Below are 43,611 nucleotides of genomic sequence, written 5' to 3'. Positions count from 1 at the left end.
ATGAAACCCCATGACCAATTTGCCAAAAATTACCTTGAACAATTACTTTCTCCCCTGGGAATCGTCGAAATCAGCAAAGAAGTCAGCGATGAAACTCGACAGATAGATGTATTTTTTTCCCCCAATCCCGAACCCAACCCCGATTATCTGGGATTATTGGGCAGAATTGTCCTTAATACTGTCTTAATTGAACCCTATCGCAATCCTCCCAACCGGAGCGAGATTCGCAATTGTTTAGCAAAACTTTTGGCGATTTTAGCCGAACTGCAAAGACAAGCTAAACGGGAAAATCAGAGCTACAATGAAGATAATGCCCCTCGTTTATGGATTTTATCCCCTTCGGCTGGTATCACTGTTTTAGAAGGATTTGGGGCAAAAATAGACCCAGATTGGCCAGAAGGCGTCTATTTTCTTCCCTTGCTTTATCGCACGGCAATTATCGCTATTAATCAATTGCCTGTGACGACTGAGACTCTCTGGTTAAGATTATTAGGAAGGGGAAAAACTCAAGACCAAGCGGTGCGAGAATTGTTAGAATTACCTCAAGGTAATGCTTTCCGGGAAAATGTCCTGGAATTATTAATTAGTTGGCGGGTTAGTATGGAAATAAATAACATCCTAGAAACTGAAGATAGAGAGGTGTTTATGACTTTATCTCAAACCTATCAGGAATGGAAGGAAGCAACTAAACGGGAAGGACGACTGGAAGGACTAGAGCGAGGACTAGAGCGAGGACTAGAGCGAGGACTAGAGCGAGGACTAGAGCGAGGAAAACTAGAGGCTAAACTGGAATCTATTCCCCGTTTGCTTGCTTTGGGTTTAAGTGTGGAACAAATCGCTCAAGCTTTGGATTTAGACTTAGAACAAGTCCGACAAGTTATTCAAGAAACTCCATGAAACCCCATGACCAATTTGCCAAAAATTACCTTGAACAATTACTTTCTCCCCTGGGAACCGTCGAAATCAGCAAAGAAGTCAGGGACGAAACCCGACAGATCGACCTATTCTTTTCCCCCAATTCCGAACCAAACCGCAATTATCTGGGATTATTAGGCAGAATTGTCCTTAATACTGTCTTAATTGAACCCTATCGCAATCCTCCCAACCGTAGCGAGATTCGTAATTGTTTAGCAAAACTTTTGGCGATTTTAGCCGAACTGCAAAGACAAGCTAAACGAGAAAATCAGAGCTACAATGAAGACAATGCCCCTCGTTTGTGGATTTTATCCCCTTCCGCTAGTCTGACTCTTTTAGAGAGTCTTGGGGCAAAATTAGACCCAGATTGGCCAGAAGGAGTCTATTTTCTTCCCTCGCTTTATCGCACGGCAATTATCGCTATTAATCAATTGCCTGTGACTCCTGAGACTCTTTGGTTAAGATTATTAGGACGGGGAAAAACTCAAGACCAAGCGGTGCGAGAATTGTTAGAATTACCTCAAGGTAATGCTTTCCGGGAAATGGAAATAAATAACATCCTAGAAACTGAAGATAGAGAGGTGTTTATGACTTTATCTCAAACCTATCAGGAATGGAAGGAAGCAACTAAACAGGAGGGACGACAGGAAGGACGACAGGAAGGAAAACTGGAATCTATTCCCCGTTTGCTTGCTTTGGGTTTAAGTGTGGAACAAATCGCTCAAGCTTTGGATTTAGACTTAGAACAGGTCCGACAAGCGGCGCGAGAGTAAAGGTGGAGAGTTAAAACGCAAAAATGCCACAATGGATAAAATAGGCATTTTCTGACTAACTGATATCTTCTATGAGTAACCACCTAAGCGGAAGCGAGATTCGCCAGCGATTTTTAGACTTTTTTGCGGCCAGAAACCATAAAATTCTCCCTAGTGCCTCTCTAGTACCAGAAGACCCCACCGTTTTGCTGACTATTGCGGGAATGCTCCCTTTTAAGCCGATTTTCTTGGGGCAAAAGACCCCGGAATTTCCCCGCGCTACCACTTCCCAAAAATGTATTCGCACCAACGATATCGAAAATGTCGGCCGGACTGCTAGACACCATACTTTTTTTGAGATGTTGGGCAATTTTAGCTTTGGTGATTATTTTAAAGAACAAGCGATCGCCTGGGCCTGGGAATTGTCCACAGAAGTTTTTAACCTTCCCCCCGAAAGATTAGTCGTTAGTGTCTTTAGGGAGGATGAGGAAGCTTTCGCTATCTGGCGCGATAAAATCGGTATTCCTGCCCATCGTATCCAAAAAATGGGCGAAGCGGATAACTTTTGGGTATCGGGTCCCACGGGTCCCTGTGGTCCCTGTTCGGAAATTTACTACGATTTTCACCCAGAATTAGGGGATAAAACCATCGATTTAGAGGATGATAGCCGTTTTATCGAGTTTTATAACCTCGTCTTCATGCAGTATAACCGCGACGCGGATGGCAATCTGACACCCCTGGCCAATAAAAATATCGATACGGGGATGGGTTTGGAACGGATGGCGCAAATCCTGCAAAAAGTCGCCAATAACTACGAAACTGACCTAATTTTCCCGATTGTCGCCGAAGCGGCCCGGTTAGCAGCCATAGACTACCAGAAAGCGGACGAAAAAACGAAAGTTTCCCTAAAAGTCATCGGCGATCATGTGCGTTCGGTAGTACACATGATAGCGGATGGTATCTCAGCATCAAATACTGACAGAGGTTACGTCTTGCGTCGTCTGATTCGTAGAGTAGTACGGCACGGGCGTTTAATTGGTATTGAAGGTCAATTTATCACCAAAGTGGCGGAAGTTGCGATCGCTCTTTCCGAGTCCGTCTATGGCAATGTTCGGGAACGAGAAACGGTGATCAAGGCAGAATTAGAGCGAGAGGAAGCGAGATTTTTAGAAACCCTAGAAAGAGGCGAGAAACTGCTCGAATCGATTCTAGAAAAAGAAAAAAGCCAGATTTCGGGAGTCGATGCCTTTACCCTTTATGATACCTATGGCTTCCCCCTCGAACTCACTCAAGAAATCGCCGAGGAGCAGGGTTTAAGCGTCGATACGGTGGGTTTCGAGCAGGAAATGAAAAAACAGCAGCAAAGATCAAAAGCCGCCCACGAAACCATAGATTTGACGGTACAGGGTAGTTTAGATAAGCTGGCGGAACATATTCACCCGACGGAATTTCTCGGTTATACGGATTTGCAAGCAACCGCAACAGTAACGGCGGTTTTAGTCGCTGGTAAAACGGTGGAATCGGCCGCAGCAGGCACTGAGGTGCAGGTAGTTCTCGATCAAACCCCTTTTTACGCCGAATCGGGTGGACAAATCGGTGATAAGGGTTATTTAACCGGCGATAATCTGCTTATCCGCGTGGAGGATGTGCAGAAAGAATCGGGGATTTTTATCCATTTTGGTCGGGTGGAGCGGGGAATTGTCACCACCGGCGATACAATTAATGCTCAGATTGATCGCTCCTGTCGTCGTCGCGCTCAAGCTAATCATACCGCCACCCATCTGCTACAATCGGCCTTGAAAAAGCTTGTCGATGCTGGGATTTCCCAAGCAGGTTCCCTCGTCAGTTTTGAGCGCCTCCGTTTTGATTTTAACTGTCCTCGTCCCCTGACTAGCTCTGAATTGCAACAGGTGGAAGAACAGATTAACACTTGGATTGCCGAAGCGCATGACACCCAGATAGCGGTGATGGGATTGGAAGAAGCGAAGCAAAAGGGAGCTATTGCCATGTTTGGCGAGAAATACGGCTCAGAAGTGCGAGTTATTGATATTCCTAGCGTTTCTATGGAATTATGCGGGGGAACTCACGTTAAAAATACCGCCGAGATCGGTTTATTTAAAATCATCTCCGAGACGGGAATCGCTGCGGGAATTCGTCGCATCGAAGCGGTGGCCGGCCCTGCCGTGTTAGCCTATTTGAATGAACGGGATCAGGTGGTGCGGGATTTGTGCGATCGCTTTAAGGTCAAACCTCTGGAAATTCCCGATCGCATTACGGCCCTACAATCGGAGTTAAAGGGGACACAAAAGCAGTTAGAAGCGGTTAAACAGGAGTTGGCGCTAAATAAATCGGATGCTTTGCTATCTCAAGCTGAATCTATCGGCGAATTTAAGCTATTAGTCGCTTCTTTGGGCGATATTGATGCTAATGCTTTGATGGCCGCAGCCGAAAGACTACAGCAAAAATTAGGGGAAGGGGCGGTGATTTTGGCCTCGACTCCCGCAGCTGATAAAGTGAGTTTAGTGGCCGCTTTTAGTCCCCGGGTGATTAAAGATAAGGGTTTACAAGCGGGTAAATTTATCGGTGCGATCGCTAAAATCTGCGCCGGTGGTGGTGGTGGTCGTCCCAATTTAGCTCAAGCTGGGGGACGGGATGCTAGTAAGTTAAGCGAAGCTTTAGCTAAGGCCAAAAGTCAGTTAACTAGCAGTTTACAATAGTTTTAAGGGTGGGCATTTTGTCCACCTTTAAAAATTAGTTATCCTCTCGGTGTGATTGGTAAAAATAATATGGAACTACTGATCAAGAATTTGGGATCAATTAGAAATAATAATCAAGCTATAGATTTAACCAAGAAGTTTTATACTTTTATTGGCTACAACAATAGTGGCAAAACCCTAGTTTCTCAGCTTTTATGGACAATTTTTAATCATGACAATATCAGCAAGTTTTCTGAAAATACCGAAATTGATTCTTTACATATTGACGCTGAAGACCCAATTAAGAGAATTACGATTAATCAAGAATTTATCGATGAGATTCTCGCTAAATTTAGTCATTTTATTGAAAAAGAAGTTATTAGTACCTATAATATTGATAGAAATTTAGAAGCAACAATCACTAAATCGATAAAGTTAGTTTTTAAAGCGCGTATTGATGAACTAGAGGGCAAGGGATTTAGAATTAATTATTTAACCAATAAAAACCCTTTAGAATATATAGTTATTAGTAAAAAAGAGAAAAACTTATCTATACATATTGAAGATAAAACTATAGTTCATGGTATACTAGATGAAACTTCAGAAAAATTTTTTGAACCTAGTCAGATGACTAAAAGAAATAGGCTTTATGATCTAATCATTTATTCAATAATTAGATCATTGCTTTTATCTCAGAAAGAAGTTCCCTTTTTTATTCCTGCCAGTCGGAGCTTTTTTCCTGTTTTCTACCAGTACATTTATGAGATAGAGAGAAATAAAAGAAGTGAGTATAATCGTCGGTTGCAAGAATTAATAGAAAATATTGATGATGATGGTGATACTAATAAAAATATATTCAAACGTCTTCAAGAACAATTACCCAAAAGGTCTTATACAGAACCAATGAATAAAGTGATTGAGTCGCTTTATTCTCTCAATACCAAGAAAAAAATTAATTCAGTTTATAATTCTCTGATTGAAAAGATGATCGGATTAATGGGAGGAGAAATCACGATTTCTAGTCTAGAATCGATCGCACCTATTCAATTTTCTTTTAAATTCGATGAAAGCAAAGATTTACCCATGTATCTAGCTTCATCTTCAGTCAATCAGTTGACTATCTTGTATCTTTATCTCAAATATTGGGCAAAGGAAAAAAACAATTTTTTGATGATAGATGAACCAGAGGTTAATTTGCATCCCGAAAATCAAATTCGCTTAATGGATATTTTAGTTCAATTTGTCACCGAGCATGATAATCGGGTTTTGATCACCACCCATAGCCCGATTTTAACCGATATTCTCAACAATTATGTTTATCTTCATACCTTAAAAAGTTATGATGTTGATGTCACAAAAATCATTGAAGATAATCAATTAAAAAATTTAAATCCAGAAATTTCAATTGCTAAAGAAGACTTAGGGGTTTACTTTTTCACAGGTGATAAAATTATTGATTATGGAACCAGTCAATATGGTGTTTATTTTCGTAATTTTACAGAAGTTATCAACTCTGTGCAGAAATCTGGAGAAATTCTAACCAATCATATCTATTTAGCAGAGAATGAGTAAGTCTAACTCAAAAAAAGAAATATTTTCCCTTAGACAAGAGTTTCATCAAGCTTTAGAAAAATCGGGTTTTATTGAAGAAATCTGCCTTAGTCAGGATGCGTATATTGAAATTCTAGAAACAAATAAGAGCGATTTAAAGAAAGTAGTTATTAATCACTTACAGTTATCGTCTAAAAATGACAAAAATATATCTACAGAAGTAGATAAAATCTGGGTTATCAATTTAGAAAAAGAGTTACCCGGTATCTCTGCTTCCGGCAAAACCCCTGAAAAAGCTATATTAGTTTTACAGAGAAAAGTCAATGATGCTGGTAAATTTCTCAATTATCATCTGCAAATTTGTTTAGTTGAACTCAAAGCATCCCTACAGGCAAAAAAAGGCAAAGAAAGCACATTAAAGCAGCTTGCTGGTAAATTTCAAAGCGGGATGAATAGAATCTATATGCTTCTGACTCTCAATAATCATGCTAATCCCCAGAAAAACTATCAAAATGCACAAATATTTGTGCAATTCAGAGGAATTATTTTTTATAATCGCAACGAAATTAGTGAGATTGCCAAAGAAAATGAGCCAGACTATAATTTGAGTGAGAGTACCTTATATAAAATTCTCTCTCAACCTACAGAATCAGATTTATTAACCCTAGAAACCCTATTAGAAGAACGAGATAAAATCGTCGTTAGGTTTATCCAAAATCCCAATCAAACTCAAAATTATATCACCATAGGACTAAAAGAATTACTCTGAATAAATGCTGCTTCTCTGCAATCTTGACAAGCTTTTTAGCTGGCAGCCTTTCACTGTTTACTGTTTACTGGACGGCTACGCCGTGCCTTTGGCAACACTGAAAAAAAGCCCGCCACTCTCCTATACCTTTTAAACAGGATTTAGTATAATTTCGATGGGCAAAAATTGCTATTAACTACCCGGAGGGGGAATTACAGGAATTTCGATCCCGTCCGGCGCTAACGGGGGAGGTGTGGGGGTTGGTTCTGGCTGGTAAATAGGTTCAGGTGTACTAACTAAGGGAATATTTTCCACCACAGGAAGACGGGGAGTGATGGGTTGGGAAAACAGCGCTTGAATTGCCGCTTTTCTGGTTTCTGGAGGTTCCAAAGCTTGCTGCCAGAGACTTTCATAAAAGAAGAAAATCACCCCTAAACCCCGTTGACGAGCAGCCAATACCTTTTCTTCAATAAAGGGTAGGGCAATCGGTCGATTGCGTAAACCGGTTAAAACTCCCACACCGGTGGGGATAGTTTGCTGGGTTTCCTGAATTTCGGGACGCTCTATTTGCTTGAGAAAACTGGGCAGATCGGGACGATAAACCTGTACGATTAACTCATCGACTAATCCTTGCCGCACCCAACCGAGCCAATCCTGTAAATGACCATTATAGGCGAATTCGTAGGGATTAGGGGCGATCGAAAGCAGTATATTCGGTTTAATTGCCTGAATTGATTCTTTGAGATTAGCCAGAAAAGCGGTGATTTTATCGGCCCGCCATTTTGTCCATTCCGGATCCCGGGGGTTAGCCGGGGGCGTTTTTTCCGTTTCCTGTTGATAAAGAGCGATAGTATAGGGATCATAGCCGAATTCGTTGGGCAAACTCAGATGATCGTCGAATTGGATGCCGTTAATATCGTATTGTCCCACTACTTCCAAGACTAACTCCCGCAGAAAATTCTGCACCTCGGGACGGAAAGGATTCAACCACACCACCTCACCGGCTGCCCCCACCCAAGTGGTCCCCCCGTCGCGTTTTTGGGTTAACCAGTCCTGATGTTTTAAGGCTAATTCAGAGGTGGGAGGTGCCATAAATCCAAATTCAAACCAAGGAATGACCAATAATCCCCTTCCACGGGTTTGTTCCACCAATTCTGCCAAGATATCTTGTCCCTGCGCTCCCGTAGGCACAAAAGGCTGTATTCCTTCCCGTTGAGCGATCGCGCTAGGATAGAGAGCATAACCGGAATTCCAGACCACGGGATAGATAGCATTAAAATTAAGATTAACTAATTGCTCGATCGCCTGTTGTCGTTTATCCCTGTCCATCAGCATCGCAGTATCGTTGGTGGTAATCCAAACACCGCGAATATCGGTATCCCGACTTTGAGAGAAAGCAGCGGAAAAATAGCCTAAGAATACGACTATCAGAAAAGATGTTAAGAATAGTAGTATAGGGAGCTTTTTAAGAATTTGCCGCCAAACGCTAGTCGGAATTAGAAAAGTCATTTCTTTAGGGTGAGAATTAACGGTTTTAACTGGTTATAATAACAGCTTTGCTCAACTCTTTCAGGCTAGATTGACACAAAATATATATTTACCTATTTCTTCCTTCGCCACAATTGACCCTGAGGATAGAAATCATCAAGACGAATATCGAATTGATCTAGGGCCAGTAATAACCGATTGGAAGGACGAAAAAGAAATAAGTTGGTCTGGGGAATTTCTAGAACTTCTTTTAACTTATCGGTATCAGGGTTAGTGGTAGTCAGGAAGTATTGTACATCAGAATTAAGACGATAATTAAGGGAAAGCAAATCACCTAAGTTAGTCCAGTCATTACCTTCGTCGCTGATAATAATGGCATTGGGTACAGCATTGATTTTTCTGGCAACTTCGCCATTCCAATAACTAGGAACTTTTGCCCAACTGGTTTCGGAAAGAGCATTATTAAAGTTCGATATTATACTAGCAGTTAATAAAAAAGTCAAGATAATTTTACCTAAAATTTTACCTTGATTAAGCAATTGTGACAAGAAAAAAGCCACAGTTATATAGATAGTGGGAAAAGTTGCAATTAGATAACGGGTGACAGTTGATCTAGTGGTGATAAAAATTAGATCGGGAATGACTAAAGCTAGGAAAGGTACTAGGGTTGAGGTAATCAGAAAAGTAAAAGCTATGGGGTTATTGTAGCGATAAAGTCGCTTAAAAGCATAGATAATTAAGATTAAAAAAATTAGTCTATATATATAGGTGAAGATGTTATTAAAACCAAAATCGCTATCGCTAAATGGAGAAGTAAAAGTTAAGAGCCATAATTTACCGAACAATCCCCAATCGAGATAGTTAACGGCAGCCCAACTGGTGGAGTTAAAGGCCCTTTGAGAGTTAGTTAAAAAAACCTGTAACCAGGGTATATATAAAATCATCATCGTTAACCCAGATAACAGGAAAAATATCAAGTTATTTTTTCGCTCTGGTTTCATAACAAGATACCAAATTATCAAGGTTGCTTGAGCAAATAAGTTGAGAATAAAAAAGAGATGGGTGTAGAGTCCGAGAGTATTAGATAAGGTGTATAAAGACCAATTAACAAGAGTTCTTTTTTTGAGACATTTTAACAGCATTAATTGACTGATTATCGTTAACAAAACTAAAAGACTATACTGACGAGACATTTGAGCAAATATTATATCAACTGGGGACAGTGCCAATAAAATTACTGCTAAAATTGCCGTTAACTTTGCTGCAAATAATTCTAGGGATAGATAGTAAATAAATGGCAGGGAGAGAAGACTAAAAACAATCGCTAAACTGCGGGAAGAAACGGGAGAAAAACCGAATATTTTTTCCCAATAGCGAGAGATAATAAAGTATAAAGGTGGGTGTTGAGGGTCTTCTTTAGCGAGAGATTGAATCGTATCAAAAACATTACTTTCGGGTTTCAGTTGTTGAAATTTTCCTAATTCTGTGGTAGATAAAAGACGGTTTTGAAAGATAGTATCAGCGATTTCCTTTGCTTGATAACCAGTGGTTCTAATGGTGGTGTAGGATTCATCATGCCAATAGATTTTTTTATCGATATTTGCGAAACGAAAAACCACACCGAGAGTTAGGATAATTGCCAAAAGTATTAAGAGCCAACTGGTTTTTTTATAATTAATATTTGCTTTCATTTTAATAATTAGAGCGACTTTGTTTAAGATTAAGAAACTTGGTAAATTCTGGTTGAAAAAGTAGCTTAATTGTGCCAGTGGGACCGTTACGGTGTTTAGTAATAATTACTTCAGCCACACCTCGATCGGGACTATCGGGGTTATAATATTCATCTCGGTATAACATCATAATTAAATCCGCATCCTGTTCGATACTATTATGGACGATGATATTATTGGCAATAAAATTATGCAGTTTATCTACTGTTAAATCATACACTTCTGTCTCTCCATCCGCTTGAATTGCCATAACTTCATCCCAATTAAAAGTTAGGTCTGAATTACTCAGAGAGCGAGGTAAAGCGATATAATTACCAATATTTAGTTCATCTAATCTTTGCCAACCGTGGACAGTCAAAAATTTATGATTGGCTGTAGTTCTAATCGTGCGACCTAAACGAGTTGTTAATCGAAAAACTGGCTTAAATCCTGTGGAAAATACCTTAGTTACCAGTGCTTTTTCTAATTTCATTGTTTCCTCATTAAGAGCAAAAACCGTAAAATTAGAGCAATTCACTAACTGACAAATTGGCACTTTAGCACGAGGAGCGGCTAACTCAACTAAACTATCACCCGCTAAACATCCCGACTCGCGTAAATCGGACATCATCGGTCTTTTATTATTGCGAGATTCCACAGCGCGACTTAACTGAGAAAGAGCAATTACTGGAGCATGAATTTCTCTCGCTAAACCCTTAAGACTGCGGGTAATTTTAGAAATTTCCTGAACACGATTATCACCTCCCCCTTCCATTAATTGCAGATAATCGATTAAAACTAATCCCATTTGCCCCTTTTTTTCTGCCTGTAAACGCCGCACTTGGGAACGCATTTGAATTACACTTAAATTGGCACTATCATCGATATATATAGGCAAATTTAATAACTTTTCTAGTCCCCCAAGAACCTTCTCTAAATCATTTTGTCCCAAACGGCCCGAGCGAATCCGATTACTTTCGATTTTAGCCTCATTCGATAACAAACGTTGGGCTAATTGTTCCTTGGACATCTCCAAACTAAAGACAGCCACAGGTAAATTCTGTTGAGCGATATTATAGGCAATATTAAGAGCAAAAGAAGTTTTTCCCATGGAAGGCCTACCCGCGATAATAACTAAATCCGAGGGTTGTAAACCACTGGTCATCGCATCGAGATCATAAAATTGAGTTTCGATACCGGGTAGAGTGGTCGTCTCCTGCATTTTCTCAATTTCGTTAAAAGTTTCAATTAAAGTATCCCCCAGAAAAATTAAACCCTCCTGGGGTCGTTTTTGGGTGAGACGAAAAATCTTTTGTTCCGATTCATCGAAAACATTTTCTAATTCTAGCGTCGTATCCCTGGCTAACTCGATAATTTCTCCCCCGGTGGAAATTAACTGACGACGCATATATTTATCCATCACTAATTCCCCATAGCGATCGATGTTAGCAGCCGAGACAGTGCGCTCAATTAATTGTAACAATCGCGGCATTCCCCCGATTTCTTCCAGCAGATGATTATCCTGTAACCAACTGCTAACCGTCATTAAATCCGTCGGTTTTCCCTTCCCTTGTAAAGCGAGCGCCGCACGATAAATATCTTGATGGGTTTTCACATAGAAAGCTTCTGGAATTAAAAAATCACTGATTCTACCTAACGCTTTTGGATCTAGTAAAATACCACCTAAGATAGATTCTTCCGCTTCAATATTTTGGGGGGGGAGGGATTGATCGCTAATCATTGTTAATGCTGACCGTGCTTTATCATTAATTATAGTCATTCACCCTAATTAAATACAAATGTTCAGGTTAATGATAGGATTCAGGAGTCAGGAGTCAGGAGATTGTTTTTATTTATTCTCCCCACATCCCCACACCCCACACCCCACACCCCACACCCCACACCCCTTTTAAACAGGATTTAGTATGACTTTAATTGACTCCTCTCCTCTCCTCCCGGCCGTCTATTTTATTGGTGCGGGCCCCGGAGATCCGGAATTATTGACGGTAAAAGCCTATAAAATTCTCCAAAAAGCCGATGTCATCCTCTTTGCTGATTCCCTCGTCCCCAAACAGATTCTTGAGGACACTCCTAAAGATGCCGAGTTAATTCCCACCAGTAGCATCACCCTAGAAGAAATTATCCCTTTAATGATCGATCGCGTGCGTCGGGGTTTAGCGGTGGTGCGACTGCAATCGGGGGATTTAAGTCTCTATAGTGCCATCCAAGAGCAAATTGAGCTTTTGACAGCAGCAGATATCCCCTTTCAGCTAATCCCCGGAATTAGTGCCTTTCAAGGATTAGCGGCCAAATTGGCCCTAGAATTAACGATTCCGGAATTAGTCCAGACAATTATTCTAACCCGGGTGGAAGGAAAAGCATCTCCTATGCCAGAAAGTGAAGAATTAGCCTCTTTAGCCGCCCATAAAGCCAGTTTATGCCTATATTTAGCCGCCCGTCACGTTGACAAGGCCCAGGAAAAACTCCTAAAACACTACCCACCAGAGCAACAGGTGGCCGTTTGTTTCCGTCTCGGTTGGCCCGACGAAAAAATCTGGGTTGTCCCCCTGTCAGAGATGTCCCGATTAACCCATCGGGAAAATTTAACCAGAACTACCCTTTATCTAATTAGTCCCGCTTTAAACCAGATTACAGGAACTCGATCGCAACTTTATCACCCGCAACACTCCCATCTTTTCCGTCCTCATTCTTAGGTATTTTCTGGGAAGTCTATCGAAAGAAACACTAGGTTTCTACCTAAAGATAGATTTAAAGAGCGGCGATTTTGTTTAAAATCGCAGTAGGAGGTAGGACAATTTTAAAAGCTTTTAAAATTAGTCTAACAATCCATGCACAGCAGCCCTACTTGTTCGGGGATTACCCTTCGTCACCTTGTGGCTAGTCGTGCCTGCTGGTATTGTCCTCACTGTCGTCAGGAGGTTCCTAACTTCCTTGATTGCTCCATTCCTCGCAGGGTAGAGCGAGTTAGAGCGGAAAAAACAGTCTAGATTTTCAAGTTGGTAGATGGCAATAAGATCTGTGGGATGGGTTAATTTTTAACCCATCCCACTTTACCTATCTATACATCCCGAGGATTGAGATGGCTCATTTCCCAAGTCACATAGGTACCGATCGGACTCCAAATCAGGTAGGGTAAGAGTAGGATGCCCGCCCAAGAAGAAACAGGGAAAACCAAGAGCGCCAGAAGACAACCCAAGAAAAAACCCGTACCTCCGATAATCGTTCCCGCTTTGAGACTGCGTAGTTTACAGGTGACGGGAGTATAGGCAGTAATAGTCAATTCCACCAACAGATAAAAAGCCATCAAAAACCAGCGATTAGCCGGTTGAGCTTCCCAGACTAAATAAGCAGAAATTGCCCCACAAATATAGATAATTGTCCAGATAAGAGGGATTAATCTTTCAAAGGTTAACCAATCGGGACGACGCAATCGCGCAAACCAACGTACATCGCGAGAATTGAGTAATCCCCCAGCTAACGCTACCAAAAACCCCACGACACCGATAAGCAACCAAGAGGGAATCATCATTTTTAGCTATCCTCCGCTAATTTTGGCTTTGTAACCCGATTCAACGAGAATTTGTAGGATCTTTTGGCGATGATCTCCTTGGATCTCAATGGTATTTTCTTTCACTGTACCACCCGTTCCGCAAGCGGTTTTTAACTGTTTTAATAATTTCGTCAGAGTTTCGGTTTGGCATTGAAAACCTGTAACTATGGTAACGGTTTTTCCCCCCCGACCAGAGCGGGAGGTTTGTACTCGCAAATTCTGCTGATTCGGGGGTAATTCAGGAATGGAACGCTCAAAAGCTTGAGAATTACTTTGATCTCCAAATTCCTGATAGGCAATCCGGTTTTTTTGCTTGGATTTACTCATATAGCAATTATCATAGTGGGTTTGGGGGTTGGGGGTTTTTCAGTGAGCAGTAAACAGTAAACAGTAATCAGTAATCAGTGAACTGAAAACTGGCATCTGATAACTGATTCAAAGCTGACTGCTGATAGCTCTTAATTGGTTGGACTGGCAGCGCATTTGATTAAGTTCAGCTGCCGACATTCGATCGAGATGACCTAAAATCATATTAACTCGACCTTGTGACTTTAATTTTTCTCGATGTCGTGCCAAAAAATCCCAGTAAAGAAAATTAAAAGGACAGGCTAAATCCCCGACTCGTTCATTTTTTTTATACAGACAACCCCGACAATAATCACTCATTTTATCAATATAGTTGGCCGAGGAGGCGTAGGGTTTGGAGGCGAGAATTCCCCCATCGGCAAATTGTCCCATTCCCAGTACATTAGTCTGCATTACCCAATCGTAGGCATCGATAAAAACACTATGAAACCAGTTTTCAATCTCTTGGGGAGAGCAACCAAAAATTAAGGCAAAATTGCTCAAAATCATTAATCTTTGAATATGATGGGCATAACCGGTATTTTCCACCTGTGATAATACTTGTTTGAGGCAATTCATCTCGGTTTGGTTACTATCCCAAAAGAAAGCTGGTAAGGGTTGTTGATGCTCAAACCAATTGAGATTAGCGTAATCTTCTCCCAGATAATGATAAATTCCCTGCATATATTCCCGCCATCCCAACACCTGACGGATAAATCCTTCGATGCTATTTAGGGCTAAATTATCTTTTTTATAGGCTATTTCTGCCGATTGAATCACTTCCAACGGCGTTAGTAATCCTAGATTTAGATAGGGGGATAATAGGGAATGCCAGAGGGTTTCTTTTCCCGTTATCATCGCATCTTGGTATGGTCCAAAGTTGGGCAGACAATTAGTAATAAAATGCTCCAAGACTTGTAAAGCTTGTCTGCGGGTTACTGCCCAGCGAAAAGGTTTGATTTTTCCATATTTAGGAATATCTAAAGCTTCCACATCAGCGATAACCTGAAGGGTAATTTCATCGGGTTCAAACCAAAGAGGAGCAGTAGTTTTTAATCCATCTTTGGGAGGTTTACGGTTTTGTTTATCAAAGTTCCATTGTCCTCCTATGGGTTGATTATCCTCCATTAAAATCTGCCATTTTTTACGACTTTCTCGATAGAAATCCTCTAGTAATAGTCTTTTACGAGATTTAGCCCAATTATTAAAATCTGTCCTAGTCCAGAGAAAGTGATTATTATCAATTAGGGTTATAACACAGTCTAAATTGAGATTTTTAATTAATCTAAGAAAAGGTAAATCATTAGGCATCATAATCTGTAATTCTTTAATACCTAATCGTTTAATCCAAGCAGATAAAATCGGCTCAAAATCTTCAGCAACTTCGTAGGTGACAGACCATCCTAAAGTTTTTAATTCTTCGGCAAAATGACGCATCGCCGACCAGATTAAAACTAATTTTTGCTGATGATAGGGTCTTTGTCGAATATGATTGTGGGATTCAATTAAAATAACCGGCGTTTCCTGTGAATAGGCTTGACGATTAGCTAAGGCCGCTTGTCCTGTCCATAATTGATCCCCTAAAATCCAAATACCAATGGTCATAATTATCTCATGGCCTCTACTATTCCGCCGTATTTTTTAGCCATAATATCCGCCATTTCCCGAGCAGAAAATTTACTGGCTTTGTCGATGCTGGGGGTAAATGTCCCCGTAGGGGTTAAATAATGGGTAAATACCCCGACTTTTTTGCTAATAATCCACATATTTCTTGAAGTCAAAAATCAAAAAGGGGATGGTAATTATGAATTATGAATTAGGAATTGGGGAAGTAGGGAGTGGGGTGTGGTGAGATTTTGTTCAGTGATCAGTAAACAGTAATCAGTGAACTTAAAACTCAAATCTGATAACTGATAACTGATAACTGATAACTGATAACTGATTAGGTTTTTGTCCTAAGACTTTGGGCGCTTAGATAAAGTTGCGTCCATTCTTTGACCACTTGCGTGCGTTTACAGTTTAATTCCCCGGCGATTTCCTCAAGGGTTTTACCCGCTTTTAAGCCATCGATAACGCTTTTACCCCTGGGAGAAAGGCCAGCATAGAAACTTTGCCATTGACTGAGAGTTAAGCCAAAATTATGCTCTTTCGGGCTGATTTCTAACCATTCAGCGATTAATTCTGTCCCTTCCTTGAGGGCAAAAACCTTAATCGCATGATAGCCAACTTTTTCCCGGATACGATAAATCCGTTGAATGGGAATATTCATCGCTTTGGCGATCTCATCTTGGCTTTCGCCCCCTAGATAGAGGTTAAACCAAGTCACCGCCTCCGGACCAACATTTTCCTCTAAATACTTGGCAAAACTCTCTTGAACTTTTGCCCGGAGAATTTGCGCTTCTTGGCAAGTGCGTTGATCTTCGTAGGTAGCGATCGCATTTTGATCCAGTAAACTTAAGCTAGTTTCCCCCTCATCGTCACTAATTTCATCGGAGAGAATCCGGATCATTTCTTGCCGCGGCACATTAGTGATACCGCTTCTCGATTGACGACGGAGATAATTAACAAAACGATAGGCTAACAGGGGTTGATTGCGGATCGGACGCAGGGCGTATTCCTCCAGGGTGGCTAACAGCAGCTGATTGCGAGTAGCTTGATCGTTGGTACAACGAGAGATCCATGCTAACTGGGATTGCAGATAGCGATCGCTATTTAACATCTCTTGAATAATTTCTTGCAAGACATCAGCCACCGATTGCCGACGATCGCGACTTAAGGAAACCCAAGTGCGAATTTTTTGCCGGAGAGTGACACAAGCACCGAGACGATCAATCAGGTTACGATAGGCGCGGGTGGGATTAACTTTGAGATAGCGTTGCCGCAAAATTTGCCAAAGATAAACTAATCCCCGTTTAGCGATTTCTAAATCTCTCTCATCTAAATTTTCCCAACGTTGGCTATCTTCACCGAGTAACCAATTGATAATGGTATCCCGTTCGCGATCGGTTAAGGAATCCTCTGTTTGCCGGAGGCGATCTTGCCATTGTTGCCTTAACTCGTCGATTATTGTCGTCATCGAAAAATTGAGTTCCAAACCCCGTCTTTTTAGGACGGCTTTAGTTTCAATACTAGCGCATTTACACGATATATGCTAAAACCTGAGCCATGGAGAAAGCCTATCGCAACGATTTTACCCAACCCCCGACTAGAACCAACTAATCAATTAAGTCTTTTGCCAGATAAGGATTTAGGGCGATCTCGAAGAGTTCCGCTTTGCGGTGCGCATCGCTTCCTAGGGTGTCTTCCCTGAAAACATGACAATTTCAAGGTTAACCAATATTTGGGAACGCACCACCCCTACCATTCATAGATTTGATTGTGGACTGCCTGTTTTAATTTATAATTCGGGAACATTTTCCTGTTCATAATTTTCTATTAATATTCCCAAAATTTCCATTAAAGAAGCAAGAGGATGATTTTCATTTTCTCCTATTTCATCTATCAAATTATCTAACATAATTACTAATTGTTCATATTCTGATTCGCTGCGAGGAATAAAGAGTATTTGGTTTAAGTTTGTCCAGGCTTGCTGTGTTTTCTCTAGATCTATCGTCGGCATTTTTTTACTCCTTCCATTTATTTTTGTCCTATTCAGCATGAGCCTGTAGGGTGCGTTCCCTCAAACCATTGTGGCTTTAACATTAATTTGTATTTGGGAACGCACCACCCCCAACGCTTACTCCCTATTGGGTTTCACTATCATTCAACCCAACCCACAATTGCAGGGTGATTATTCTTTTAATTGTCAGCATCAGGATTTTCAGGCTTGGGGGACTTTCAGGATGGTTTAGTTGAGCGCTGTGATTGATTTGCTGCTCAAAACCTAGGGCTATAGGTGAGAATTTTATTAATAAATCCCGAAAATATTCCCGTTAATTAGCTTTAACTTTCTGCCCGACTGTATCGGCAGTGGTAGTGGAAACCATGGCCGCCATGACTTGTTCCGGGGAAACCGTAAAAGGCAGACGATGAATGTCCGAATTAGGCTGACAGGCAATTGCGGCCGCGTGGCGCAATTGGGCAAGGGAAACATCTTTTAATCCTAAATCCTCTAGAGATTTCGGTAAACCAATTTGTTCATAAAACTGGATTAGTTGCCCCCGGGCCGATACTGCCAATTGATTGCCCAAAACTATTTCCTCTAGACGCAATTGGGCGAGGATGCCGTAGGCGACTTTTTCCCCGTGCAGGGCATGATGGCAAGCGGGAATATGGGTTAAACCATTATGAATTGCATGGGCGGCCACGGTACGACAATTAGCACCCCCTAAACCACCAATTACTCCGGCTAATAAAACGGTGGCATCTACCACCTGTTTCCAGTCCTCCCCGCCGATATTTTCCAGGGCTGCCGGGGATTTTTGGAAAAGAATATCGCGTAAAACCCGGGCCTGTTGGACAGCGGCAATGATCAGGGTTTCTGTGCAATGACCGCTACTGACGGAAGCTTCGTACCATTTAGCGATCGCATCGCCAATACCGGCGATTAAGGTTCTTTTCGGGGCAGTTTGGATAATACCGTAATCGAGAATTAATAAATCCGGGCAACGGGCTAGGGACAGATCGTAAAGAAACGCCCCCGCGTCAGAATAGACGTTAGATAGGGCTGTCCAAGCGGCACAGGTGGCGGCGGAGGTGGGAATCGTAGCGATCGGCAAATGGCACTGATGGGCGAGTAATTTGGCCGTATCGAGGGCCTTGCCGCCACCCACACCGATGATAAAATCTGCCTCATGACTCTTGACAGATGCCTTTAAATATGCTAGGGAATTTTCCGAACAATCGGGGGCGTAACTGTGATAGCTGGGGGTGAGATTTTTCAGGGGAGATGACAAAAAAGCTAAATTGCGATCGCCGCCCACCACGAGGGGACGTTTACCCAAATCCGCTAATTTGTCGGTGGATTCTTCTAGGGCATTGTCACCCCGAATCACTTGTGCGGGGGCGATTAACAGGGGCAAAACAGCGACAGCATTGGACATTTTTTGACAACCTCTCAGGATTATTGGCTAAGTTTAGCGAAGCTTTCGGGAAAAAGCTGTAGTTCAGGGGTATTATCTCCCGGGCCGGAGAAGGATTTTTTAATCTGTCCCAAGTACAAAGGAGCAGATAAACCGGGCTGAGGATGAACGAGAGTGCGAGCGCTAATGATAAATTGATTATTACCGCCAGCACCGGCGCGACCAGAGGAAAACAAGTCACTAGCGGCTTGTTTTAGGGTTGCTTCCACTTGCTCGGGAGTAACAGTATTGGGCAGGGAGATAACAGCTTGATTAGCTCCGTTATCATAGACAAGGGAGAATCTCACCGCCCCCGGAATTTCGGTACGAGTAAATAATCCTAACCCAAGACCGAAAATTCCGACCGTCAACACAGCCATAAAGCTAGTGACACCGACGAGACGAAAGCGGATTCCCCAACCGACGAGAAAAGCGATAATCGTGAGTATCAAAAAAACCAGCGTGGCAATACCAGACCATTGGATGTATTTGGCAAAGTTCAGGGGAATGTCCATATTTTCTATAATACTGATTCTATGAAAACGGTTAGCATAAACCATTGTACCTATCCTGTTGTCGAAACTTTCCATTCTGTCCAGGGCGAGGGCTTTTGGACGGGAAGCAATGCTTTTTTCCTCCGTTTGGGAGGTTGTGATGTCTATTGCCCTTGGTGCGATCAAAAAGAGTCCTGGAATGCCCACCGTTATCCACAACAATCGGTGCGGGAATTGGTTGAGATGGCAAAAGACGCTAACCCCGCTATGGTGGTGATTACCGGGGGTGAACCCTTAATGCACAATCTTGATCCTTTAACCAGGGAATTAAAAAATCAGGGTTTACGGGTACATTTAGAAACTTCTGGCGCTCATCCTTTTACTGGGGTTTTCGATTGGGTGACTTTTTCTCCTAAAACTTATAAAATGCCCGATCCTAGTATTTATGCACAGGTGAATGAGTTAAAAATTGTCGTGGCTAATCCAGAGGATTTAGACTGGGCAGCTATGCAGGAAAGTCAGTTATCAGAAGGGGTGATTAAATATCTGCAACCCGAATGGAATACAGTGGAAAGCAAAGAGTTAGTCTTTAATTATGTTCTCCGGCATCCCCAATGGCGTCTCAGTCTCCAAACCCATAAGTTTTTAGGAGTCCGCTAGTCAGTTATCAGTGATCAGTTATCAGTGATCAGTTATCAGTTATCAGGAGTCAGCAGTCAGCAGTCAGTTATCAGCTTTTTTCTCCCTGCTCCCATCTCCCCATCTCCCCATCTCCCCCCGCAACGCGCACGAAGTGGTCTCCCCACTTCCCCACTTCCCCATCTCCCCAATTCATAATTCATAATTCCCAACCCCTAATTGACTAACAAGAGGTTAAATACTATGTCTAACAATAATTCTGAACGAGTAGTGCGTCGTGGTCGAGTTTTTCCGGAGATGCAATCTACAGAGGAAGAAAAGGCCAAACATCGCGCCCGACAATTAGAATTTTATCATCGTTGTTGGCCGATTTTTCAGAGTTTACAGCCCCGGTTAATGAAACATTACTATGGTTGGTACATTGCGATCGAACCCGATAGTGGCGATTATTTTATCGATCCCGATCAAGAAGTGGCCAGTAAAAAAGCAAGGGCAAAATATCCCGACAAAATTCATCACATCTTTGGCATTAATGAAACTGGAGTTAGTGGCAGAATATGATTGAAGGGAGATTTGGAACCAAAGGACAAATTTATTTTGATATCGATTTAGTTGGCGATGATGGATTGATTCTACCCACAGAAGTCATGCTGGATACGGGTTTTACCGAGTTTTTAGCCATAAATAGTCAAGATGCTGACAGTCTTGATTGGCGTTTTTTGCGACAAAATAAATTGATAACCGCTCAAGGAGAAGCATTTTTTGATATATATTTAGGCAGAGTAAGAATTGATGGTCAGGAATACGAAATTCCCGTCTTTGCAGGGGAGGCAATTCAGGAGATTTTGTTAGGTTCGCGGTGGCTAAAACAATTTATCTTAGTAGCTAATTATCAACAAACACAGGTGACATTAGGATAATGACAAAAAAGGCGATTATTTTACTTTCTGGGGGATTAGATTCAGCGACAACAGCAGCGATCGCTTCAGCTGCTGGCTATCAATTAATTGCCCTTTCCTTTCGTTATGGACAAAGACACGAGCGGGAATTAGCAGCGGCGAAAAAAATTGCTAATTTCCTCAATATTAAAGAACATCATCTGCTCGAAGTCAATCTATCTTTATGGGGAGGTTCCGCTTTAACGGATCAATCTATTGCTATTCCCCAAGAGGGAATTAACCCAGATATTATCCCGATTACCTATGTGCCGGGGAGAAATACGGTTTTTATTTCGATCGCTCTTTCTTTAGCGGAAGCAAGGGAAGCGGAGGCGATATATTTAGGAATTAATGCGGTGGATTATTCCGGTTATCCCGATTGTCGTCCCGAGTATTTAGAGGCCTTTCAAACTTTAGCTAATTTATCATCGAAAGCCGGTTTAGAAGGGAAAGCACCCCAATTAATTGCCCCTTTGGTGATGGATAGTAAGGTAGATATCGTCCGTCGTGCCGTTAGTTTAGGGGTTCCCATTGCTGATACTTGGTCTTGTTATCAAGGAGAAGTTGAACCCTGCGGTTTATGCGATTCCTGTCGCATCAGAGATCAGGCTTTAATTGAGGCAGGTTATCCCGAATTGGCTACTTCCTTCTTAAAACAGTCAGGAAAAGGGGGAGCATAGTGAAAAATGGAGATAATCTAGGCGATTAAATGTTCAATGAGGATTTTACTGCCGATTAATATTAAAACTAAACCGCCGAGAATTTCCACCTTTTGACTAAATAAATTACCGAATTTATGCCCGATAAAAACAGCTATAAAACATAAAGCAAAGGTAATAGAACCGATGACAGTGCAAGCTAAAAGTAAGGGAGTTTTAATCATCGATAGACCCAAACCAACTACTAAAGCATCGATGCTAGTAGCGATCGCTAATCCGATTAAAGTATAGGAATCTAGAGGATTAAATTTTTTTTCCTCGTCATCATTTTGAACAGCTTCGTAGATCATTTTACTGCCGATCGCTCCTAAAATAATAAAAGCGATCCAGTGGTCAAAAGAAGCAAGAAAATCGCGACAAGTTAGACCAATACCCCAACCGATAATCGGCATAATCGCTTGAAATCCGCCAAAAAACAAAGCAATTTTCAAAGCCTTATTAACATGAATATGGCGAATCATCAGGCCACTGGTCAGAGAAACGGCCACGGCATCGGCGGCTAATCCCACGGCAACAAAGGAAGTGGTTAAAAGTTCGAGTGAAGTAAACATCTATAGTTGTTTATCCTTTAATTTACCCTTATCTTAACTAATTTTTACTCAGAAAACTTTCATATTTCTCTCATGATCCTCTCATTTATCTATCATTTCTCTAACCTAAGTAGGTAGGCGTTAAAAGTTGTCAGATGCCCCCCTTATCAAGGGGGGATTAAAGGGGGGACTAAGGGGGGATCGGCACCCCCCTTATCAAGGGGGGATCAAGGGGGGATTAAAGGCAAAATCCATTTTTAATTTAATTATAACCAGCTACTTAATTAGTGAGAGGATCGAATTGAAAACGTTTAAAACCACATTACTGGTTTCTAACCGATCGCCTGCACCTGATGGATCGCTTCTGGGGTAAAACCGATAATATACTCAGCTTCTAGGACTTTTTCAGCCGCTACTGCGATTTTATCGGGAAATTCAGCCGTAGGAGTCCGAGTAACCAATGCTACTGTTTCATAAATTCCCCCGAATTTTTTCCAGGACAAAGTTGAGGAAGATACCTTTTCCCATCATCGATCATCCCGTCTGCTTTTAAGGTGGCGAACGCTACCATATAGGAAAAGTGCCAAGTAAAAAATTATGATAATTTCGAGAATTACCGGAGAATGAGGTGGGAGAGAACGGTGATAAAATTAGCTAATTGACTCCCCTAACTTAAGCACTCAATAACCGCTCACTGAAAATATGGCTGATTTTTTTAACACCTATGGTTTTTTAATTGTTTCAATGATATTTGGAGCCATATTAGGCATTTCAATTTATCTGCCCTTAATGGCCGGTCAATTATCCTTAGCAACCCCCGGTTTTTACGCTTTAGGTGGTTATGTTGCCGCCATTCTTTCCACGAAAGTTTTTACTAATACTGGTAGCAATTATCCCCTTAATTTGGTCTTTTTAGAAATGTTAATTGCTGGCATTATTGCAGGAATATTAGCCATAGTTTTAGGTATTCCTGTTCTCCGTTTGCGAGGGATTTATTTAGCCATTGCCACGATCGCCTGGGTAGAAATTTTGAGAATTATTGCCCTTAATCTCGAGATAACCGGCGGTGCGGTCGGTATTTTCGCCATTCCCCAACCTTTCACCACTCAATTAGCTTACCTTTGGCTGGCTTTGCCCCTCTTATTGCTAACTATGCTGTTTCTCTACCGGTTAGAAAACATCAAAATTGGTCGGGCATTTAATGCCATTCGTGCCGATGAATTGGCGGCCGCGGCCATGGGAATTAATCCCACCTATCACAAAGTTTTATCCTTCACTTTCGGGGCAGTTTTAGCGGCAGTGGTGGGAGCGGTAAGCGCCCATTTTCTCAATACATGGAATTCCCGTCAAGGAACCTTTGATTCTAGTATTATTTTCTTGGCTTTTGTTTTAATTGGTGGTTCAAGAACTTTTGTCGGGCCGGTGGTGGGAGGCATTGTTTTAACTGCTTTGCCCGAAGTTTTACGCGCCCTCGGTGGTGTGAATGGTTTACCAATTTGGTTGGGTAATTTCTTGCGCGATGGTCGTTTGATTATTTTTGGAATTTTAATTGTTTTGGGAACTATTTTTTATCCCCAAGGCTTAATTACACCTGAATTAATCAAAAAAATAATGCCTTTTAAAAGACGTTCCTCTCTTAGTCAAGTTGATTCCTAGTCATGGATCAATGTTGTCGATTGGATTCCTTTTTAATTAATGATATAATAGGATAGTTTATCCCCCTTTATATTCTCAGTCATCTCCGAGAATGACCCGCCAAATTCACGACCAATTTGCCAAGGAATATTTAGAGGAACTGTTAGCGCCTCTAGGAACCATAAAAAAGAGTAAGAAAGTGAAAAGTGAGGTTCAAGAAATAGATGTCTGGTTTGAACCGGCCAGTTCACCATCAAGGAACGAACTCCCTTTAGGTTTACTCGGAAAAATGGCGGCGACTTCCTGTTTGTTTGAACCTTTCCGTAACCCGCCCTCAGAAATAGAGATTCGCAGTTGTATATCAAAGTTATATACTGTTCATAATGACCTGTTAAGAAAGGCGAAACGGGCAAACAAAACTCTGACGGTCGCAGAATTGCCAGTTTTATGGATTCTCACCCCCACCTTTTCAGCTAGAATGATTCAAGGATTCAGGGCTGACAGCGATGAGAGGAATTGGTTAAAAGGGGTTTACTTTTTAGCTGACTTCCTCAAAGTGGCAATCGTTGCCATCCACCAGTTACCAGTGAGTGAAGACACTTTATGGTTGAGGGTTTTAGGAAAAGGAGAAACACAAAAAAGAGCCGTAGAAGAGTTAGTTCAATTGCCAGAAGATAACTCTTTTAAAGAAAATTTGTTAGAAATTCTAGCCAACTGGCGTAAGAATTTGGAATTGAGAGATAATTTAAGTAGCGAGGAACAGGAGGACATCATGAACCTATCACCAGCCTATCTAAAACAGCGAGAAGATTGGAAAATAGAAGGAAAACAGGAAGGCACTTTAGAGGGACAACTCTCGCTGATAGCTAGTCTTCTGGAAGGGCGGTTTGGAACCCTAGATTCGGAATTGTCTGGTCTAGTTGAACAGATTGCCCAACTTCCCATCTCAGAACGCACCGGGTTACTTCTTTCTTTAGTGAATTTATCCCGCTCTGAACTGTTAGAAAGATTGAGAAAAGATTAAAGTTTTAGTCCGCTCAAGCCATGAATTTTCATGCCAAAATCCTGATGGTAGTTTGTCTGCTGAGTTACTGTCATGGTCAAATCTAGCATTCCCTCAGACGCTCTAGCCCTGGGTTGGATTGAGCTATCATTATTGAGCAGGTATTACCAATCGGCTCAAAAGGCGAAACCCAACCAAGATTGTGAAAATATTCTGGGAAGTTGTTGGGTTTCCTTGCGTCAACCCAACCTACGAGTTTTACTCTAAACTTGGTCTGACTGAATCAAGGGGGCATTTATGGTATTTTTAGAAGCAATTTAGCCTACTTTTGTGGTTTCTTTTTCGGTGGATTGGGAGGGTTTTAGTTTGCGTTTGAAGAAAATACCATACAAGATCATGTTATCGCACTAAGGGAAAATTTTATAAATTTCTTGGCGATGAGCAACTCGTAGATAGATAATGGTTTGATGATTTGAACTCTCCCCCAACCCCTCTGGGAGCAGGAGAGGGGAGTTAGTCTGGATTCATTAGTAGCCTTATTCGTCTTCGTTTCTTAAAGGTATAATTCCTTTAAGAATCTTTCCTCTAATAATCAAATAGGCAGGAAAACAATACACCCAAAGGAGCAATACAAACAAAAAAACTGACCATGAATTACCAAATGATGGTACGAATGATCCTGTAATTTTATACTTATGAATTTCTATTCTATGGGAATCACTTGCTGCCCAAAGTGCTGTCCAGAAGACAATTCCACGCATTATAGGACCTCCTGTAATCGCTCCAAGACCAATGCCAACAACCAAAATCAACAATGTTAGTAAAAGTGAATTTCTCCAACCCATAATGAATATTAATCTTTTTAGTAGTGTTTCTATCGAATCGAGATAGACTCGCGCATCCTTGCCCATGCCATTGTTGAAATTGCGGGTAGTGCGATCGCTTCTTCGTAGCTAGGTAAAGCAACACCCCAACCCAACACCAAAGGGAGATAGCAGAAGAATACACACTCCCCCCCATAACTGTATTAAAAGCTACAATTTAATAAATCTTTATATTCTTCTCCCTAGCTTAGGGATTCACAGGGGAAAGAGTTTCAGGTATTTTCCCCTGTTTTACTGCTTCTCAGGCGACCTATCGCCTTCCGTGAGGGATTGTGGCGCGGTGTGTCAGATTCGATAATAGGGTTCAAAATTTCGCTAACATTGTTAGGTAATTATTTATTAACTGTTGTTAAGTCTTGCATCTCCCCGGTAGGCATGATTTCTAGACTTAGAGGTTATCTTGGTAGTTGGGAGGGTGTATTATACATCGCTTGCGATCGCAGTATAATTTCTTAGTTTATGGAGTTAGAGTCAAAAGATGGAGTTCGAGTGGGATGACCAAAAGAACAACATCAATATTGAAAAACACGGGATCGACTTTAATTTTGCCAAGGAAATCTTTTCAGGAGTCTGGATATCAAAACCTGATAATCGCAGAGACTACGGCGAAGAAAGATTAATCGCTTTGGGACTTTTAGGAGAATTTGTCCTAGTTGCAGTGTACACTCTACGAGAACAGAAAATACGGCTTATATCTACAAGACGCGCTAATGCAGAGGAAAGGGGAATTTATTATGAGTATGTCGAGAGAGGAACAATTAAATATCCTTGGTCAGATGAAAGATTCTGATATAGATTATTCAGATGTACCTGCTACTGATGCCGAATTTTGGCAAGAAGCTACTGTTAATTCTCCTCTAAAAGTTCCTGTAACTCTGCAGCTTGAACCCTCAGTTGTTGCTTGGTATAAACAGCAATTTCCCAAAAAATATCAGACTTTAATTAATGCCGTACTAAAAAAATATATGCTAGAACATAATTGTTAAGTGCGATTTCCGGTTCATAGAAAACTTTTACTTGAGCCATAAGTGTTTCCCCTTAAGCAGAATTTACGCCACCTCCAGTTCATAATGCAAGACCAGAAGCTCATCGCCTGCCAGAATAGCCATCGCATATTCCCGCCCCTGACTGTCAGAAAATTCCACTAAATATTGATAGCGCGAACCTTTTTCATACACCTCAACCACCGTTCCCACCTGTCCGCTTGGCAAGCTGGGGACAGCCTCATAATCTGGCTCAACTAAAGTCAATCGCTCCCGAGGGACGGAGTTGAGGATGGCAACCGTATCTAAGAGTTTGATGTCTTTCATGGTACTTCACTTGATAAAGGCAGAAATTAGGCGAGGGTTGGGATTAATTAAGCCGATTTCCCAGATAGTTCGCAGTTGTGTTCCTTCCCGTTTTGGTATCGTCCAATCCACTTTAAACTGCTGGCCGAATTCCGTGACAGCTTGTTGGACAACTTCCCCCTCCAGGGCAGCCTGTGAGATGAGCGATCGCAAAACCTCAGCGTTCTCGGCAGTTATTCCTAGACGAGAGCGAAAGACTCTGGCTTGATTTTTTCCTCTGGAATGTTCTGGATTTAAGCAATAGCCAATCAGTTTTTCCATCGAGATTTCTGCCAGTTCCCCGTTGGGTAATTTCATCTGCGGCACTCCGAACTTTCTGACTTCCCTCAGAGCAACTCGATTCGCAATTGGCGGCCCACCACAGAAGCCGCCCGTTGGATAGTATCGAGGGAAACGCCCGTCTTTTCGGGGTCGAGGAGGCGGTCAAGTTGCGCCCGACTGGTCTGCATCCGCGCCGCCATCTCCGTTTTGGTCAGAGAGAGCCGTTTCATCTCCTCAGCCAACTGCCGCGCCAGTACCCGTTTGAGTGCCACCGCACTACAGTCCTCCTCAAGACCTTCTTCTTTGAGAAAATCATCGAAATCGGAGCCAGTATGGGGGTTAGCGGTCATATTTTTCCTGTTCCTTCTTACGATTGAGAGCTAATACTAAATCCGGTTATTAACAATTGATTATTTATTCTCCCCTTTGCATGAGTGCCTCTTGCATGAGTGCCTCTCCTCATAACTAGCCTATACTCAACGGATTTAGTATAAATCGATTTCCTGTTTTGGGTTTTTTTGGGACTTCTTGATGAAAGTGAACGGCACAGGGGCAGCCGATGGGAAAGCTAAACTCTACGTCCTTGATATCGCTGCCAATAATCCGGCAATCTTCACGGCTGAGAGTTTTCCACCAATCTTTGACTGGCTCCGACCCACCTTCGGCTCGAAAAAACTTGGCTGGCAGCCTTTTCAATCCTTACCTTCTCAGTTATCGTACCTTATATGGTACATCAATCGGATTAATGAGATCTTCAACGGTCGCCCAGAAATTACTGGGAGTACCGCCCTTCGATTGGCGAAATATTAGCAAGTTTCCCCATATTTCCGGCTGAACCTGCAAATTCGTTACGATTATCTCCCCCCGCAAGGCGCACGAAGTGGTCTCCCCACTCCCCCCGCAACGCGCACGAAGTGGTCTCCCCACTCCCCCATCACCCCACTTCATAATTCATAATTCATAATTCCCACTCCCCACTCCTGTCCCCTAACCCACCCTACTGATACGGATATCCCCCTTCCGGCTAATGTAAAGAAAACGTTACAGTAACAGGTAAAGCCCAGTAGCCAGGAAGCCGTCGATCATGTTTGAATACTTTAACCAGAAAGCTATCAAAGCGGTGATGTTCGCCCAAGAAGAAGCCCGTCGTACCGGTCACAGTGTCGTGGGTACGGAGCATTTACTGTTAGGATTGATAGGAGAAGCCACCGCCACCGCAGCCTTAATTCTCAAGGATTTAAAAGTCACCCTGCACGAAAGTCGCCGCCTGATTGAAGGAATGACTGGCCGCGGCACCGGTTACAGTCCCGTTAATATCCCTTTTACCCCGAAAGCGAAAAAGATGTTCGAGCAAGCATTTCAGGAAGCTCGACAATTAGGGGAACAGGCGATCGCACCTGAACATCTATTACTTGCTATCACCGCCGATCCCGAATCCCTAGCCGCTAAAATTTTAATTATGCAGGGTGTTGATTTGCTCAAACTTCGCGGCCTTTTAATTAAAAATGCCGGGGAAAAAGTCGCTAGTGGTCGCTTCACGGCAAAGAGTGACTATGAAGACCAGAAAAATGCTCCCCAAGGCGGGATTTTAGCCCAATATGGTCGCAATTTAAACCAAGAGGTCAAAAATGGCAAAATTGACCCTTTAATCGGTAGAGAGCCAGAAATCGAGCGAGTTGTCCAAATTTTAGGCCGTCGCGGCAAGAATAACCCGATTTTACTGGGTGAGCCGGGGGTGGGCAAAACAGCGATCGCTGAAGGGTTAGCACAACGCATCCATAATGGCGATATTCCCGAACTTTTGCAGGATAAACAGGTAATTGCCCTCGATATGGGGTCTTTATTGGCGGGAACCCGTTTTCGCGGCGATTTTGAGGAACGTTTAAAGGGTGTTGTGGAGGAAGTTCGCAAATCGGGCAGTATTATCCTGTTTATCGATGAAATTCACACTCTTGTGGGTGCTGGTAGCATGGGAGGAGCTATGGATGCTTCTAACTTGCTTAAACCTGCTTTAGCTCGCGGCGAGTTACAGTGTTTAGGGGCAACAACTCTCGATGAGTATAAACGGCATATTGAGCGCGATGCGGCTCTAGAAAGACGTTTTCAGCCAGTTATGGTGGGAGAACCGACTAAAGAGCAGGCGATCGAGATTTTACGCGGTTTAAAAGCCACCTACGAGGATTTCCATCAGGTAAAATACGATCAAAAAGCGATCGAAGCTGCCGTTAATCTATCCTCTCGCTATATCAATGATCGCTTTTTACCGGACAAAGCGATCGATCTTCTCGATGAAGCGGGATCCCGCACCCATCTACGCTATTCCCTGCAAAGTAAAAGTCCCGCAGAGGTTAACGAAGAATCACCCCTAATTAACCCCGAATCTTTAATTCCGGTGGTAGATGCGGAGGAAATCGCCCAAATTGTCGCCGCTTGGACAGGTATTCCCGTTACCCAATTAACTGAAACTGAGTCGGAATCGCTCTTAAATCTGGAATATCAACTGCATGAGCGGATTATTGGTCAACAGGAGGCAGTGAATGCCGTTTCTCGTGCTATTCGTCGAGCGCGAGTAAATTTAAAGAATCCTAACCGTCCGATTGCCTCGTTTATTTTTGCCGGTCCCACGGGAGTGGGTAAAACTGAATTAACGAAAGCCTTAGCTAAGTTGCTCTTTGGCTCGGAATCCAGTATGATTCGCCTAGATATGTCGGAATTTATGGAATCCCACACGGTTTCTAAGTTAATTGGTGCGCCTCCCGGATACATCGGTTACAATGAAGGCGGTCAGTTAACGGAAGCAGTGCGTCGTCAACCCTATAGAGTGGTTTTGTTTGACGAAATCGAGAAAGCACATCCCGATGTTTTTAATCTTCTCCTGCAACTGTTAGAAGATGGTCATTTGACCGATTCCCAAGGTCGTCGGGTGGACTTTAAGAATACCCTAATTATTATGACCTCGAATATTGGCTCAAAAGTCATCGAAAAAGGCGGTAATAGCTTAGGATTCGAGATGGCTGACGATTTTGCTCAATCGCGTTACCAACAGATTTCTAATCGGGTGACAGAGGAGTTAAAACAATATTTCCGTCCCGAATTTCTCAACCGTCTCGATGAAATTATTGTTTTCCGACAGTTAACTCGCGAAGAAGTTACCCAGATTGCCGATATTCTGATCGCAGATCTAGCCAAACAATTGACAGAAAAAGGCATTTCTGTGCAAGTTACCGCCGCTTTTAAGGATTTGGTCATCAATGAGGGTTATGATCCTAGTTACGGTGCGCGGCCTTTACGTCGTGCTTTAACTCGACGCTTAGAGGATAGTTTAGCGGTCGCGATGTTATCGGGAAAAGTCAATTCTGGAGACCATGCGCTATTGGATGTAACTGCGGACGGTGTGGTGACAGTCTCTAGTCATCAGCGCTCTGAGCAGAGCGATATTCTCTCGCAATTACAGTTACAAACGGTGGGTTAATCCGCTCAAAAATTGCTTTTTTTCGGGGTTGAAAATTTTTCAACCCCGATTTTTATCATCCTGGCAAAATAACTTCTAGGGGAGCGGGAATCATCTCGGTGCGAAAGTCCAGAATCTGAACTAGGATTAAATAGGCAACGGCGATTAAAATCGAAATCGCTCCTGTGATAATGGCGATAATTTTACCAGAATTCATATAGTTAACCGATAATTTCCTGAGATTGCTGCAAAAGCAACCGAAATTTATTCTCATCTACGATTGCGAGCCTAAACAATTGAAACTGAAGATATCTTACAGCACAATTCTCCCGGACGGTTGAGAAGGGAGTGCGTCTCAGTTTTGTAGAAATATCCATAACACATTTTGGGCGCAGGCCCGGCACCCCTACCATAAACCCTATATAAAGCTGTCCCTTGAAAATTTGACAGGAGATAGTTCTTGTGGATCAATATATAGACTAAACTCTATGGTCAAGCTTTAAATTATTTTTTATTTGAATCTATGCAATCAGTAAAACCCTTGCTATAATCGACATTATATGGTAATAGACCAATTCCATCCACTGCATCGGCATCCCCAAAGTTGATCAACCTCGCTTTGTTTTAAGGTAGGCTAAGGCCTGCCTTACTTTTTATCGGTGATCAGCAACCAGTAAGCAGAAAATTGCCATTTAATATCGATCACCGATCAGACTGTCCACGGACAACTCAAATCTGATCACTGGTAACTGATAACTGATCTGATCCCCTAGCGTGATAAGCTGAGTATTGGCTAATTTTACAAAAAATTAAGACTTTCCCCTTGTGGGAGTTATCAGCTAAAACCCAGAGTAGACATAAACAATGGTAGCGACAACAGAAACTAACGTTGGTAAAATCGTCCAGATCATCGGTCCTGTCATCGATGCCGAATTTCCCAGTGGCAAACTGCCCCGTATTTATAATGCCTTAACCGTAAAAGGAACCAACTCCGCCGGTCAAAATCTATCGGTTACTTGTGAAGTGCAACAGTTACTCGGTGATAACCAAGTGCGGGCCGTTGCCATGAGTACCACCGATGGTTTAGTGCGCGGTATGGATATCGTGGACACCGGCGCGGCGATTAGCGTTCCCGTGGGTAAATGCACCCTCGGTCGGATTTTTAACGTTCTTGGTGAACCCGTGGACGAAAAAGGACCGGTTAACGTCACCGAAACCTCTCCTATTCACCGTCCCGCTCCCAAATTAGTCGATCTTGAAGTAACACCGACGGTTTTTGAAACCGGTATCAAGGTGATTGACCTGCTCACCCCCTACCGTCAAGGGGGCAAAATCGGCCTCTTTGGGGGTGCTGGTGTGGGCAAAACCGTCATTATGATGGAATTAATCAACAATATCGCCATTCAACACGGTGGTGTCTCGGTTTTTGGCGGTGTGGGTGAAAGAACCCGCGAAGGAAACGACCTCTACAACGAGATGATCGAATCGAAGGTAATCAACGCTGATAACCCCGAAGACTCGAAAATTGCCCTCGTTTACGGTCAGATGAACGAACCCCCCGGAGCGAGAATGCGCGTCGGTCTCTCTGCTTTGACCATGGCCGAATATTTCCGCGATGTCAGCAAGCAAGACGTACTCTTATTTATTGATAATATCTTCCGTTTCGTGCAAGCTGGTTCGGAAGTATCGGCGCTCCTCGGTCGGATGCCTTCTGCGGTAGGATACCAACCCACCCTCGGTACTGACGTAGGCGACCTGCAAGAGCGGATTACCTCCACCAAAGAAGGATCGATCACTTCCATCCAAGCGGTCTATGTACCTGCGGATGACTTGACTGACCCCGCTCCCGCTACTACCTTCGCTCACTTGGACGGAACAACTGTACTATCCCGTGGTCTGGCTTCCAAAGGTATCTATCCGGCGGTAGATCCCCTCGGTTCCACCAGCACCATGCTCCAAGCTGATATCGTCGGTGATGAACACTACGGCACCGCTCGCGCCGTCCAATCTACCCTGCAACGCTATAAAGAGTTACAGGACATCATCGCTATTCTCGGTTTAGACGAATTGTCGGAAGAAGATCGTCTCACCGTTGACCGCGCTCGCAAAATTGAGCGTTTCCTCTCGCAACCTTTCTTCGTGGCCGAAGTGTTCACCGGTTCCCCGGGTAAATACGTTACCCTCGCTGATACGATCAAAGGCTTCCAGATGATCCTCAAAGGTGAACTCGATAGCTTACCCGAACAAGCGTTCTATATGGTCGGCAATATCGATGAAGCGATCGCTAAAGGCGAAAAACTCAAAAAAGGCTAATTAAAAGTCAGTAGTAACCGCGTTTAGCGGTTACTTAACCCAGAAATCTGCCAAAATTATCGTTATTATCACCAATGAGCATTACAGTACGGGTTATTACACCCGATCGCATTGTCTGGGATAACGTGGCTGAAGAAGTAATCCTACCCAGTTCCACGGGACAATTAGGTATTCTTAGCGGTCACGCTCCTTTATTAACTGCCCTGAATATTGGCGTAATGCGAATTCGACCGGGGAAAGACTGGGAAAATATCGCGGTTTTGGGCGGTTTTGCTGAAGTCGAAAATAATGAGATCAAAGTCCTCGTTAATGGGGCGGAATTAGGCTCAAAAATCGATAAAGAAAAAGCTCGCGCCGAATACGAACGGGCCCAAACTCGTCTCGATGAAGTCAGTAAAGGGGATGACCGTCGCAAAACTATCCAAGCGCAACAATCATGGCGCAAAGCTCGCGCTAGATACCAGGCCGCTGGCGGTTTAGTATCGGTTTAAACCAAACCCAACCAAATCAAATTAAATTAAAGCAAAATCGGGCGGGTTTATATAAACCTACCCGATTCTTTTTCAGTTATCAGTTATCAGTTATCAGTTATCAGTTATCAGTTATCAGTTATCAGATTTGAGGTTTCAGTGAATACTGTTATTGGGAAGTTGCTGTTCTCCTACTGATTGGTGATCACTGAAAAAGTTTCCTGTTTCCCGTTGCCTAAAACTGGAGATTTTGTCGCTCCCCATTAAGATAACTGCTAAGCTAAGACGCATTTAAAACGCTTATTCTTAGATTAGCCGAACCTTCCCCAATCCCTTGACTCTTGCCTCTTGCCTCGTCTCAACAAGCAATTTAAATTACGAACAGCTTATAAATTAATTGCTACCACTAAACACAACTTCGGGGAATTTTAACTGTGCATCGGCCATGGGGATTTGTCGGCCTTGATTGCGTAACTCTTGCCAAAAATTAATTACTTCTGTGGCTTTGTTGAGAACATCAACGCGATCGGACTCATCAATCCAGTGTTTTGCTTCTAACTCCTCTTGCAGTTGTTGCCAAGCATCATTGCGCGGCCAGAAAAAATAAGCGGTGAGGGGGCTAGTTCCTTTGCCGACCACCTGATCTACAGCGATCGCTACGCTCTGATCTAACCACAATACTTTTAAAATAAACTTTGATTCGGAACTGACTGTCATTGTTAATCGTTAATCGTACAATTCTCGATTATATCATCTTTTGACTCAATTCTCCGCAGTCAGTTTTTAACCATTTTTTCCTATTATGATTCCCGAAACAGACTCTTTACCCCGTAAACAAATCGGTGTGGCCGTAATTAGAGACGATCGAGATTTAATTTTAATCGATCGCCGTCTGGCCAAGGGACTCCTGGGCGGTTTTTGGGAATTCCCCGGCGGCAAAATCGAAGGCAATGAAACGGTACAGGAATGTATTAAACGGGAGATATTAGAAGAAATTGGCATTGAAATCGCAGTTGATAGTCATTTAATCACTATCGATCACACCTATAGTCATTTTCGGGTTAATCTACAAGTATATAACTGTCGTTATCTCAGCGGCCAAGGGAGAGCGATCGAATGTGAAGAAATCCGCTGGGTAACTATCGAGGAACTAGATAATTACACTTTCCCCGCGGCCAATCAAGAGATTATCAGAGCCTTAAAAGACATGGTAAACTCGAAATGATTGCTGTTAATCGTCGAGTGATTATGCTTAATCCTTCTATTCGTCAAGAACCCCGCTACGAACCGGCCGCGGTTATTCCCCTAAAAAAAGACGCTTCCATTGTCGAGTGGTTAGAAAAAAATAATCGCATGATTCCCCGGGATAAAATCGCCGAACCGGATCTGACTCTGGAAGAAGATGTGGAACTATCTGAACTGATGGATGTCGATGATATCGGTTATGATGACGACGAAGATGAATTAGTCTTAGATGAAGATTAATACCGTCTTCTTTGGCAAATTTTCCCCTTATCTGACGCTTTAGTCGTGAACGCTAACATTTTTTCCGCCCCTATCTTTAAAAAACCCACTGGAACCCATCTGCTGATTCTACTAACGGGATTACTATTTCTGTTAGTAGTTTTTTTTCAGGCCACTAATTCCCTGTTACTCCCCCTGATGGCCACGACATTAATCAGTGCTGGTCTTGGTTGTCAAGTAGTACCGATGCTGCGGCGCTTGAAAATGGGTCAGATCATGCGCGAAGATGGACCCCAGGCTCATTTAAAGAAAGCAGGAACCCCGACCATGGGAGGCAGCTTTTTTGTGCCAGTAGCCCTTATTTTCGCTTTAATCTGGTCTAAATTTACTCCTAATGTGGTGGCGGTTGCTTTGCTGACCTTTGTTTACATGGGTATCGGTTGGTTAGACGATTGGCAAATTCTGCGTTATAAGTCGAATAAAGGCCTATCTCCCCGGATGAAGTTAATTTTACAGATAACGGGGGCGGCGCTTTTTTGTCTCTGGATGTTGGTCAATCAGGTGAGTACCGATATCACCCTTTGGGGTCGATTAGTGATTCCTTTGGGCTTTTTCTTCTGGATTTTGGCGGCATTTGTCCTTGTAGCTGAAAGTAACGCCACTAATCTCACCGATGGGGTGGATGGATTAGCGGGGGGAACAGGTGCGATCGCATTTTTGGGTTTAGGTATTATTATCGCTAAAGGCGAACCTAGTCATCCGGATTTGGCGATTTTCTGCACTTGTTTTGCTGGTGCTTGTCTAGGCTTCATTTTTCATAACCGCAACCCCGCTAAAGTGTTTATGGGTGATACCGGTTCCCTCGCTTTGGGAGGTGCTTTAGCGGCAGTGGGTTTAATTACTGGACATCTCTGGGGATTATTTTTAATTAGTGGTCTGTTCTTTCTGGAATCTCTTTCGGTAATCGCTCAGGTTATCTATTATAAAGCCACAAAAGGACCCGATGGCAAGGGCAAAAGATTGTTAAAAATGGCTCCTTTTCATCATCATTTAGAATTAAGTGGTTGGACGGAAACCAAGATTGTGGGAGCTTTTTATCTGGCTAATGCGCTTTTAGTTGTCTTGGCTATTTGGAGCAGTTAATTAAGCACTAAAGGAAAGACCACAACCGCAGGTATTTTGGGTGTTGGCATTGGTAAAACGGAAACCACCACCCATGAGATCTTCTGAATAGTCTAATTTTAAAATTTGTAGGTAGCGATCGCTGTCAGGATCGACTAAAATATTAATACCCTGACTTTGATAAAAGCGATCGTTTTCTGCCGCAATATCGGTTAATTCGAGATGGTAGTGAAGTCCCGAACAACCACCGTTTTTTACGGCCAAACGCAGATAGGAACCACTCAGGCGACGGCTTTGACTCCAACGTTCAATTTCTCTAGCGGCGGCGGGACTTAATTCGATCATTGTTTTTGAGACTATTGTGATAATAATATCAAATTCTTGTGAAGTTATACCATAGTTGTTGTCAAACTTTATGTTAAGAAATATGTGACTAATAAATGGCGGGGGTAGCTGACAATTTTTAACAAAGAAAACGGGTTTCTCCGAGAAACCCGTTTTCTAGGTGACTTAGAAGGAGAAATTCCCCACTGTAATACTCCCCAAAGCTGGTAAAGTACCAGTAAATCCAGTGATATTTATTAATAAATCATTGCTCGATTGGAAGCCAGCCGTGAGAGGAGCGGGTATTTGTCACAGGGGAATTAATTTAAGGTAGCATATAACTAAATGCGTTTTGTCTGCCAAGATAATGCTCAACCTTTCAAAAGACATTCATTCTTTAACTGAGTTTAAACGAAACACGACCCAGTTCCTAGAGCATCTCAAACAAACCAAAGACCCTTTGGTGCTTACGGTTGATGGGAAAGCAGCACTCGTCGTACAGGATGCGGAATCCTATCAGACACTTCTTGAAGCTGCTGAATTGGTTGAGACGCTTAAAGGAGTCAAGCGTGGTCTTGAAGAGATGAAGCAAGGCAAAGGTAAGAAGGCAGAGGAATTCTTCTCTGAATTGTTCGATAAGCTGGACAGTTCTCCATGAGCCAAAAGTATCAAGTCGTCATACAACCTGAAGCACAACAGGGAATTGAAAAAGCCTATCTGTGGTTCAGTAAAGATTCTCCTCGAAAAGCGAGGTTGTGGCTAGAAGGATTGTACAAAGCAATTCTGTCACTAGAGCAAATGCCTTACCGTTGTTCACTGGCTTTTGAAAATAATTTCTTGGAGGAAGAAATCCGACAACTTATTTATGGTAAGGGACGTAGTGCCTACAGAATTCTCTTTACCATCACTGGCGATATTGTGCAGATTCTTTTCGTGCGCCACGTTGCACAAAAGCCTTTGTCAAGTCAAGAAGATGAAGAAGAGTAGAGGCCCATGGCATACCATTGTTGTCCTAAATTGTGACGGCAAAGTTTTGATAGGTAAGGTTATATCATTTTTCTTTATTCGTGGCAGACATCCTACTGCCATCTTCCTTTCTGGGAGAGGAGTTGGAGTTTAGGGTAATTAACCATCTCTGCCATTACTTTAGAAAAATGCTATTAATTAAACAAAGAAATTACCCTCTGGAATGTTCCCTAAAGCTGGTAAAGTGCCGGTAAATCCAGCGATATTTATTAATAAATCATTGCTGGATTGGAAGCCAGCCGTGCTATCATTAATCAGAAACGGCAATGAGGCCTGTGGCGCGACAAATGACGGTGATTCGCAGTTAGAAAAAGACAACCACCGGCAACTCCCAGAGGAAATGGTTTATCAGACCAGATCCTGACGATTAAGCAATAAAATTAAACGCCAAAATCCCATCATTAAAATCGTTATCGCTGATATTGGGTAAGTTCCCCGGTAAATCCTCAAAGCCAAAGATATTATTCCCCCTTGACCGTAAATGTTCCGCCCCATCGGGATTTGCCGACCCAAAGGAGAAGTAGGCCACCTCATGACTCATATAGTTTTCTAGGGTAGCCGCCACGTTATCGGGATTCTTGGTCAAAAATGCCTGAATACTCCCTTGCAGACTTTCTCCCAGATTGCCCCCATTGGCAATCACAAAGGGTGCGTAGCGTCGCCCTCCTTCCAACAACACATCCCCAAATTCAGCGGCGGTGGTGCTTTGGTTTGCCCCTTCCCCACTGGCCTGCAAAATGAAGTTATTCACTGCTTGACTTAAGGCACTACGCGCATAACCCGCTTGACCGGGTTGAATTAACTCTGTGGCGTTGCCATCTCCATCTAAATCGAGGCTGTCAAAAACGGCTCCGTTATCATCGGCCACTGGATAGAGGCCGACAACGTTATTGAAGAAAGCTCCCGTCTGTTGGAGTCCCTCCTCAATGGCTGTCACCTGTATGCTACCGGGCAAGTTACTGAAGTTGAAAACCAGAGAACCTTGTCCATTGCCCGTATTTTTAAATTCAAGGGCCTGGGGATTAACGTCTTGGTCGGGTAGATTGGTAATTTCTAGGGTGAAATTAACCGTTGCGTCTGGCGTGGCATTGGGAGCCGGTTTGAGGGTGGTATCCGTCACCGCAACTGTCAAGTTATAGAGGGATTGGGCTTCAAAATCAGCCTTACCGATGAAGAATAATTCCCGGCCACGAATCTGGAAACTGCTCTGATCGTTCCCCAGCAAAGAAAGGCTATTTGTTCCCAGGGCATCATCGCTGATCTGAATATCGGCAACTTTTACACCTTGACTGGTATCGGTATTTTCAGCGATCGCCTTGGTGCTATTGGCAAGAATTAGGGCTGTGGGAGCTTCATTGACATCGGTGATGTTTAAAGTCAAGGTTTGGGTGAGATCGGGGCTGACACCAACGGTTGGATCATCGACATTCACAGTGACTTCGTAACTGTTTTGAGCTTCAAAATTAGGAGCAAAACCGACATAGAAAAGTGCCGAATTCTGAATTAAGAAGCGCTCCCTATCTCGTCCTGTGAGGAAGAGATTATTGGTTCCTAAACCATCATCTTCAATAAGGAGATCGGCGACCTTAAATTCTGGGGTGACATCGACATTTTCAGCTAACTCGGTGACAGCATTTTGGAAAATTAGGGCTGTGGGAGCTTGATTACTAGGTGTTTCATTAACATTATTTACCGCAATTGTCAAGGTTTTCTCAAAACTGAGTCCCCCTTGATCGGTGGTTTTTACCCGAATACTGTAACTATTTTTGGTTTCAAAATCCGGGGAATTATTAATCTGTAATTGATTCCCCACAATCAAGAATGCTGAGTTATCTGTATCTCCTGTTCCTGTAACTAAGCTATAGGTAAAGCTATTACCACTATCGGGGTCTGTGCTGGAAAATGTTCCTATCACTGTATTGGGGGCAACATTTTCATTTACTGTGGTCGCACTTAAGGCTAAATTTGTCGGAGCTTGGTTACTAGGATTTTCATTAACATCATTGACAGTAATAGTTAGGACTTTCTCAAAACTTAGTCCCCCTTGGTCAGTTGTTTTTACCCGAATACTGTAACTATTCTTAGTTTCAAAATCGGGAGAATTATTAATCTGTAATTGATTCCCCACAATCGAGAATGCAGTATTATCTGTATCTCCTGTTCCTGCGACTAAGCTATAGGTAAAGCTATTACCAGTATCGGGGTCTGTGGTAGAAAATGTTCCTATCACTGTGTTAACAGGGACATTTTCATTTACTGTGGTCGCACTTAATGCTAAATCTGTTGGTGTTTCATTGACATTATTTACCACAATTGTCAAGGTTTTCTCAAAACTGAGTCCCCCTTGGTCGGTGGTTTTTACTCGAATACTGTAACTATTCTTGGTTTCAAAATCGGGGGAATTATTAATCTGTAATTGATTCCCCACAATCGAGAATGCTGTATTATCTGTATCTCCTGTTCCTGTAACTAAGCTATAGGTAAAGCTATTACCACTATCGGGGTCTGTGGTAGAAAATGTTCCAATTACTGTATTAACAGGGACATTTTCATCTACTGTGGTCGCACTTAAGGCTAAATCTGTGGGAGCTTGGTTACTAGGAGTTTCAGTATCAGTATCAGTATTAGTAATGATTCCCACAACTGCGTCAGTCGTACCTATGGCATAACCTGTCCCAGGAGCAAGGTTTAAAGTTACGGTTTCATCATCTTCAACATTTGTATCAGCAGTGGGGTCAATTGTTACAGTCGCAGTATCTGAACCAGCAGCGAAAGTAACTGTCCCTGTGGTTGCGGTGAAACTTGCTGCACCAGTTTGGGTGTAATCTGTGTCAAAAGTGGCTGTCCCCCCGACTGTATAGTTGACGGTTAAAGCATCAGTTGTGGCTCCGGTGCGAGTGAAGGTATAGACTAAGTTAGTTGTCCCGTCTTCATTGACACTGCTGGGAGAGACCGCAAGATTAATACTAGGAAGGTTGATAATAGTCAGCAGGGTGTTGACCAAATCATCAGGATCTGGAGCGACAAAGGAACTACCGCCTGTGGTAGTTGCTATGGACTCAAGATCTGGATCAAGAGAACCGAAGTTCCCTGTATAAATTGTATAGATCTCAAGGTTTGCGATCGATGTGTCGGGAGTAGGTGACTCGTCTATAAACTCGAAGGGCGGTAATTCAGGATCGTCGTCTCCACTACCTGGGAAAAATCGTTCTTCTTCTGTAGAAGCAGGGGCTACCGGAGATAGGGTAAACGAGTCTATAGTACCACCTGTTCCTACCGCTCGTGAACTGGATTCAATGGTGGCTCCAATGTTAGCTGCAAGCGCAGCAACTGCACCTGCTAAAGAACCGTCTTTAGCAGAAGCATCCGTAAAAAGCACTACCCGATGCACCCCTGCCCCAGGTCGCCAGTTTCCCATTGTGCCGTTGAGTGCTTTGAGCAGTCCGTCAAATGCTGTTTCTGGCAAGTCGCCTCCTCCACCCACTGCAATTCCATTTAGTGCAGCAAGAGCAGCAGCTTTTCGATCAGCAAATTGATCATGATCGGTAAATGGAAGAATGATTGAAGTAGGCTCACCAATCGTCGTATCTTTAAACCCAACAATGCCAATACGGGCATCTTTTGTATCATCAGCAAATAGGGCATTAATAATTGCAGTACCCTGTGCCTTCACTGCGCCTATGTCATCACCCATACTGCCTGTGGTATCGATGACAAGCGCGAAATCTGATTGATAGGTTAATCCTTTTTTCTTTAGGTCAAATGTTTGTCCTCCTTTAAACACTACCTTTTCTAAGTTTGTAAGAGTGTCAGTTCCTTCGTTTGCATCACCACGAACATGACGGGATGTCCAGGTTCCGTTAGGGTTTAATCGCAAATCATAATCAGTTGGCTTACCTTTGAAACCAACAGTATCTGTGCCATTACCTCCGAATAGACTATCATTACCACCAGCCCCCCATAAGAAATCATCACCAAAACCACTCTGGAGAATATTGGCGGAAGGTCCACCAATGAGCAAGTCTTTTGAGTTAAGTGTCAACAAAGACATACTCCAGTCACTGTCTCTTGACACAGCCCTGTCAATTGTCGCACCATTGGTATATTGGAAATTTCGCTCAAGAACTCCACCAGAAGTAACATCTAGACCGGCGGCAATATATGACACTCTTTCTGGAATTCCCAGTTGAGCTAACATTGGATTGGTATATATGACATTGGCACCTTTATAATCTGTCAAAAATCCCCCATCACTAGGGTTGATGTCAAGTCGTCCGGTCAGAGCATGACCAAGTTCGTGTACGACAACGTGTACAGGGTCTAGTTCTACAGCTTGGCCTGTTGGAGTAATGTAATTAATAGTTGAAACGAATTGTAGGTCTAAAAATACTTTGCCAGTGCCTTTGGAGCCAAATAGTGTAGGCTGCGTTAGAGCATATGCTTTACCTTTCTCATACTGTATTTGAATCGTGTTGGTTGGAGTAGCAATCCAATCATCAAACATGGTTCTAGCCAGGCTTGAACCATTGTAAGCAGTCTTCATTGCATTAAGAATGATTGCTTCATCAGCGGCAGAAAATCCCGTTATAGTTGTCCTTGCTTGTACGTCTGAAAAAGCCATGAGAATAACCTCCAGTTATTGTTAATATTGAGTTAGTTGATTTGATATTGCTCAAGAGAAATCGTGTTACGAAGGTCAAGCACCGTTTCGTAACGTTGATCAACTTTTTGAGTAGATGCAAAACACTGATCAAAAAGCTTTTGTGTCAGATTGATGTAGTTCTCAGTCGCACGCTTCAAGATAGTATTCATCGAAGAGCGAGCGGCATCTGAGAACGGAATAAACGTCGTTTGCGGTGAGTTCCGGAACAGCCATAATACATCGAATGGGATTCGTTCTGTGATGTTGGATTTACCAGATGGTAATCGTAGAATTTCAGAGTCAGCATAGTCGGCCGCATATTGCTGAAACAAACGATTGCTCAGCGGAACAAGGGGTGAGTTCAAAGATAGATTTTGATTAGATAATAAAGCCTGATCTCCCAAAAATTGGCGTTCGTTCCAAAGAAAGACACCTTGAATAAGTGGAGGATGTGAGTGACGAATCACAAGTTTTAGCCAAGGACTATCAAGATGACAGGTGATGTTAGGTAAAGATGTGTCTAACTCTGGAGGTGGTGCCAAGGGATCGTTACCTGACGTGACTAAAGGAAGCCGAACAAATATTAGCCGGTTCATCGGCTCTTCACCTGAATTATCTTTGCAAGACCCTGCTCCAGAAAATTTAGCTGAAATGTAATCGGTTATAGAAGTTATAAATGACTTAAAATATGGGTCATTTACAGATTTAATTGATCTCACTTCTGACGTAACAGAATTGTCAATGATTCGTATGGCATAACCATTGGAATTACACATCCACGCCTCTGTTGCTTGTGTTGTTCTAAATACTTTGTAAATTACGAAAACTGTCAATACCGATAGCCCAATAGTTACTACATATCGGAGTTTTGCTTTGATTTTTTCTAAAAACTGTTTAGCCATTTATGATCTAAGAAAATAAGTTTTTTGATTTTGTTTACTTCCTTGGGAGATTCTGTAGTTACTTTGTCCTCAATATTAATTATTTATTCAGGCGATTCAGTCCGTTTTTACACAACAGATCCAGTAACTGGCGTAGGTTGGAACTAACGATACAAAGCTTACGCAGGCAGACTATGATATATGGCAGAGGGTTATAAATGATCTCCATCGGAGACCGTCAACTCTTTAATTAATCCTTGTTGCTATCCTAAGAGCATTTTTTTGTATCGTCAATACATATAAGTTATCTTTATATTTTTTTGTATAATTTTTACTAATCAAACACAAAACACAATAAACTTGATTTAATTTACCTGATGATGTGTGGTCGGTTGCTTAACTTTGGGATTGCCGGTAGTGATACTGTAGGTTAAGGATACGTCGAGAAGGCAGGCAATCAGCGTCGGGAGAATGTCACATAAACCGCGTATGTTATGGCATAGAACGAGTTAGTTAGGACAGATGCCTGAAGGCTTTACTCACAGCATCCACAAGGTTTTCACTATCATTGATAATCTGACTAACATAGTTTTTCAATCTAGCCCAGAACTTTTCAATTTTGTTGAGATCT

Annotated in this window: 45 protein-coding genes and 2 pseudogenes; 23 read left to right on the top strand and 24 right to left on the bottom strand. The window is 42.6% G+C overall.

The window, feature by feature from the left end:
- The 5 genes from IM473_RS17940 (at position 1) to IM473_RS17920 (ending at position 6,683) form a co-directional block, all read left to right on the top strand.
- The gene (locus IM473_RS17940) at positions 1 to 897 is read left to right on the top strand and encodes an RpnC/YadD family protein (RefSeq protein ID WP_287690544.1); all 897 of its coding nucleotides are present in this window, start codon (positions 1 to 3) and stop codon (positions 895 to 897) included.
- On the top strand, positions 894 to 1,688 hold the full coding sequence (locus tag IM473_RS17935) for an RpnC/YadD family protein (protein ID WP_287657973.1): 795 nt from the start codon (positions 894 to 896) through the stop codon (positions 1,686 to 1,688). The genes IM473_RS17940 and IM473_RS17935 overlap by 4 nt, the downstream gene beginning before the upstream one ends.
- Before the next feature lie 71 nt (positions 1,689 to 1,759).
- Positions 1,760 to 4,384, top strand: coding sequence for an alanine--tRNA ligase (gene alaS / locus IM473_RS17930; RefSeq protein WP_407069694.1), 2,625 nt, complete (start codon positions 1,760 to 1,762; stop codon positions 4,382 to 4,384).
- 69 nt (positions 4,385 to 4,453) lie between these two features.
- Positions 4,454 to 5,935, top strand: a complete 1,482-nt coding sequence (locus tag IM473_RS17925) for an AAA family ATPase (RefSeq protein WP_287657972.1) — start codon at positions 4,454 to 4,456, stop codon at positions 5,933 to 5,935.
- A complete protein-coding gene (locus tag IM473_RS17920) occupies positions 5,928 to 6,683 on the top strand; it encodes a hypothetical protein (protein ID WP_287657971.1) in 756 nt (251 codons plus the stop codon). Before IM473_RS17925 ends, IM473_RS17920 begins: the two co-directional genes overlap by 8 nt.
- Before the next feature lie 171 nt (positions 6,684 to 6,854).
- Here IM473_RS17920 and IM473_RS17915 read toward each other — a convergent pair whose 3' ends face one another.
- From IM473_RS17915 to dnaB, 3 genes are all read right to left on the bottom strand, one after another.
- The gene (locus IM473_RS17915) at positions 6,855 to 8,171 is read right to left on the bottom strand and encodes a family 10 glycosylhydrolase (RefSeq protein ID WP_287657970.1); all 1,317 of its coding nucleotides are present in this window, start codon (positions 8,169 to 8,171) and stop codon (positions 6,855 to 6,857) included.
- Between the two features lie 92 nt (positions 8,172 to 8,263).
- The gene (locus IM473_RS17910; RefSeq protein WP_287657968.1) at positions 8,264 to 9,841 is read right to left on the bottom strand and encodes a glycosyltransferase family 39 protein; all 1,578 of its coding nucleotides are present in this window, start codon (positions 9,839 to 9,841) and stop codon (positions 8,264 to 8,266) included.
- Position 9,842: 1 nt separating this feature from the next.
- Positions 9,843 to 11,600 carry a replicative DNA helicase gene (dnaB, locus tag IM473_RS17905; RefSeq protein ID WP_287657966.1) on the bottom strand — a complete coding sequence of 586 codons (1,758 nt, stop codon included), beginning with the start codon at positions 11,598 to 11,600 and terminating at the stop codon, positions 9,843 to 9,845.
- Between the two features lie 184 nt (positions 11,601 to 11,784).
- Between dnaB and cobM the strand changes: the two genes are divergently transcribed.
- Positions 11,785 to 12,573 (top strand): precorrin-4 C(11)-methyltransferase, encoded by a 789-nt coding sequence (gene cobM / locus IM473_RS17900; protein WP_287657965.1) that lies wholly within the window; start codon positions 11,785 to 11,787, stop codon positions 12,571 to 12,573.
- Between the two features lie 365 nt (positions 12,574 to 12,938).
- Here cobM and IM473_RS17895 read toward each other — a convergent pair whose 3' ends face one another.
- The 8 genes from IM473_RS17895 to IM473_RS17860 all read right to left on the bottom strand — a co-directional run bounded on the left by IM473_RS17895 (position 12,939) and on the right by IM473_RS17860 (position 19,395).
- On the bottom strand, positions 12,939 to 13,406 hold the full coding sequence (locus tag IM473_RS17895) for a TspO/MBR family protein (RefSeq protein WP_002799098.1): 468 nt from the start codon (positions 13,404 to 13,406) through the stop codon (positions 12,939 to 12,941).
- A gap of 9 nt (positions 13,407 to 13,415) precedes the next feature.
- Complete coding sequence (locus IM473_RS17890) at positions 13,416 to 13,757, bottom strand: translation initiation factor (RefSeq protein ID WP_287657964.1); 342 nt, start codon at positions 13,755 to 13,757, stop codon at positions 13,416 to 13,418.
- Between the two features lie 108 nt (positions 13,758 to 13,865).
- Positions 13,866 to 15,380 carry a cryptochrome/photolyase family protein gene (locus tag IM473_RS17885; RefSeq protein ID WP_287657963.1) on the bottom strand — a complete coding sequence of 505 codons (1,515 nt, stop codon included), beginning with the start codon at positions 15,378 to 15,380 and terminating at the stop codon, positions 13,866 to 13,868.
- Between the two features lie 2 nt (positions 15,381 to 15,382).
- Positions 15,383 to 15,541 carry a hypothetical protein gene (locus tag IM473_RS17880; RefSeq protein ID WP_002739601.1) on the bottom strand — a complete coding sequence of 53 codons (159 nt, stop codon included), beginning with the start codon at positions 15,539 to 15,541 and terminating at the stop codon, positions 15,383 to 15,385.
- Positions 15,542 to 15,717: 176 nt separating this feature from the next.
- The gene (locus tag IM473_RS17875) at positions 15,718 to 16,851 is read right to left on the bottom strand and encodes a HetZ-related protein 2 (protein ID WP_287657962.1); all 1,134 of its coding nucleotides are present in this window, start codon (positions 16,849 to 16,851) and stop codon (positions 15,718 to 15,720) included.
- Positions 16,852 to 17,172: 321 nt separating this feature from the next.
- Positions 17,173 to 17,394 carry a hypothetical protein gene (locus IM473_RS17870; RefSeq protein WP_149986201.1) on the bottom strand — a complete coding sequence of 74 codons (222 nt, stop codon included), beginning with the start codon at positions 17,392 to 17,394 and terminating at the stop codon, positions 17,173 to 17,175.
- Positions 17,395 to 17,707: 313 nt separating this feature from the next.
- A complete protein-coding gene (locus tag IM473_RS17865; protein WP_287657961.1) occupies positions 17,708 to 18,817 on the bottom strand; it encodes an iron-containing alcohol dehydrogenase family protein in 1,110 nt (369 codons plus the stop codon).
- 20 nt (positions 18,818 to 18,837) lie between these two features.
- On the bottom strand, positions 18,838 to 19,395 hold the full coding sequence (locus tag IM473_RS17860; protein ID WP_287657959.1) for a Ycf51 family protein: 558 nt from the start codon (positions 19,393 to 19,395) through the stop codon (positions 18,838 to 18,840).
- Between IM473_RS17860 and IM473_RS17855 the strand changes: the two genes are divergently transcribed.
- From IM473_RS17855 to queC, 4 genes are all read left to right on the top strand, one after another.
- Positions 19,372 to 19,989 carry a 7-carboxy-7-deazaguanine synthase QueE gene (locus IM473_RS17855; RefSeq protein ID WP_287657958.1) on the top strand — a complete coding sequence of 206 codons (618 nt, stop codon included), beginning with the start codon at positions 19,372 to 19,374 and terminating at the stop codon, positions 19,987 to 19,989. The genes IM473_RS17860 and IM473_RS17855 overlap by 24 nt on opposite strands.
- 222 nt (positions 19,990 to 20,211) lie before the next feature.
- On the top strand, positions 20,212 to 20,529 hold the full coding sequence (locus tag IM473_RS17850; RefSeq protein WP_002799114.1) for a hypothetical protein: 318 nt from the start codon (positions 20,212 to 20,214) through the stop codon (positions 20,527 to 20,529).
- Complete coding sequence (locus IM473_RS17845; protein ID WP_002756992.1) at positions 20,526 to 20,888, top strand: hypothetical protein; 363 nt, start codon at positions 20,526 to 20,528, stop codon at positions 20,886 to 20,888. The genes IM473_RS17850 and IM473_RS17845 overlap by 4 nt, the downstream gene beginning before the upstream one ends.
- Entirely contained in the window at positions 20,888 to 21,586 is a 699-nt protein-coding gene (gene queC, locus IM473_RS17840) for a 7-cyano-7-deazaguanine synthase QueC (RefSeq protein WP_287657957.1), read from the top strand. The genes IM473_RS17845 and queC overlap by 1 nt, the downstream gene beginning before the upstream one ends.
- Before the next feature lie 17 nt (positions 21,587 to 21,603).
- Here the strand turns inward: queC and IM473_RS17835 are convergent, their stop codons facing one another.
- Positions 21,604 to 22,176, bottom strand: coding sequence for a manganese efflux pump MntP (locus tag IM473_RS17835; protein WP_079208136.1), 573 nt, complete (start codon positions 22,174 to 22,176; stop codon positions 21,604 to 21,606).
- A 311-nt stretch (positions 22,177 to 22,487) separates the two neighbouring features.
- On the bottom strand, positions 22,488 to 22,658 hold the full coding sequence (locus tag IM473_RS17830; RefSeq protein WP_148204743.1) for a 2OG-Fe(II) oxygenase family protein: 171 nt from the start codon (positions 22,656 to 22,658) through the stop codon (positions 22,488 to 22,490).
- Between the two features lie 199 nt (positions 22,659 to 22,857).
- Here IM473_RS17830 and IM473_RS17825 point away from each other — a divergent pair, with 199 nt between their 5' ends.
- Positions 22,858 to 23,811, top strand: coding sequence for a branched-chain amino acid ABC transporter permease (locus IM473_RS17825; protein WP_287657955.1), 954 nt, complete (start codon positions 22,858 to 22,860; stop codon positions 23,809 to 23,811).
- Positions 23,812 to 23,902: 91 nt separating this feature from the next.
- Positions 23,903 to 24,814 carry a hypothetical protein gene (locus IM473_RS17820; RefSeq protein ID WP_287657953.1) on the top strand — a complete coding sequence of 304 codons (912 nt, stop codon included), beginning with the start codon at positions 23,903 to 23,905 and terminating at the stop codon, positions 24,812 to 24,814.
- Positions 24,815 to 25,329: 515 nt separating this feature from the next.
- Here IM473_RS17820 and IM473_RS17815 read toward each other — a convergent pair.
- Positions 25,330 to 25,638, bottom strand: coding sequence for a hypothetical protein (locus IM473_RS17815; RefSeq protein WP_148204744.1), 309 nt, complete (start codon positions 25,636 to 25,638; stop codon positions 25,330 to 25,332).
- Between the two features lie 517 nt (positions 25,639 to 26,155).
- On the opposite strand from IM473_RS17815, the gene IM473_RS17810 reads away from it, so the two are divergent.
- A complete protein-coding gene (locus IM473_RS17810) occupies positions 26,156 to 26,467 on the top strand; it encodes a BrnT family toxin (RefSeq protein WP_061430167.1) in 312 nt (103 codons plus the stop codon).
- A complete protein-coding gene (locus IM473_RS17805) occupies positions 26,412 to 26,663 on the top strand; it encodes a BrnA antitoxin family protein (protein ID WP_061430166.1) in 252 nt (83 codons plus the stop codon). The genes IM473_RS17810 and IM473_RS17805 overlap by 56 nt, the downstream gene beginning before the upstream one ends.
- A gap of 63 nt (positions 26,664 to 26,726) precedes the next feature.
- On the opposite strand, the gene IM473_RS17800 is transcribed toward IM473_RS17805, so the two are convergent.
- Genes IM473_RS17800 through IM473_RS17790 form a run of 3 tightly spaced genes read right to left on the bottom strand, consistent with a single transcriptional unit; the run spans position 26,727 to position 27,637 of the window.
- Positions 26,727 to 26,987, bottom strand: a complete 261-nt coding sequence (locus IM473_RS17800) for a DUF4926 domain-containing protein (RefSeq protein ID WP_287657951.1) — start codon at positions 26,985 to 26,987, stop codon at positions 26,727 to 26,729.
- A 6-nt stretch (positions 26,988 to 26,993) separates the two neighbouring features.
- Positions 26,994 to 27,323: a DUF6883 domain-containing protein gene (locus IM473_RS17795; protein WP_287657950.1), complete on the bottom strand. Its 330-nt coding sequence runs from the start codon at positions 27,321 to 27,323 to the stop codon at positions 26,994 to 26,996.
- Positions 27,324 to 27,352: 29 nt separating this feature from the next.
- Positions 27,353 to 27,637, bottom strand: a complete 285-nt coding sequence (locus tag IM473_RS17790) for a helix-turn-helix domain-containing protein (protein WP_287657949.1) — start codon at positions 27,635 to 27,637, stop codon at positions 27,353 to 27,355.
- 181 nt (positions 27,638 to 27,818) lie between these two features.
- On the opposite strand from IM473_RS17790, the gene IM473_RS17785 reads away from it, so the two are divergent.
- Positions 27,819 to 28,097, top strand: a complete 279-nt coding sequence (locus tag IM473_RS17785) for a hypothetical protein (protein ID WP_287657948.1) — start codon at positions 27,819 to 27,821, stop codon at positions 28,095 to 28,097.
- A gap of 274 nt (positions 28,098 to 28,371) precedes the next feature.
- Positions 28,372 to 30,759, top strand: a complete 2,388-nt coding sequence (locus tag IM473_RS17780; protein ID WP_287657946.1) for an ATP-dependent Clp protease ATP-binding subunit — start codon at positions 28,372 to 28,374, stop codon at positions 30,757 to 30,759.
- Between the two features lie 55 nt (positions 30,760 to 30,814).
- Here IM473_RS17780 and IM473_RS17775 read toward each other — a convergent pair whose 3' ends face one another.
- Positions 30,815 to 30,955: a hypothetical protein gene (locus IM473_RS17775; RefSeq protein ID WP_287657945.1), complete on the bottom strand. Its 141-nt coding sequence runs from the start codon at positions 30,953 to 30,955 to the stop codon at positions 30,815 to 30,817.
- A 647-nt stretch (positions 30,956 to 31,602) separates the two neighbouring features.
- Here IM473_RS17775 and atpD point away from each other — a divergent pair.
- Positions 31,603 to 33,051 carry a F0F1 ATP synthase subunit beta gene (gene atpD / locus IM473_RS17770; protein WP_149986192.1) on the top strand — a complete coding sequence of 483 codons (1,449 nt, stop codon included), beginning with the start codon at positions 31,603 to 31,605 and terminating at the stop codon, positions 33,049 to 33,051.
- Positions 33,052 to 33,125: 74 nt separating this feature from the next.
- Positions 33,126 to 33,542 carry an ATP synthase F1 subunit epsilon gene (gene atpC / locus IM473_RS17765; RefSeq protein ID WP_002735380.1) on the top strand — a complete coding sequence of 139 codons (417 nt, stop codon included), beginning with the start codon at positions 33,126 to 33,128 and terminating at the stop codon, positions 33,540 to 33,542.
- A 372-nt stretch (positions 33,543 to 33,914) separates the two neighbouring features.
- Here the strand turns inward: atpC and IM473_RS17760 are convergent, their stop codons facing one another.
- The gene (locus IM473_RS17760; RefSeq protein WP_286826118.1) at positions 33,915 to 34,238 is read right to left on the bottom strand and encodes a 30S ribosomal protein PSRP-3; all 324 of its coding nucleotides are present in this window, start codon (positions 34,236 to 34,238) and stop codon (positions 33,915 to 33,917) included.
- A gap of 85 nt (positions 34,239 to 34,323) precedes the next feature.
- Here IM473_RS17760 and mutT point away from each other — a divergent pair, with 85 nt between their 5' ends.
- From mutT to mraY, 3 genes are read left to right on the top strand one after another with little or no spacing between them, the layout of a single operon-like run.
- Positions 34,324 to 34,746: an 8-oxo-dGTP diphosphatase MutT gene (gene mutT, locus IM473_RS17755; protein WP_287657944.1), complete on the top strand. Its 423-nt coding sequence runs from the start codon at positions 34,324 to 34,326 to the stop codon at positions 34,744 to 34,746.
- On the top strand, positions 34,743 to 35,006 hold the full coding sequence (locus tag IM473_RS17750) for a DUF3134 domain-containing protein (RefSeq protein ID WP_002735746.1): 264 nt from the start codon (positions 34,743 to 34,745) through the stop codon (positions 35,004 to 35,006). The genes mutT and IM473_RS17750 overlap by 4 nt, the downstream gene beginning before the upstream one ends.
- Before the next feature lie 45 nt (positions 35,007 to 35,051).
- Positions 35,052 to 36,128: a phospho-N-acetylmuramoyl-pentapeptide-transferase gene (mraY, locus tag IM473_RS17745; RefSeq protein WP_287657943.1), complete on the top strand. Its 1,077-nt coding sequence runs from the start codon at positions 35,052 to 35,054 to the stop codon at positions 36,126 to 36,128.
- Here mraY and IM473_RS17740 read toward each other — a convergent pair whose 3' ends face one another.
- Entirely contained in the window at positions 36,129 to 36,452 is a 324-nt protein-coding gene (locus IM473_RS17740) for a HesB/IscA family protein (protein WP_079206311.1), read from the bottom strand. It abuts the gene before it with no gap.
- Between the two features lie 165 nt (positions 36,453 to 36,617).
- A pseudogene (locus IM473_RS22605) lies at positions 36,618 to 36,722 on the bottom strand (bluetail domain-containing putative surface protein); the annotation flags it as partial.
- A 76-nt stretch (positions 36,723 to 36,798) separates the two neighbouring features.
- Here IM473_RS22605 and IM473_RS17735 point away from each other — a divergent pair.
- Positions 36,799 to 37,089, top strand: coding sequence for a type II toxin-antitoxin system Phd/YefM family antitoxin (locus IM473_RS17735; protein WP_002746031.1), 291 nt, complete (start codon positions 36,799 to 36,801; stop codon positions 37,087 to 37,089).
- Positions 37,086 to 37,418, top strand: coding sequence for a type II toxin-antitoxin system RelE/ParE family toxin (locus IM473_RS17730; RefSeq protein ID WP_002761780.1), 333 nt, complete (start codon positions 37,086 to 37,088; stop codon positions 37,416 to 37,418). Before IM473_RS17735 ends, IM473_RS17730 begins: the two co-directional genes overlap by 4 nt.
- Before the next feature lie 177 nt (positions 37,419 to 37,595).
- Here the strand turns inward: IM473_RS17730 and IM473_RS17725 are convergent.
- The 3 genes and pseudogenes from IM473_RS17725 to IM473_RS17715 form a co-directional block, all read right to left on the bottom strand.
- Positions 37,596 to 37,715: pseudogene (locus IM473_RS17725) on the bottom strand (bluetail domain-containing putative surface protein); the annotation flags it as partial.
- A 109-nt stretch (positions 37,716 to 37,824) separates the two neighbouring features.
- On the bottom strand, positions 37,825 to 42,078 hold the full coding sequence (locus IM473_RS17720; protein WP_287657940.1) for a DUF4114 domain-containing protein: 4,254 nt from the start codon (positions 42,076 to 42,078) through the stop codon (positions 37,825 to 37,827).
- 32 nt (positions 42,079 to 42,110) lie between these two features.
- Complete coding sequence (locus tag IM473_RS17715; RefSeq protein WP_287657938.1) at positions 42,111 to 43,001, bottom strand: hypothetical protein; 891 nt, start codon at positions 42,999 to 43,001, stop codon at positions 42,111 to 42,113.
- Positions 43,002 to 43,611 lie beyond the last annotated feature (610 nt).

The organism is Microcystis sp. M015S2, from assembly GCF_020245945.1.
GTDB lineage: Bacteria > Cyanobacteriota > Cyanobacteriia > Cyanobacteriales > Microcystaceae > Microcystis.
This window is presented reverse-complemented; position numbering and strand designations above follow the sequence as displayed.

Coding starts and splice junctions, on each gene's coding strand:
- IM473_RS17940 (WP_287690544.1), top strand. CDS start 1: ATGAAACCCCATGACCAATTTGCCAAAAATTACCTTGAACAATTACTT.
- IM473_RS17935 (WP_287657973.1), top strand. CDS start 894: ATGAAACCCCATGACCAATTTGCCAAAAATTACCTTGAACAATTACTT.
- alaS (WP_407069694.1), top strand. CDS start 1,760: ATGAGTAACCACCTAAGCGGAAGCGAGATTCGCCAGCGATTTTTAGAC.
- IM473_RS17925 (WP_287657972.1), top strand. CDS start 4,454: ATGGAACTACTGATCAAGAATTTGGGATCAATTAGAAATAATAATCAA.
- IM473_RS17920 (WP_287657971.1), top strand. CDS start 5,928: ATGAGTAAGTCTAACTCAAAAAAAGAAATATTTTCCCTTAGACAAGAG.
- IM473_RS17915 (WP_287657970.1), bottom strand. CDS start 8,171: ATGACTTTTCTAATTCCGACTAGCGTTTGGCGGCAAATTCTTAAAAAG.
- IM473_RS17910 (WP_287657968.1), bottom strand. CDS start 9,841: ATGAAAGCAAATATTAATTATAAAAAAACCAGTTGGCTCTTAATACTT.
- dnaB (WP_287657966.1), bottom strand. CDS start 11,600: ATGATTAGCGATCAATCCCTCCCCCCCCAAAATATTGAAGCGGAAGAA.
- cobM (WP_287657965.1), top strand. CDS start 11,785: ATGACTTTAATTGACTCCTCTCCTCTCCTCCCGGCCGTCTATTTTATT.
- IM473_RS17895 (WP_002799098.1), bottom strand. CDS start 13,406: ATGATTCCCTCTTGGTTGCTTATCGGTGTCGTGGGGTTTTTGGTAGCG.
- IM473_RS17890 (WP_287657964.1), bottom strand. CDS start 13,757: ATGAGTAAATCCAAGCAAAAAAACCGGATTGCCTATCAGGAATTTGGA.
- IM473_RS17885 (WP_287657963.1), bottom strand. CDS start 15,380: ATGACCATTGGTATTTGGATTTTAGGGGATCAATTATGGACAGGACAA.
- IM473_RS17880 (WP_002739601.1), bottom strand. CDS start 15,541: ATGTGGATTATTAGCAAAAAAGTCGGGGTATTTACCCATTATTTAACC.
- IM473_RS17875 (WP_287657962.1), bottom strand. CDS start 16,851: ATGACGACAATAATCGACGAGTTAAGGCAACAATGGCAAGATCGCCTC.
- IM473_RS17870 (WP_149986201.1), bottom strand. CDS start 17,394: ATGCCGACGATAGATCTAGAGAAAACACAGCAAGCCTGGACAAACTTA.
- IM473_RS17865 (WP_287657961.1), bottom strand. CDS start 18,817: ATGTCCAATGCTGTCGCTGTTTTGCCCCTGTTAATCGCCCCCGCACAA.
- IM473_RS17855 (WP_287657958.1), top strand. CDS start 19,372: ATGAAAACGGTTAGCATAAACCATTGTACCTATCCTGTTGTCGAAACT.
- IM473_RS17860 (WP_287657959.1), bottom strand. CDS start 19,395: ATGGTTTATGCTAACCGTTTTCATAGAATCAGTATTATAGAAAATATG.
- IM473_RS17850 (WP_002799114.1), top strand. CDS start 20,212: ATGTCTAACAATAATTCTGAACGAGTAGTGCGTCGTGGTCGAGTTTTT.
- IM473_RS17845 (WP_002756992.1), top strand. CDS start 20,526: ATGATTGAAGGGAGATTTGGAACCAAAGGACAAATTTATTTTGATATC.
- queC (WP_287657957.1), top strand. CDS start 20,888: ATGACAAAAAAGGCGATTATTTTACTTTCTGGGGGATTAGATTCAGCG.
- IM473_RS17835 (WP_079208136.1), bottom strand. CDS start 22,176: ATGTTTACTTCACTCGAACTTTTAACCACTTCCTTTGTTGCCGTGGGA.
- IM473_RS17825 (WP_287657955.1), top strand. CDS start 22,858: ATGGCTGATTTTTTTAACACCTATGGTTTTTTAATTGTTTCAATGATA.
- IM473_RS17820 (WP_287657953.1), top strand. CDS start 23,903: ATGACCCGCCAAATTCACGACCAATTTGCCAAGGAATATTTAGAGGAA.
- IM473_RS17815 (WP_148204744.1), bottom strand. CDS start 25,638: ATGGGTTGGAGAAATTCACTTTTACTAACATTGTTGATTTTGGTTGTT.
- IM473_RS17810 (WP_061430167.1), top strand. CDS start 26,156: ATGGAGTTCGAGTGGGATGACCAAAAGAACAACATCAATATTGAAAAA.
- IM473_RS17805 (WP_061430166.1), top strand. CDS start 26,412: ATGAGTATGTCGAGAGAGGAACAATTAAATATCCTTGGTCAGATGAAA.
- IM473_RS17800 (WP_287657951.1), bottom strand. CDS start 26,987: ATGAAAGACATCAAACTCTTAGATACGGTTGCCATCCTCAACTCCGTC.
- IM473_RS17795 (WP_287657950.1), bottom strand. CDS start 27,323: ATGAAATTACCCAACGGGGAACTGGCAGAAATCTCGATGGAAAAACTG.
- IM473_RS17790 (WP_287657949.1), bottom strand. CDS start 27,637: ATGACCGCTAACCCCCATACTGGCTCCGATTTCGATGATTTTCTCAAA.
- IM473_RS17785 (WP_287657948.1), top strand. CDS start 27,819: ATGAAAGTGAACGGCACAGGGGCAGCCGATGGGAAAGCTAAACTCTAC.
- IM473_RS17780 (WP_287657946.1), top strand. CDS start 28,372: ATGTTTGAATACTTTAACCAGAAAGCTATCAAAGCGGTGATGTTCGCC.
- IM473_RS17775 (WP_287657945.1), bottom strand. CDS start 30,955: ATGAATTCTGGTAAAATTATCGCCATTATCACAGGAGCGATTTCGATT.
- atpD (WP_149986192.1), top strand. CDS start 31,603: ATGGTAGCGACAACAGAAACTAACGTTGGTAAAATCGTCCAGATCATC.
- atpC (WP_002735380.1), top strand. CDS start 33,126: ATGAGCATTACAGTACGGGTTATTACACCCGATCGCATTGTCTGGGAT.
- IM473_RS17760 (WP_286826118.1), bottom strand. CDS start 34,238: ATGACAGTCAGTTCCGAATCAAAGTTTATTTTAAAAGTATTGTGGTTA.
- mutT (WP_287657944.1), top strand. CDS start 34,324: ATGATTCCCGAAACAGACTCTTTACCCCGTAAACAAATCGGTGTGGCC.
- IM473_RS17750 (WP_002735746.1), top strand. CDS start 34,743: ATGATTGCTGTTAATCGTCGAGTGATTATGCTTAATCCTTCTATTCGT.
- IM473_RS17740 (WP_079206311.1), bottom strand. CDS start 36,452: ATGATCGAATTAAGTCCCGCCGCCGCTAGAGAAATTGAACGTTGGAGT.
- IM473_RS17735 (WP_002746031.1), top strand. CDS start 36,799: ATGCTCAACCTTTCAAAAGACATTCATTCTTTAACTGAGTTTAAACGA.
- IM473_RS17730 (WP_002761780.1), top strand. CDS start 37,086: ATGAGCCAAAAGTATCAAGTCGTCATACAACCTGAAGCACAACAGGGA.
- IM473_RS17720 (WP_287657940.1), bottom strand. CDS start 42,078: ATGGCTTTTTCAGACGTACAAGCAAGGACAACTATAACGGGATTTTCT.
- IM473_RS17715 (WP_287657938.1), bottom strand. CDS start 43,001: ATGGCTAAACAGTTTTTAGAAAAAATCAAAGCAAAACTCCGATATGTA.